The sequence below is a fragment of the Vibrio sp. 1F169 genome, from assembly GCF_041439605.1.
Classification (GTDB): domain Bacteria; phylum Pseudomonadota; class Gammaproteobacteria; order Enterobacterales; family Vibrionaceae; genus Vibrio; species Vibrio tasmaniensis_A.
Map to the genome: position 1 here is coordinate 1 of NZ_JBGOOI010000031.1, position 50,647 is coordinate 50,647.

Here is a 50,647-nt window from a genome sequence, read left to right on the forward strand (position 1 = left end):
TCTGTAGGATCGTTCAACTGATCAGGAAAATGCTTAAATGATCAGTGTTAGCTCATTGAGCGGCATTTTTGTAACGGTAATCTAGTCACTTTATTAAAGACTCTGGTTAGAGTATTTAACTAGGATTTAAGCATTACTTACTTGCGACTTTTAGACCTGCGTTTACATCAACAATGTCTTGTTCGCTTAGCGTGCCAACAGCTTGACGAAGCTGAAGTACACTTAGGATGTAGTTGTAACGAGCATCTGAAAGGTTCTTGTTGGCATCGTATAGACGACGAGTTGAATCTAGTACGTCAACGATAGTACGAGTACCTACATCAAAACCTGCTTCTGTAGCTTCTAGAGCCGACTGAGCAGAAACAACAGACTGTTCGTAAGCGCGTAGCGCACCAATTGAAGCGCTGATGTTGTTGTTGAAGGCACGAACGTCTTTTACAACGCTACGGTAAGTCGCCTCTAGGTCTTCACTTGCTGCAACATAGTTGTATTCAGCCTGTTTAGTCAAAGAAGTTGTGCTACCACCCGTATATAGAGGAACAACTAAGTTTAAACCAACGTTTAGGTTGTCTTGGTCGTAGTCGCTATTCCCTTTAGCTGTAGTCGCTGTATTCGTTTGGCCTGCAAATGCGTAGCTACCGTCCAAGGTTAGGCTAGGAAGGTGACCGGAGCTTGCTAGTGTGATGTTGTCTTTAGCGATGTCTTGGTCAATACGCGATGCCAATAGCTTCAGGTTTTTCTCTTGTGCTTGCTCAACCAGTGCAACAGCAGATTCAGACGATTTGCTTGCTGAGAAGCGGTCTGTATCTAAGATGTTTAGGTTAGAGTGCTCTTGACCTGTGATTTCACGTAGGCCTTCGTAGTTATTAATCAGTGTGTTCTCTGCTAAAACTTCGTCTGCCAATACGCCATCGTACTGAGCTTGCGCATCATGCACATCGGTGATTGCTGAAAGGCCAACTTCAAAGCGCTGCTTAGTTTGTTCCAGTTGACGAGCAACTGCGGCTTTTTCTGCACGAACAAACTCTAGGCTATCTTGAGCACGAAGTACTTCGAAGTATGCGGTCGCAACACGAAGGATCAGATCTTGTTGCTCTGCTGCATAAGCAGAATCAGCTTGGCGAGCTGTTTTCTCTGCAGTATCTAGCGTGATCCAAGAAGAGCGTTTGTACAGCTCTTGTGTGAAGCCAACGCCAACACCCCATTGATTATTGTCAATATTTGACGTACCACTTGAGTCATTGTCGCGTTCACCGCGATTGATATCGTAGTTCGCGTTCAGGTTGATTTGCGGTAGTAAAGAGCTACGGCTTGACGTTACTGCTTCAAAAGCGGCATCGCGCTTCGCTGCTGAACGAAGAAGTTGTGGATCGTTCTGTTTTGCTTGGTCGTAAACCTCAGCTAGCGTATCAGCGAAAGCTGACGAACTCAGGCTGCCAATTGCTGCACTGATAAATAGTGGAAGCAGTTTTTTCATTTTCCTATTCCTGCCTTTAATGGAATTTTCTTTAAAAGAGTTTAACCCAGTTTGGTGGTAATTTACTCGAAACTTTGCACTTTTTTACAGTTAACTGTCCACTTGTGCAATATTTATTTTTTAAAACTTAACTTTAATTATAAGTTTTATACTAAAAGTTGAACCTTATCCTTGGTAGTTAACTCGGACAATGAGTAAACTATAAGATCACTTAGTGAGGTATCAAATGCAACAGTATGACAATCAACGACATGAGTTTACTCCGCAAGATGTGGAAATAGTCTCAAAAGAGACGCTGTTTCGTGGTTTTTTCAAAATGGTTAAGTACACATTTAAACATAGACTGTTTGAGGGCGGCTGGAGCCAACCAATCGAGCGTGAGATGTTTGAGCGTGGACATGCTGCCGCGTTGTTACCTTATGATCCTATACGTGACGAAGTCGTGATCGTCGAACAGATCCGTGTCGGTGCTCTAGAGCATGAGAACCCGTGGCAATACGAAATTGTTGCGGGGATTATTGATACCGATGAATCACCACAAGATGTTGCTCGTCGTGAGGCGATGGAAGAAGCGGGAGTCGAAGTCGGATCTGTATTGCCTATTACTTCGTATTATCCTTCATCCGGCGGTTGCTCAGAAAAGCTCGACGTCTTTGTTGGTTGTGTTGACGCCACGACAGCAAAAGGGGTTCACGGATTGGATTACGAAGGTGAAGATATTCGAGTACAAGTGATGAGTCGCGAAGCCGCTTATCAGTTAGTAAAAGACGGTGTGTTTGAAAATGGCGCCACGATCATTGCGCTGCAGTGGCTACAATTGAACTACCAAGAATTACAGTCAGAGTGGATAGATTAACGTCATGCCAAATATAGCAGTCAAAAAACCGTATCATGTCGATCTGGCTGAATTGATGCGAGTTTACGAGACTAACTATGCCAAACTTAATGCTCTGTTACCGGTTGAGCATGAGGTTGGTGACGTTCGCTGTTACCAAGCCGTTAATATGGTGTATCAATTGACAGTGAATGAGGTCACAAAATACACCACATTAATAGATATATGTCAGAGTGACGCGATGCCAGTGTTTCCTTTGCCAAAAATGTCTGTCAGGCTATATCACGACGCTCGAGTTGCAGAAGTGTGCGCTAGCGGGGATTTTTCGCGAGTCAAAGCAAAATATGACTATCCCAACACAAAACTTCTGCAAAAGGATGAGAAATTTCAATTGAACAAATTTCTTGGGGAATGGTTAACGTTTTGTTTAAAAACAGGTATCAGCCGAACCCCAGTTTCTTTTTAATTGAGCCTATTTAAAAACACTTTTAAAGTCTAAACAGTAACGTATCTGGATTTGTTATTTTGGAATTATCACACACTTCAAAATTTGATGAGAGCAGTATTAAGCTTGTACAGCTAACGGACACGCATTTATTTGCGCCGAGCAATGGCAGCTTATTAAGCATCAACACTCAAGATAGCTTTCGTGCTGTAGTCGATGCCATTGTTAGTCAAGGCTTTGACTATCAAGCGATTTTGGCAACCGGTGATATTTCTCAAGATCACAGTGCTGAGTCGTACCAAAAATTTGAGTCAGGAATTCAACCTTTGGATAAGCCGTGTTACTGGTTACCAGGGAATCATGACTTCAAACCGAATATGGGCAGTGTTTTACCATCACCACAAATACAGTGCGTTGAGCATGTCTTGCTAGGCAATAATTGGCAGATGGTGATGCTGGACTCGCAAGTGGTTGGTGTGCCTCACGGACGTCTCAGTGATCAACAGCTTGATCTACTAGAACAAAAGCTAACCGAATTCCCCGAACGTAATACCTTGGTTCTGCTGCACCATCATCCACTATTGGTTGGCAGTGCATGGCTGGACCAACATAACCTGAAAGATGCTGATCAATTTTGGGAAGTGGTTCAACAGCACACCAATGTGAAAGCGGTACTGTGTGGTCACGTTCATCAAGACATGAATCGAGATCATCATGGTGTACAAGTCATGGCAACACCGTCGACTTGTGTGCAATTCAAACCTAACTCAGATGACTTTGCGGTTGATACTTTGTCGCCTGGTTGGAGAGAGATTGAATTGCATCAAGATGGATCTGTAAGCACGCAAGTTCACCGTTTACCTCATGGACAATTCTTACCTGATTTTGAAGCGGCAGGTTATTGATGTTTGATTCTGAACAGCAAGCCGCTAAGCCGCCACTGCTTCTCTATATTCACGGCTTTAACAGTTCATCACGTTCTCACAAAGCAACGGTGATGGCTGACTATTGCGCGGAGCATCGTCCTGATATCAAGGTGATGACACCTCAACTGCCGAGTTTTCCTCAGCAAGCGGCCATTTATTTGCAGCAACTGGTGGAGCAATATAAAGAGCAATATCAGATAGCGTTGGTAGGTAGCTCGTTGGGTGGCTATCTTTCAACATGGCTGAATAGTCACTATGGCTTTAAAGCTGTGGTTGTGAACCCAGCCGTTAAGCCGTATGAGCTTCTTGCTGACTATTTAGGTGAACAAGTAAATCCATACACAGAAGAGCGATATGTTCTGGAAACAAAACATATCAATGAACTGAAGGCGTTAGAGGTTCCGGCTATCGCTCAGCCGAGTGACTTCTGGTTACTTCAGCAAACGGAAGACGAAGTTCTGGATTACCGACAAGCGGTAGAGAAGTACCAAGGTGCAGTACAGACAGTAGAAGAGGGCGGGGATCATAGCTTTGTTAATTTTGAACGCTACCCCCAACAAATCATCACCTTTCTAAATCTTTAATCTGTTTCAGCAATCAAGTAATTTTCTCTTGTTTGACTGTTATTTCATCTATCAGTGGTGAAATATCATAGTTTGATGCCTTAGTTTTTGAACTAGCTTGACATCATTACTCAGCTTCCAGACTATATTCCCCAATACTTCGCTCGTTCGCTCTACTATGACGGTTCATAGTAATGATTTCGCTTTAGTCAAACTAGAGCCAGCGAACTGACGCAAACTTTTTGAGTAAACTCCGTATTATGACTGAACAATATAATGCAAAAGACCTCGAGGTACTTGAAGGTCTCGACCCCGTGCGACACCGCCCGGGAATGTATACCGAGACAGAAAGACCAAACCACCTTGCCCAAGAAGTCATTGATAACTCGGTTGATGAAGCACTAGCGGGACACGCTAAGAAGATTAAAGTCGTGTTGCATGCTGACCAATCGTTAGAAGTGACGGATGATGGCCGTGGTATGCCGGTTGATATCCACCCTGAAAAAGGCATCTCAGGTGTTGAGCTGATTTTAACTAAGCTCCACTCTGGCGGTAAGTTCTCGAACAATAACTACAAGTTTTCAGGTGGTTTGCACGGGGTAGGTATCTCGGTGGTAAACGCGTTGTCAAAACATGTTGAAGTGACGGTTCGCCGTGACGGTCAGGTACATGAAATTGCCCTTGAAGGTGGTCATGCCGTAACGGATCTTACTGTTACAGGTACTTGTGGTCATCGCAATACCGGTACGACGGTACATTTTTGGCCAGATCCAAAATATTTCGATAGCTCTAAGTTCTCTGTTTTACGTCTTATCAATAACTTGCGCGCTAAAGCTGTACTTTGCCCTGGTTTAGAAATCACCTTTGTCGACAAGGTTGGCGGTGAAGAACATAAATGGTTCTATGAAGATGGTCTAAAAGACTACCTTGCAGAAGGTGTGAAAGGTTACACCTTACTGCCTGAGGAACCTTATGTTGGCGAATTCGTTGCTGAAACAGAAATGGCGAACTGGGCGATTATTTGGCAGCCAGAAGGCGGTGATATGATCACCGAGAGTTACGTGAACTTAGTACCAACTAAGCAAGGTGGTACACACGTAAACGGCCTTCGACAAGGTCTGCTTGATGCAATGCGTGAGTTCTGTGAATTTCGTAACCTTCTACCGCGTGGCGTTAAGTTAACGGGTGACGATATTTTCGATCGTTGTTCGTACGTATTATCGGTGAAGATGCAAGATCCGCAATTTGCTGGTCAAACAAAAGAACGTCTTTCTTCTCGTCAAACCGCAGCGTTTGTGTCTGGGGTGGTAAAAGATGCCTTTAGCTTGTGGTTGAACGAAAAACCACAACTGGCAGAACAGTTAGCTGAAGCTTGTATTGCGAATGCTCACCGTCGCATGCGCGCAAGCAAAAAGGTTGTGCGTAAGAAGATTGCTTCAGGCCCAGCACTGCCGGGTAAGCTAACCGATTGTTCGGTTCAAGATTTAAGTCGTACCGAAATCTTCTTCGTGGAAGGGGACTCGGCGGGTGGTTCTGCTAAACAAGCACGTGATCGTGAGTTCCAAGCGGTTATGCCACTTCGCGGTAAGATCCTAAATACATGGGAAGTGTCAGCGGACCAAGTATTGGCTTCACAAGAAGTACATGATATTTCGGTGGCTCTGGGTATCGACCCGGACAACGATGATTTATCAGGCCTGCGTTACGGTAAGATCTGTATCCTTGCCGATGCGGACTCGGATGGTCTTCATATCGCGACACTGCTATGTGCATTGTTTACCCGCCATTTCCATGCATTGGTTGAAGCGGGTCATATCTATGTGGCAATGCCTCCTCTGTATCGTATCGATTGCGGTAAAGAAGTGTTCTACGCACTCGATGACGCAGAGAAAGATGGTGTGCTTGAGCGACTGTCGCAGAAGAAAGCTAAGATCAACGTGCAACGATTCAAAGGTCTGGGTGAAATGAACCCACTTCAGTTACGTGAAACCACCATGGATCCAAACACTCGTCGTCTTGTTCAATTAACGATTGATGACAACGAAGCGACCAACGAGATGATGGACATGCTGCTTGGTAAAAAACGTGCAGATGATCGCCGTACATGGCTACAGACTAACGGTGATATGGCCGAGGTATAATGGATGTCTAACGAAATTACATATGATGGCGTTGAACAGCTGCCAATGCGCAAGTTCACCGAAGATGCCTACTTAAATTACTCAATGTACGTGATCATGGATCGTGCATTACCGTATATCGGTGATGGCTTGAAGCCAGTGCAGCGTCGTATTATCTACGCGATGTCTGAGCTGGGCTTATCAGCTGCATCGAAATACAAAAAATCAGCACGTACCGTTGGTGACGTATTAGGTAAGTATCACCCACACGGTGACTCTGCTTGTTACGAAGCGATGGTATTGATGGCGCAGCCTTTCTCTTACCGCTACCCATTGGTAGACGGTCAAGGTAACTGGGGTGCTCCGGACGACCCGAAATCGTTCGCTGCAATGCGTTATACCGAAGCGAAATTGTCTAAGTTTGCTGAGGTTCTGCTAGGTGAACTAGGTCAAGGCACCGTTGATTGGCAACCAAACTTTGATGGCACCATGAAAGAGCCTCAAATGTTGCCTGCACGTCTGCCTCACATCTTACTTAACGGTATTACTGGTATCGCGGTAGGTATGGCGACTGACATCCCGCCTCACAATGTCCGTGAAGTGGCGAACGCAGCGATTCACTTGATTGATACGCCGAAAGCTGAACTTCCAGATGTGATGGGTTTCATTCAAGGCCCTGATTACCCGACAGAGGCTGAGATTATTTCGCCGAAGTCGGACATCGAAAAGATCTACCGTACTGGACGTGGCAGCATCAAGATGCGCGCGGTTTGGCACAAGGAAGGCTCTGATATTGTTATCACGGCTTTACCTCATCAAGTGTCAGGTGCGAAGTTACTTGAGCAAATTGCTAACCAGATGCGCGCTAAGAAGCTGCCAATGGTTGACGACTTACGTGATGAATCAGATCACGAGAACCCAACGCGTATTGTTGTCGTTCCTCGCTCAAACCGTATCGACTGTGACCAATTGATGAGCCACCTGTTCGCTTCTACGGATCTAGAGAAAAACTTCCGCGTTAACTTGAACATGATTGGTTTAGACAATCGTCCTCAAGTTAAAGGCCTAGTTCAAATTCTGAAAGAGTGGATTGAGTTCCGTCGTACAACTGTTCGTCGTCGTTTGCAGTACCGTTTAGATAAAGTACTAGCACGTTTGCACATTTTAGAAGGTTTGCTTGCTGCTTATCTTAATATCGATGAAGTGATTGAAATCATTCGTACAGAAGACGAACCATGTCCTGTATTGATGAGCCGTTTCAACATTTCTGAAATTCAAGCTAATGCGATTCTTGATATTAAACTTCGTAACTTAGCTAAGTTAGAAGAGTTTAAAATCCGAGCGGAACAAGAGGAACTTGAAGCTGAACGTGAAAAGCTTGAAAAGCTACTCGGTTCAGAGCGTCGCTTGAATACGTTGATCAAGAAAGAAATCCAAGCAGATGCAGATAAATACGGCGATGATCGTCGTTCACCTCTGATTGAGCGTGCTGAAGCGAAAGCACTAACAGAACGTGACTTAGTACCAAGCGAACCAATCACGGTTGTGTTGTCTGAGAAAGGTTGGATTCGTCATGCTAAAGGGCATGAAGTTGATGCTGAAGGCTTGAACTACAAATCTGGTGATAAGTTCTTAGCGAGTGCTAAGGGTAAGAGTAACCAACAAGCGGTGTTCCTTGGCAGTGATGGCCGAAGCTACTCCCTTGAATCTCATTCATTACCGTCGGCACGTAGCCAAGGTGAGCCAATTACAGGCCGCCTGAACGTCAGCCCTGGTACTTCGATTCGCCAAGTGGTGATGGGAGAGAATGAACAATTATGGTTAGTCGGTTCTGATGCAGGTTATGGCTTTGTTTGTAAGGGTAGCGATCTGCTTTCAAAGAACAAGAGCGGTAAAGCGTTAGTTAACTTGCCACAAGCTTCTGAAGTGATGTTGCCAAGCCCTATTGCAGATCTGGACAGTAACCAGATTCTGGCGATTACTAACCAAGGCCGTATGTTGTTGTTCCCTATTAAAGACCTACCTCAGCTGAGCAAAGGTAAAGGCAACAAGATCATCAACATCCCTTCTGCGAAAGCAAAAGAGCGAGAAGAGTTTGTATCGCATCTGATGGCTATTCCAGAGAATGCAACGCTGACTATTTACGCGGGCAAACGTAAACTTGGCTTGAAACCTGCGGATCTTGAAAACTTCCGTGGTGAGCGTGGTCGTCGTGGTGGTCTGCTCCCAAGAGGTTTGCAGCGTGTGACTCGCATCGATATCGATGAACCTAGTGACGCCTAGTTTTGATTGAGTTTATCATTAGCTTTGATTGATAAAAGAAAACCCAGCTTAAGAGCTGGGTTTTTTGTATCTATACTTTTTGTCTCTGTAATTGGCGGTTTGAGTTACTCGCTATTAGCAATCAAACTAAATAAAGACTATAGGCGCGTGTCTTCGGTAATGGTGACCTTGAGTGTCTTGTTTTCACCTTTGCGCAATACACCAACATCAATGATAGTACCCGGGCGAAGGTCAGTAACAATGTCCATTACGCTCTGTCGTCCGCTAATTTGGGTGTTGTTGATGCTGATAATGATATCTTGTGCTTCAAAGCCGGCATCGGCTGCAGGACCATTCGGGTCAATGCCTAAGACAACAATACCACCGATGTTCTTAGTACCGAGCAAGCGTGATGTCACCGAATTGATGTCTTGTCCGTCGATACCAATATAACCACGAATGACACGACCATCGGCGATGATCTTCTCCATGATTTTATTAGCAAGTGAGTAGGGGATTGCAAATGAGATCCCGTAGGTTTCCATGTCGGTAGCTTGTTGGAAAGAAGCCGTGTTGATACCGACGAGCTCACCTTGTGAGTTAACCAGTGCACCACCTGAGTTACCTTCATTGATTGCAGCATCAGTCTGGATAAAGGCTTGGTGACCATCTGCACTGATCGAAGAACGACCTGTTGCAGAGATAATGCCAAAGGTTGTCGTTTGCCCTAGGTTGTATGGGTTACCGATAGCCAGCACCACGTCGCCGACATTTGCTTTGTAATTCGGGTTCAGTGGAATAACAGGTAAGTTGTCACCGCTGACTCGGAGTATCGCAATATCGGTGCGTTTGTCTGAGCCGACAAGTTGTGCGGCCGCTACTCGTCCGTCTTGAAGTGCCACGACTATTTGGTCAGCTTGAGCAACAACATGGAAGTTGGTAATGATGTAGCCTTTTTCGCTAACAATCACCCCTGAACCTAATCCTTGAGTCAGTAGCTTGTTGCGATCGCTTTCTGCGTATTTACGACTATAAATATTGACCACAGCGGGTGCAGCTCGTCGCACCGCTTGGTTAAATGAGATCTGAAGAGAGCCAATATTATCGACTTGAGGGTTCGTGACGTCTGCAACAATCGCCGGCCTTAAACTCGGGAATGCGAGAAGAATAAGCGCCGCTGAAACGAGTCCAAGGGAAATAGAACGAAATAGAAAGGACAGCATGTTTCCCTCTTCAACAAGTAAGGTATGAAGCATCCGTCAATGGATGACTGACTTGATTATCAGTGAAGCATAGCATTTTGATTGATCTAAAGAAAAGGGAGACGGAGTAAGTTTAAAGCAAACTTACTGAGCCTCCCTGTAATTACGCTGACGTATGGCTATCGAATAACTAGATAGATAGTCCTATCGTCTCGCTGGATATTAAGTGCCAATACGCCAGGTTGTTTTTCAAGAATCTTTCTAAATTCAGCAAGGTTCTTAACTGGTTGGCGGTTTACCCCGATGATGATGTCATCTTTAAGAAGCTGATAAGCTTCTGCTGGCGAACCTTGAGCGACACTTGATACCTTGACGCCTGTCGCTGAATCGCTGTCGGTTGTGTTGGTGAGCTCTGCACCGGCAAGTCCTTCATGGAGCTTTTCAGCTTGTGTCTTACTATTTGTGGATTCACCAAGCGTGACGTCAAAGGTCTTATTCTTACCGTCACGAACCACGCCTAACTCGATCTGTTTACCTGCACCTAAGGTGGCTACTTTGGCTCTTAACTCACTAAAAGTGTCAATACGCTTACCGTTAATGGAGACAATGACATCGCCCGCTTTCAATCCGGCTTTGTCTGCAGCACTGTCGGGTACAATTTGGCTAACAAAAGCACCTTTGCTGGACTCATAACCAAGCGCTTCAGCCAATTCCGAGGTGACCTCTCCACCTTGGACACCAAGCATGCCACGTTTTACTTCACCGAAATCGAGAATCTGTTCAGTCAGGTTTGTCATCATATTGGATGGAATGGCAAAGCCGATACCGACATTGCCTCCGTTAGGTCCTAGGATGGCCGTGTTGATACCAATCAGTTCACCGTTAAGATTCACTAACGCACCTCCAGAGTTACCACTGTTAATCGCGGCATCGGTTTGAATGAAGTTTTCGAAGTTCTCTAGATTGAGACCGCTACGTCCTAACGCTGAAACGATACCGGATGTTACGGTTTGACCAAGCCCAAATGGGTTGCCGATAGCCACACTGAAATCGCCGACTCTCAATTTGTCGGAATCTGCGACTTTTATCTGGGTAAGGTTTTTGGCTGTTTCGAGTTTTAATAGCGCGATATCAGACATTTGGTCGCCGCCGATGAGTTCTGCATCGTACTCTCGACCATCATGCAGTTTTACTTTGATATCGTCGGCACCATTGATGACATGGTAATTGGTGACAATATGGCCTTTCTTGGCATCAATGATGACACCAGAGCCTAGCCCGCGGAATGGACGCTCTCGTGTTTGTTCTGGACCAAAAAAGAATTGAAATTGTTCAGGGATTTGCTGACGTTGTACCTGTTTGCCTTCTACGGCAATACTAACCACAGCGGGGGTTACTTGTTCAAGCATAGGAGCAAGGCTTGGTAATTGTTCATTACCCACACTTAATGGAAGTGCGGCTGTAGCTTGAATGGGGGTGATGATTGAACTTAAGCTTAAAGTCAGTACTGATAAAGCAAGCAAAGGTTTTTTCATCATAAACTCCTCTCTAGTTAAGGTCTTAACCCTCTTATACGTTTAATAAGTATGAGAAGTTTCAAATGACCTGAGTGAAAGTTATGACTCAAAAACCTTTGTAAAGTTCACAGAAGTGTTAAATGTTTACGATGCTTTTGCTGTAACGACATCGGGAGCATCCATGATTTCTTTCTTCTGCTCGGTAAATAAACCCGTTGCGCCATTAGCGTAATCTTTCGGTTGTTCTTCAAGCGTCGACTCTTTGACTGAAGACTTATCTTGTGGCTTATCCGAATGAGCAGCGGCTGTTTTCACAAATGGGTTGTCTTGCTCTGGCAGGTTAGGGAGTAGCTCTGAGCTTGTTTTTTCCATGTGTTGGTAAAGCTTTGTATAGTCCTTACCTAAGGTGTCCAACATTTCTGCTGATTTCGCAAAGTGGTCAGCAAGCTCTTGTCGCTGCTGTTCCAGGGCAAACTTTGCGCTATCTAATTCTTTCTGTACGTTCTTTTGTTTTTTGTATTCAGGTGTCATGAGACGAGAAATAGCGACCCCTAAAATAACTCCGACTAGTAAACCGGCAACGGCATACATCCAAGGCATAACAGCTCCTTATTATTGTTTTTTAACATGTTTGTTACTGCTTAGTTACACGTGATACAGCTCCATGGTACTATGAGAAAGCCGCAGTATAAAGAGAAATGCGTGTGCGCTAGTTAGCAGTTTGATGCTGCATTATTCACCGCATAGCGACATGTCTCATACTGTTTGGGCTCATTTTTATTTGCTGTCTGATATCGCTTTCATTGTGGAAATGTCGTCATGAATCCCATTAAAAAATACGAACAAGATATAAAAGAACATGGATTTCAAAGAGATCCAGCACAAGAGCAAGCCGTTAAGTCTTTAGATGAACTCTTTCATCAATTCCAAGATTACATGAATACGCCTATTCCTCAACTGACTCGATTCCAGAAGTTAATGGGCAAAAAGCCAGAACTACCACAGCCACCAAAAGGCCTCTATTTTTGGGGCGGCGTTGGGCGCGGTAAAACGTATTTAATGGATACGTTCTACGATGCCTTACCGACCACAAAAAAAATGCGCGTTCACTTTCACCGTTTTATGTATCGAGTCCATGATGAGCTAAGGGCGCTAGGTAATGTTAGCGACCCGTTGCCTTTAGTCGCAGATAAGTTGAAAGAAGAAGCGGATATTATCTGTTTTGATGAATTCTTTGTTTCAGACATTACCGATGCCATGATCTTAGGAACTTTGTTCCAAGAGTTATTCGCTCGAAACGTTATCTTGGTTGCGACCTCTAATATTCCACCTGCGGATCTGTATCGCAACGGGTTACAGCGAGCGCGTTTCTTACCCGCTATTAAGCTCATTCAAGACAACTGTCATATTCTTAATGTTGATAGCGGAATTGATTATCGTCTGAGAACCTTAGAGCAGGCTGAGATCTACCATTACCCACTGGATAGCCAAGCGAACATTAACCTCGAAACATATTACGCGCAGCTTGTTGGTGAAGATAAAGAGAAGCTTAAGCAGATAGAGGTTAATCACCGTCAATTAGATGTGGTCGAAGCGAGTGATGGTGTGCTGCATGGTACTTTTGCACAGCTTTGTCAGTCGGCTCGTAGCCAGAACGATTATATTGAGTTGTCTCGGGTATATCACACGGTTCTATTGGCTGATGTGTTGCAAATGGGCGCGACTTCCGATGACGCTGCTAGACGCTTTATTGCGTTAGTTGATGAGTTCTATGAGCGCAATGTGAAACTGATTATTTCAGCGGAAGTGGAACTAGAAAAACTATACACCCATGGTCAACTAGAGTTTGAGTTTAAACGTTGTCAGTCGCGTTTAATTGAAATGCAGAGCCATGAGTATTTGGCAAAAGAACACTTAAGTTAGCTTTGATTATCTCGAATAAGAAAGAGAATTAAAAAAATCGTGATTTTGTTCAAAAAGAGGTGATTTTTTCTTCGCTCTTCTCTATAATCCTGCGACCTACCGTTACTGCGGGCCTCTAGCGATGAGTAAAATCACGTTATGCCAAGAGTTTTCCAACACTCGAAGGGGTGATGAATGGTAACTCTTAGACAGTGGGAATACGCGAGTATTCCTTAAGTGTAAATTTTTTAAATAGGTAATTATTAGCATGAAAACTTTCGTTGCTAAACCAGAAACTGTAAAACGCGACTGGTATGTTGTAGACGCTGAAGGCAAAACTCTTGGCCGTCTAGCAAGTGAAATCGCTTCTCGCCTACGCGGCAAGCACAAAGCAGAATACACTCCTCACGTAGACACTGGTGATTACATCATCGTTGTTAACGCTGAGAAAGTTGCTGTAACTGGTAACAAAGCTAAGGGTAAGGTTTACTACCGTCACTCTGAGTTCCCAGGTGGTCTTAAAACTATCACTTTTGAAAAGCTAATTGCTAAGAAACCAGAAATGGTTCTTGAACTAGCAGTTAAAGGTATGCTTCCACGTGGTCCACTAGGCCGCGCGATGTACCGTAAGCTTAAAGTGTACGCTGGTACTGAGCACAACCATGTTGCTCAACAGCCACAAGTACTAGACATCTAAGGGGATTAAGACAATGGCAGAGAATCAATACTACGGCACTGGTCGTCGCAAAAGCTCAGCAGCTCGTGTTTTCATCAAACCAGGCTCTGGTGAGATCGTAATCAACAAGCGCAGCCTTGATGTTTACTTCGGTCGTCCAACTTCTCGTATGGTTGTTAAACAACCTCTTGAGCTAGTTGAACTAACTGAGAAACTTGACCTTTACATCACTGTTTCTGGTGGTGGTATTTCAGGTCAAGCTGGCGCAATCCGCCACGGTATCACTCGTGCTCTTATGGAATACGATGAAACTCTACGCCCTGCTCTACGTGCAGCTGGCTATGTTACGCGTGACGCTCGTTGCGTTGAACGTAAGAAAGTTGGTCTACGTAAAGCACGTCGTAAACCTCAATTCTCTAAGCGTTAATTTTTCTTTACGAAAAAGTACACGCTCCCAGTTTTTCGACTGGAATTGTGGTTCAAAGCTCGGCTATATGCCGGGCTTTTTGTTTTTATGCCCCCTCTAAACGCTTTCCCTCCCTCGTTTTATTTCCAAATTCTTATATTTTGAAAGCTTTTGTAACCCAATGTGCGCTTTGCCTCATGATTGTTACAAAAAGGTAGCTTTATCTTGTCAAAAAGTAGGGTTTTATTTATCATTTGCCGTCAATAAATAGAACTAAATACATATTTTGTTAGCCATGCTCTTTATTCGGAATTATTTCAATCCATAAGGAGCAAATGGGAGAATGTTTGGATGAGCAACGCGCCTTTAAATAACGGTCGCAGGCGTTTCTTAACCGCAACAACAGCCGTTGTTGGTGGTTTAGGAGCAGCTGCTGTAGCCGTGCCTTTTATTAAATCATGGAACCCGAGTGCCAAGGCGAAAGCTGCAGGCGCACCGGTGGAAGTGGAAGTCAGTAAGTTAGAGCCGGGACAAATGGTTCGTGTCGAGTGGCAAGGTAAGCCTGTATGGGTTGTACGCCGTGCTGAATCGGTGCTAGAGAATCTAAAAGCGATCGGTGGTCAACTTCGTGACCCTCAATCTGAAGCGGAACAACAACCAGAATACGCGCAGAACGAGTTTCGTTCAATTAAGCCGGAATTCTTCGTTGCTGTTGGTTTCTGTACGCACTTAGGTTGTTCTCCAACTTACCTGCCAGATTCTTTTGCAGAACAAGTTCAGGGTGTTAAGTCTGGTTTCTTCTGTCCTTGCCATGGTTCAAAGTTTGATATGGCAGGTCGAGTATTCCAAGGCGTACCAGCTCCATTGAATCTTGTTGTACCAAAGCATATGTATTTGAGTGACACTAAGATCATGATCGGTGTGGACGAGGGAGACGCGTAATGCAAGGATTGCTTGATTGGGTAGAGAAACGTCTACCCGCGATGAATGCTTACAAGAAGCATTTATCTGAATACCCAATGCCTAAGAACTTTAACTTTTGGTACCTTTTTGGTTCTTTAGCAATGTTAGTACTGGTTAACCAAATCCTTACGGGTATTTGGCTGACAATGAACTATGTACCGTCTGGTGAGGGCGCATTTGCTTCTGTTGAATACATCATGCGTGATGTGGAATACGGTTGGCTACTGCGTTACATGCACTCAACAGGTGCATCGGCATTCTTCGTTGTGATCTACCTGCATATGTTCCGTGGTCTAATCTACGGTTCTTACCAAAAGCCTCGTGAGTTACTTTGGATCTTCGGTATGTTGATCTTCTTAGTGCTTATGGCTGAGGCTTTCATGGGCTACCTACTACCATGGGGTCAAATGTCTTACTGGGGTGCTCAGGTAATCATTTCTCTGTTTGGTGCGATCCCTGTTATAGGTGATGACCTAACGCTTTGGATCCGTGGTGACTACATCATCTCTGGTGCAACGCTGAACCGTTTCTTCGCACTGCACGTTATTGCTCTGCCAATTGTACTTCTGCTGCTTATCGTACTTCACGTACTAGCGCTGCACGAAGTGGGTTCGAACAACCCAGACGGTATCGAAACCAAGCTTCCTAAAGGCACAATGGGCGACGACTACAAAACTCAGTTCCCATTCCACAAGGATTACACTAAGAAATACGACATCATTGACTCTATTCCTTTCCACCCATACGGGACGGTAAAAGATATGGTTGGTGTTGCTGGTTTCCTATTCTTGTTCTGTTACGTGCTGTTCTTTAACCCAGAAATGGGGGGGTACTTCCTTGAACCGCCTAACTTTGAAGCTGCAAACCCGCTGAAAACACCTGAGCATATTGCTCCAGTTTGGTACTTCACGCCGTTCTACGCTGTACTTCGTGCTGTTCCAGATAAGCTGTTAGGTGTAGTTGCAATGGGCGCTTCAATTGTTGTGCTATTCCTACTGCCATGGTTCGACCGTTGTAAAGTGCGTTCTTACCGTTACCGTAGCAAATTGCATTTGATTAACATCATCCAATTCACAATAAGCTTTATTGCGCTTGGTGTACTTGGTGCGCTTCCAGCAACGCCTACATACACGCTATTAGCTCAAATCTTTAGCTTAGGTTACTTCATGTTCTTCGTTCTGCTGTGGTTCTACAGTAAAAATGAAGCGACGAAACCATTACCAGAAAGGGTGACATTCAAATGAAAAAGTGGATTGTAATTTTATTTGCTATGTTGCCGTCACTAGCGATGGCAGCGGGTGCAGGCGTACCATTAGACAAAGCAAACAATGATTTAACAGACAAAGCTTCATTACAAAATGGCGCTAAGATGTTCATGAACTACTGTTTCGCTTGTCACTCAACGCAGTACCAACGTTATGAACGTGTTGCGAATGATTTGGAGATTCCTTTAGACCTAATGAAGGAAAACCTGATCTTCGATCCTGAAGTGAAAATTGGTAGCTTGATGGTTAACGCTATGCCTTCTGAGCAAGCTGCTAGTTGGTTTGGTGCTCCACCACCAGATCTAACATTGGTTGCTCGTGTTCGTGGCGCAGATTGGCTATACACGTACCTTCGTACTTTCTATGAAGATCCGTCTCGTCCATTTGGTGTGAACAACCTGGTTTTCCCAAGTGTTGGTATGCCGCATGTTCTTGAAGAGCTACAAGGTATCCCAACGCCAATCTACGATACTCACATGGTCGATGGTGAGGAAGTTAAGGTTGTTGTTGGCACTGAAACGGATGGTTCTGGCGAATTAAGTGCTGGTGAGTATGACGAAGCAGTTCGTGACCTTGTTAACTTTTTGGTTTACTCGGGCGACCCTGTTCAACTTGAGCGTCATGCTATGGGTTGGTGGGTAATGGCCTTCTTAGTAATCTTCACTATCATCGTGATTTTGCTGAAGAAAGAGTATTGGCGTGATGTGCACTAATTGTGCTATAATACCGTGCTAATTCCCAAATTATGTTAATGTTCAATGGAGGCTTTAGGCCTCCATTGTTTTTATTTAAAGTGTACTGGAGGGCTCCATGGCTGTAGCTGCCAATAAACGTTCTGTAATGACTCTTTTCTCAAGTGCTTCTGATATGTATAGCCATCAGGTGCGCATTGTTCTTGCTGAAAAAGGCGTAAGTGTTGAAGTTGAGTTGGTTGATGAAAAAAATCTACCAGCAGAGCTTGTTGAACTGAACCCGTACAAATCAGTACCTACTCTTGTTGATCGTGAGCTTGCTCTATATGACTCTAAGATCATCATGGAATACCTAGATGAGCGTTTCCCTCATCCACCATTGATGCCTGTATACCCGGTTGCTCGTGGTAACAGTCGTCTAATGATGTACCGAATTGAGCGTAACTGGTATTCAGTTGCAGAGAAGATCGTTAAAGGCAACGCTGAAGAATCTGAAGCAGCTCGCGTGAAATTACGCAACGACCTATTAACTCTTGCTCCTATCTTCGCTGAGTATGAATACTTCATGAGCGAAGAGTTTAGCCTAATTGATTGTTACCTAGCTCCGCTACTATGGCGTTTACCTGAGCTTGGTATCGAACTGATTGGTCCTGGTTCTAAAGAACTTAAGATTTACATGAACCGCGTATTCGAACGTGATTCATTCCTAGCTTCTCTAACGGAAGCTGAGCGCGAGATGCGACTCGTTCGCTAAGCGTTTATGGATATTTCAAATATGACTCCACGCCGACCATACATGCTTCGTGCATTTTATGAATGGCTGGTTGATAACGAACTGACTCCACACTTGGTTGTTGAAGCAACATTGCCGGGTGTGAGAGTTCCAGAAGAGTTTGTTCAAGATGGTCAGATCATTCTGAACATCGCGCCTCGTGCGGTTGGACAACTTGAACTGGGTAACGAAGCTGTGACGTTTAGTGCTCGCTTTAGTGGTCGTCCACACTCTGTGATCGTTCCGCTATACGCAGTACAAGCAATTTATGCTCGTGAGAATGGTGCTGGTACCATGTTTGAACCTGAAGAGGCTTACATGGAAGCGTTTGAAGAAGGAATTGAAGAAAGTCCTTTTGAAGAACAAGAAAAAGGCCCATCTTTGAGTGTTGCAACAGCAGACGTAGATGCTGAAGAGTCTGACTCAGAACCTGAGCCATCTCGTCCAGCGAAAGGTCGCCCAAGCCTTCGTGTTATCAAATAGCGTTATTTTTTAAATAACTCCAAATACAAAAAAAGCAGCGATTTATCGCTGCTTTTTCTTTTTGTGCTAACTGACTTTTATTAATCTGATTCATTTCGTTAGGCTTTACCAGCCAACCAACCAGCTAATAAGCAGCTAAGTTAGCTGAGTAAATTCAGAGGGCGTTAGTTTACCGAATTGTCATCTTCACCATATTCAAACGCTCGAATCACCTGCTTCACACCAGAGATATTACGCGCAACTTCTGTCGCGATATCAGCGTGTTCCCGAGAAACTAATCCAAGCAGAAATACTTCTGAATCTTCAGTAATGACTTTGACTTTGATACCGTTAAGCTCAGACTTGGCAAGTAGGGCAGACTTCACTTTAGTGGTAATCCAACTGTCTTTGCTGATAGCACTAACAGACAGTGGCTCTTTCACTCGGATCTGGTTGTGTATACTTTCAACTCCCGTTACTGCTTTAGCTTGGCTTTCAAAAGCACGACGTTCAGCATCTGTCGTTGCTTGCCCCATCAGAACTACTGAACCACGGTAAGAGCTTGCTGTGATACTGACATTGCCGCGAAATGGCGGTTTATTGGTCATAGCTGCAACTTCAAATTCGATATTGTTGTCGCTCCAAATCTCTTTGGTGGTTCGTGTATCTGTGACTAGATTTGCAGTAGTTGCTGCACCAGCAATGAAAAGACCAGCACAACCAGATAACGACAGTGTAAGTAGCGAAACACTAATCAGCTTAAGCAGCTTCATAGAAGTTAATGATTTCATCGTGATGCTCCGTATATCACTCTTCGTGAGCTGGGAAGAGTACTTGATCGATTAGGTCACATAAGCAGTGTAGTGTCACCATGTGTACTTCGTGGATACGTGCTGTACGGTGTGAGGGAATACGAATTTCTACATCGTGCTCACCAAGCAGGCCAGCCATTTCACCACCATCTTTACCAGTAAAGGCGATGATTGTCATATCACGTGTTACCGCAGCTTCCATTGCTTTGATGATATTTTTACTGTTACCACTAGTAGATATAGCCAGTAAAATATCGCCAGTTTGACCAAACGCGCGCACTTGCTTAGAGAAGATCTCTTCGTAGTGGTAGTCGTTTGCCACCGCCGTTAGTGTGGTGTTATCAGCAGTGAGAGCCATTGCTGGAAGGCTAGGACGCTCGGTTTCAAAGCGATTAAGTAGGCAAGAGACAAATTGCTGAGCATTCGATGCCGAACCACCGTTACCACAACAAAGAATCTTGTTTCCGTTAAGCAGGGTTGCAACCATTGCTTGAGCGGCATGCGTGATTGCGTCTGGCAGAGCTTCTGCCGCCGCAATTTGGATTTGAATACTTTCTGTAAAACTTTCTTTGATGCTGTCTAGCATGTTTATCCTTGGGTAATCGCGTTTTGAATCCAGTCGATAGTGTCATTCGGCCCTTCGATGGCAATGATATCAAACCTGTAATCTGTAGAGTGTACCGACAAGCCTTGCTGCATAAGCCAAACATTGGCTGTTTTGAGTAGCTTTTGTGACTTTTTGGCTGTCACCATTTCAGCGGCATGTCCGTAGCGTGTTTGCTTGCGGTATTTTACCTCAGTAAACACAACCGTATTGTTATGGCGCATTATAAGATCAATTTCGCCACACTTTGCTATGAAGTTTTCTTCAATTAACGATAAACCGTGGCGAACTAAATAATTCTTTGCCACGGTCTCGTATTTATCACCCACTTGTTTGTGGGTGATTGTTGGCTTGGATAGGAACTTACGGCTAAAAAGCCCCATGCTCTGCCCAGCTGATTTCACGTTGAACCACACAGTTGTTGTCGATGGTTAATACGCCGGTTTCACCTGTAATGCTGTAATCTTGTACGGCTTTCATCTGTGGTAGTGCATCCATTAGATAGTATGCATCCATTCCTAGAGCTTGTAGACGCTTTTGGCTGTTCGAGTGTGAAGGCCATAGGTCATTAAGCGCTTTGTTAAGCTCGTTTTTGTTCTCGACTAATAGCGGGATATCGCTGTAGAAGACACCCGTTAGGTCTTCATATTGCTTGTCACCGCTGTTGCTGCGTGAGTTTGAAAACAGTGCAGGTTGGCTAGCATCAGGGTTAATTGCAACTTCAATGAAGGGTTTGATGAGTGTTAGCTCTGAGTTCTTAGCGACAATGTAGACAGAATCGATATCACGACGACTGCGTGGCTCTGTTTCTAGGTCTAGGTTAAGTAGCCCATCCATTTGAGCGATACGTTGTTGGCTCTCTTGTAAACCGAAAATCTGATTCACATTACGCTGCAGTTGGCGTTTGTCAGAGAAGAAGCTGATTGCAACGTCGTTGTTGCTGTATTTCTGCCACTCTTCGTTAAATGCTTGCTTAACGCGGTCACCTAAGCGTCCTTTGGGTGCAAGAATAAGTGGGTACTTATAGCCTTGTGCAAAAAGGTGTTTCGCAGCCTGAGCGACTTCTTGTTCTGGCGATAAAGCGAGATAACAAATATTAGTATCTGGTTCTAGCTGAGTTGGAATATTAAGAGCTAATGCTGGAATCGAGTTTTCGTGGTTTTTCTGCGCTTGTTGAAGCTTAGTGATATTGCTCTTAATCAGAGGGCCAACGATGAAATCAACGTTATTCTCTTCCAGTTTCGCTTTAATTTCAGCGGCACTTTGTACGTTGGTATCCATTACGGTCAACGTTGCATCTTCTTCACGCTCTTTGTCATTCATCATCGCAAAGATGAAACCATCACGCACAAGTTGTGCTTGCTTACCGTACTTACCTGTTAGCGGCAGCAGTAGCGCAGTGCTGGTTGGTTTGCTGATTTCTAACGCTAATATGTCGGTGATCGCTTGAGGTGTGTAAGTAGCCGCAGGGTGCTGAGGATTCTCTGCCAACCAATCAGTCAGGGTTTCCTGTAGGTTTGGAAGGTTCGAATTCAGCGTCTTCATGTAGATAGCCAGTTGCAACCAACCTGAAAGCACATCTTCTGTCGGCGATGTTTTCAGTTCTAGAATCTCGTATTGAGAGTAGCTATTCAGGTTCTGCCAAATACGGTCGGCCGTTTGCTGTTGGCTTTCGTCGCTAGCGTCCAGATATTCAGAATAAAGGACTAACTCACGGCTCGCTTCGAAATATTCATTCTGTATTTCGGAAATGTTGGCGCGTAGCTCGTGATAATCTTTCCATTGCTCGTTCGGAAGCTTCCACCAAGGTTGAAAGTTCAGTTGGCTGTACGCTTGCTGTGGTTGCGAGTTATTCACCAGCAGTTGAGCGCGAGCTAGTTGCCATTCTGCTTGTTGAACTTCACTCAGCTCTTGTTTGGCTAAGCGTTTGATCAGCAGAGTCGCTTGATCGGTTTTTCCAGCTTGCACAGAAGCCTTAAGCGCCATGATTAACCAGTCGTTTTGTAGACTTCCTTTGCTACTATCCGCCTGCATCATGTAACTTTCAGTTGATTGCGCTGGATCTAGTGTAATATCAACACGCGTTGGTGCTTGAGGACCTGAAGAACAAGCCGCCAATGTAATTGCTAATGCAATTGGAGTGAGTAAGCGTGGTACACTGAGTCTCTTATGGTTCATCGTTGCCATGAGTTCTTTAAATTCCGTATAAATTTGTATCTATATTAATCGTTGAAGTGATGGTAAACAAATGACAGATAACAAAACCTTGCTCACAGAGAGCCCAACTCTCTATATTGTGCCAACCCCAATCGGAAATTTGGGAGATATCACTCAAAGAGCAATTGAAATTTTATCAAGTGTCGATGTTATTGCAGCCGAAGACACACGCCACACGGGTAAGCTGCTTGCTCACTTCAATATATCAACCAGAACGTTCGCTTTACATGATCATAATGAACAAACTAAAGCACAAGTTCTAGTCGAAAGGTTATTAGAAGGTCAGTCTATCGCATTAGTCTCTGATGCGGGTACTCCTTTAATCAGTGATCCAGGTTACCATCTTGTCTCACAATGTCGTCAAGCGGGTGTGAGAGTTGTGCCACTTCCTGGTGCTTGTGCTGTGATTACCGCACTAAGTGCGTCTGGTTTGCCGTCTGATCGTTTCAGCTTTGAAGGTTTCTTACCGCCAAAGAGCAAAGGTCGTAAAGACAAGTTCTTAGAGATCGCAAAAGCAGAACGCACGTGTATCTTCTACGAATCTCCGCACCGTATTACGGACTCTCTACAAGACATGCTAGAGATCTTAGGCCCTGACCGTGAGGTTGTGTTGGCGCGTGAGCTAACCAAAACCTTCGAAACCATCCAAGGTCTGCCACTTGGTGAACTTATTGAGTGGATTGAAGAAGACGCAAACCGTAAACGCGGTGAGATGGTATTGCTAATTCACGGTCACCGTGAAGAAGCGAGCACAGAGTTGCCAGACGAAGCGACTCGCACGCTGGGTATTCTAACCAAAGAACTGCCACTTAAAAAAGCAGCGGCGATGACGGCAGAAATCTACAATCTGAAAAAGAACGCTTTATACAAATGGGGCTTAGAGCATCTAGACAACTAGATAGCTCTTTATAGACTAGATACCTATTTATAGAGTAGCTAACCTGTATTGAAAAGCTTGTGAGGAGTGATGGTAATACCGTCGCTCCTTTTTTGTGCTTGGATTGTGTGAAATTCGTGCACTTGCTTAATGGTTTGCAGCATATTTGTGATCTCGCTAGACACTGCACACTAATCTCTATACAATCCGCCCTCGGAGTTGAACGGGTAATCGCTGCTTTGCTGATGTCCTTCGGGAGACTGACGTTGAGGTCCTTCGGGAAACTGACGTTGAAGTCCTTCGGGAGACTGGTAGAGGGGAGGAACGTCCGGGCTCCATAGAGCAGGGTGCCAGATAACGTCTGGGGGGCGCGAGCCCACGACAAGTGCAGCAGAGAGAAGACCGCCGATGGCCTCATTTCTTCGGAAGAGGCACAGGTAAGGCTGAAAGGGTGCGGTAAGAGCGCACCGTGCGACTGGCAACAGTTCGTAGCAAGGTAAACTCCACCCGGAGCAAGATCAAATAGGCCCTCGCATTGCGCTGCTCGCGTATGAGGGCGGGTAGATTGCTTGAGCCTGTGAGCGATTGCAGGCCTAGACGAATGGTTACCGCCGCGCAAGCGGAACAGAACCCGGCGTATGTGTCAACTCCACCTATATAAAGAACCCATCATTACTTAACGGTAGTGATGGGTTTTTTGCTTTATATTGACGTTAATTATTTAGATTTCCTTAGAATCCATCATCTTGATATGAGCTTGGGTCAAAAATTCCCAAAGCCTATACACAATATGGTGGAGATACGGCGTGAAATCAGTAAACTAAAACGTTAATAGAACATATTATTGCCGAACTAATGGCTCAATCCATTCACTGAGAAGACTATGACAGAAGCATTCAAACATATTTCAGTATTGCTTAACGAATCTATTGACGGACTTGCGATCAAACCTGACGGTACCTATATCGATGGTACTTTTGGCCGTGGTGGTCACAGCCGTACAATCCTGTCTAAACTGGGCGAGAATGGAAGACTCTTTAGTATCGACCGCGATCCACAAGCGATTGCCGAAGCACAAAAGATTGATGACCCTCGTTTTACGATTATTCACGGCCCGTTCTCAGGTATGGCTGAATATGCAGAGCGTTATGACTTAGTCGGTCAAGTGGATGGCGTATTGCTGGATTTAGGTGTCTCTTCACCACAGCTGGATGATGCTGAACGTGGCTTTAGCTTTATGAAAGATGGCCCGCTTGATATGCGTATGGATCCAACAACCGGCATTCCTGTTTCTCAGTGGTTGGTTGAAGCTGATCTTGATGACATCACATGGGTTATTCGTGAGTTCGGTGAAGACAAACACGCTCGTCGTATCGCGAAAGGCATCATTGCTTATCAAGAGAATGAAGAGAACGAACCGCTAACGCGCACTGGTCAACTGGCTAAGCTTATCTCTGATGTCGCTCCAAAAAGCTTCAAAGAGAAAAAACACCCAGCAACACGTGCTTTCCAAGCATTCCGTATCTACATTAACAGTGAACTAGAAGAGATCGATACCGCACTGAAAGGCGCGGCAAGCATCCTTGCTCCTCAAGGTCGTATCTCTGTTATCAGTTTCCACTCGCTTGAAGACCGTATGGTGAAGCGCTTTATACGTAAAGAGAGCCAAGGACCGCAAGTACCACATGGCCTGCCACTAACTGAAGAGCAGATCAAAGCGCTAGGCAGTGCCGATCTGAAACCAATTGGTAAAGCAATCAAGCCTTCTAAAGATGAAGTGGATGAGAATACTCGTTCGCGTAGTTCAGTACTACGAATCGCAGAAAAGCTATAGTCAATGAAGACCTCCAAACCCAACTTAGCCAAGATAATCTTTTTTGATTTGCTCTCCGTGGGTAAAGTCCCATTGGGGCTTCTTATCTGCATCTTTGCGAGTGCGATGGGGGTCGTTCTTACGACACATGTATCACGTCAGGCGATTACGCAAAAAGACATGGCATTGGTGGAGCGGGAACAACTTGATGATGAGTGGCGAAATTTAATGCTTGAAGAGACGGCGCTAGCAGAACACAGCCGCGTTCAAGCATCGGCAAAAAGAGAGCTAGACATGAAACGTCCAGACTCCGACAAAGAAGTTGTGATCACACTGAAATGACCGGTAAAAAGGAAAAAACACCCGCAAAAACCGTTAATGAATCAACGAAAGAGCGAGTGAAGAGCGAAAAGGATTCGGATCCAATTCTTATTAAATGGCGTTTCAACGTTGTTATTGCTTTCGTGTTTCTAGCCTTTGCTGCACTCGTTGGCCGTGTGGCTTACATCCAAATCATTGAACCCGATAACTTAATTCGTCAGGGCGATCTTCGCTCAGTGCGTGTTAAGGCTATTCCTTCTGCTCGCGGTATTATCTCTGACCGCAATGGCGAGCCGCTTGCTGTGAGTGTTCCCGTTGAAGCTGTATGGGCCGACCCAAAAACGATTTTCGATAAAAATGGTATGGCCCAGATTGATCGTTGGTATGCGTTAGCCGATGTACTTGGCCTACAGCGACAATCGATGATCGATAAGATATCTAGCAACAAATCCCGTCGATTTATTTATCTACAAAGACAAGTTAGCCCTGCGATGGCTAAGTATATCCGTGAACTTAAGCTGGTGGGTGTGGGCCTGAAAGCGGAATCTCGACGTTACTACCCTGCTGGTGAAGTCAGTGCACACCTTATCGGTGTGACCGGAATTGATGGGCACGGCCTGGAAGGGGTTGAACGCAGTTACGATAAATGGCTTACGGGCGAAGCAGGCAAGCGAACGATTCGTAAAGACCGCTACGGACGCGTTGTCGAAAACATTGCGTTAGAAGAACGCGAAGAAGGCAAACCACTAGAACTCACCATCGATCAACGACTGCAGGCGATAGCCTATCGAGCGATTAAGCAAGCGGTGGCCGATCATAAAGCGACCTCAGGCTCTGCAGTATTACTCGATGTGAAAACGGGCGCTGTGTTAGCCATGGTCAATGCACCGTCTTACAACCCGAACAACCGCTCTGATTTACAAAGCTTTAAAATGCGAAACCGCGTGCTGACCGATGCTATGGAGCCTGGCTCAACAGTGAAACCTTTTGTGGTGCTCGCCGCATTAGAAAATGGTACAGCTGATGCGAAATCTATTATTGATACAGGTAATGGCATCATGCAAATTGGAGGTAGCCGAGTACGTGATACCTCTAAAGTGGGCAAGGCTGATTTAGCCTTGATCCTTAAAAAATCAAGTAACATCGGCGTGGCGAAATTAGCGCTTGATATGCCACTTGAAGCGTTACTTGGTATGTACAGTTCGGTTGGTTTAGGCGAAATGTCTGGGCTAAATCTCGTGGGTGAAACGAGTGGTATTTTCCCTAACCGTCGCCGTTGGTCTAAGTTCGAAATCGCGACGCTATCGTTTGGTTATGGCTTATCTGTGACCCCGCTTCAGTTGGCTCATGCTTATGCAACGTTAGCCAACAAAGGCATGTATGAACCGATTCATATCATTAAAAGCAACGACCAAGACTTCTCAAAGCAGATCATCAAACGTGAAAATGCAGAGATGGTATTGCAAATGTTAGAAGGCGTGACTCAAAAGGGCGGAACGGCAACCAGAGCCGCTGTTCCGGGTTATCGAGTTGCGGCAAAAACGGGTACATCTCGGAAAGCCGCTGCGGGTGGCTATAGTGATGAGTATATTGCTATAACGTCGGGTTTTGCTCCAGTCAGCGATCCAAGAGTAGCTCTGGTTGTCGTAGTCAATGAGCCGCAAGGTGACCTTTACTATGGTGGTTCAGTTGCTGCCCCCGTTTTTTCTGAAATCATGAAGGGGGCACTGCAAATACTCAATGTCCCTGCTGATGAAAACAAGTTTCAAGAATAGAGCCAATCAGGATTCAATATGAGTAATAGCCTCACGCTGTCATCTTTACTTTCTCCTTGGGGGGACTTTAGTTCACTTGAGCTAGATGCGATTGCTGTTGAGCAATTGGAGTTGGATAGCCGTACCATCAAGGAAGGCGATATTTTTGTTGCCATTGTTGGACATGCCATTGATGGTCGTCGCTTTATCGACAAAGCCGTCGCTCAAGGTGCGAAAGCTGTCATTGCACAAGCGAGTGATGACAAAACTCATGGCTTGGTTGAGTGGTTAAATGCTGTTCCTGTTGTTTATGTATCTGAGCTAAATTCAATTCTCTCTGAACTGGCTGGCCGAGTTTATTCTTCTCAAGCGACTAAGTTGATTGGTGTTACCGGTACCAATGGCAAAACCACCATCACCCAATTGATTGTTCAGTGGCTTGATTTGGTCGGCCAGCGTTCGGCGGTAATGGGCACCACGGGTAATGGCTTCTTAGATAACCTAAAAACAGCGGCTAATACCACAGGCAGCGCGATTGAAATACAACGCACACTGAGCGAGTTGGCTGAGGAAAGTGCAGTTTATACCGCGATGGAAATCTCTTCTCATGGTTTGGTTCAAGGCCGAGTAAAAGCGTTGGATTTTGAGGTTGGTGTGTTCACTAACTTGAGTCGTGATCACCTTGATTACCACGGCACGATGGAAGAGTACGCATTGGCTAAGAAAAGCCTGTTTACTCAACACAAATGCAAACATGCAGTGATCAATGTGGATGATGAAGTCGGCAAAGCGTGGATGGCAGATTTGTCCAATGCAATAGCTGTTTCATTGCTTCCGTTGTCTGATTACCAACAGTCGGTGTGGGCATCTGATGTCGCCTATGCAGAAACTGGGATTAAGCTCTCTTTCGATGGTAGCTGGGGGCAAGGTGATCTTTCGGTTCCATTGATTGGTCAGTTCAACGCATCAAACGTACTGGTTGCTTTCGCGACTTTGCTTTCATTGGGTATCGACAAGCAAACCTTGGTCGACACCGCGTCTCAGCTTCAACCTGTTATTGGTCGTATGGAACTGTTTCAAGTTCCGAGCAAAGCAAAAGTCGTTGTCGATTACGCGCACACGCCAGATGCTCTAGAAAAAGCATTGGCTGCACTGCGTGTACACTGCTCTGGAAAGCTGTGGGCTATCTTCGGCTGTGGTGGCGATCGCGACACAGGTAAGCGCCCAATGATGGCGGTAACGGCAGAGCAGTTCGCCGACAAAATTATTATTTCAGATGACAACCCTCGCAGCGAAGATCCTGCACTGATTGTTAAAGACATGCTAGCTGGCTTAAGCGAACCAGAATCTGCATTCGTCGAGCACGATCGCTATCAAGCGGTTAAGTTTGCCCTAGAACAGGCCGGCTGTAATGACATTATTCTTTTGGCTGGTAAAGGCCATGAGGATTACCAAGTATTGAAAGACGAAACGATCCATTACTCAGATCGAGAGTCTGCGCTACAACTTTTAGGTATTTCATAATGATTGATGTATCACTCGAGCAGATTTGTTCAGCGGTGAGCGGTCAGCTGATTGAGGCTGGCAAGTCGAGCAATAGTGTTATTAATGCGGTTTCTACTGACACTCGAACCGTTGAAGAGGGTGCACTGTTTGTTGCTCTTGTTGGCGAGCGTTTTGATGCGCATGACTTTTGTCATCAAGCGGTAGAAGCTAATGCGAGCGCGTTGTTAGTCGAACGAAAACTTGACCTAAATATTACTCAGGTGGTTGTTGAAGACACTAAACTTGCTTTAGGTCAGCTAAGTGCTTGGATCCACAAACAGTGTGACGTGCCAACCATGGCGATTACAGGCAGTTGTGGTAAAACGACGGTTAAAGAGATGGTGGCAAGCATTCTGCAGCAACGTGGCAAGGTGTTGTTTACCGCAGGTAACTTCAATAATGATATTGGAGTGCCATTAACCTTGCTGCGCAGTGAAGCAAATGACGACTATGCCGTGATAGAACTGGGCGCGAACCACATTGGTGAAATTGCCTATACCACGCAGCTTGTGAAACCACAGGTGGCGTTAGTTAATAACGTAGCTGCAGCGCACTTAGAAGGCTTTGGGTCTATCAATGGTGTGAAACAAGCGAAAGGTGAAATCTTTCAGGGGCTTGCTGCTGATGATACTGCTATTGTTAATCTAGAGAGCAACGGTGGTGACTTTTGGAATGACGTGCTTGCAGATAAAAGCGTGCTGACATTTTCAGAAAGCGACAGCAAGGCGGATTATTTTGCCAAGAATATTCGCATCAATGAGCAAGGTGAAGCGTGCTTTGATATGCAGACACCTCAAGGGTCCATATTTGTTGAGCTTGGTATCATCGGTCAACATAACGTAGCGAATGCATTAGCAGCTGCAGCGTTGAGTATCCAATTTGGAGCCTCGCTTGATGAGGTGAAAAATGGTTTAGCGAATCTGATCTCTGTCAAAGGGCGAGTTGAGGTTCAACAATTAAGTCAGAATATCAAACTCATAGATGACAGTTACAACGCCAGCGTGCCAGCAATGAAGGCGGCAGCGAAGCTACTCTCGAGCTTCAAAGGTCAACGTTGGTTAATTTTAGGTAATATGGCTGAATTAGGCGATGAAAGCCTTGCACTTCACCGTCAAGTCGGTGAATATGCTGCCCCATTCGCTTTTGAGTATGTACTTACTTACGGTGATGATACCAAGGTGATTAGTGAGGTCTGTAATGGTACCCACTTTACAACGCATCAAGCGATGATCGCGCACATAGAGCAGCACCTAAGCTTGCCAGAAAGCGTGTCACATACCTTATTGGTAAAAGGCGCGAATAGTGCAGGAATGAGTAAAATAGCCGCTGCTTTAAAGGAGAACTTTTCATGATAATTTGGCTTGCAGAGCTACTACAGCCACACTTTTCTTTTTTCCGTTTGTTCGAATACTTATCGTTTCGTGCAATCGCGAGTATTTTGACGGCGTTATGTCTGTCACTGTGGATGGGACCTCGTTTAATTGAGCGTCTGCAAATGCTACAAATTGGCCAAGTTGTTCGTAATGACGGCCCTGAATCTCATTTCAGCAAACGTGGCACGCCAACCATGGGCGGTGTGATGATCCTTGCTGCGATCATTATTACGGTATTGATGTGGGCTGATCTCTCGAATCCTTATGTTTGGGCTGTATTAGTTGTACTTGCTGGTTATGGCGCGGTTGGCTTTGTTGATGACTACCGTAAAGTCGTTCGTAAGAACACCGATGGTTTGATCGCTCGCTGGAAGTACTTCTGGCAATCAGCAATTGCGTTAGTCGTGGCGTTTGCTCTGTATGCTCACGGGCACGATACTGCAGCAACTCAATTGGTTGTTCCTTTCTTTAAAGATGTGATGCCACAACTTGGTTTACTGTATATCGTACTAACTTACTTTGTTATTGTGGGAACCAGTAACGCGGTAAACCTAACAGACGGCCTAGACGGCTTGGCCATTATGCCAACGGTTATGGTTGCGGCTGGTTTTGCTGTAATTGCTTGGGCGACCGGTAACGTTAACTTTGCGTCATACTTACACATTCCATACATCCCATACACCTCCGAGCTGGTTGTGGTATGTACTGCTATCGTAGGTGCTGGACTTGGTTTTCTATGGTTCAATACTTATCCTGCACAAGTATTCATGGGCGATGTTGGCTCACTAGCGCTTGGTGGTGCTCTGGGTGTGATCGCTGTGTTAGTTCGCCAAGAGTTGGTATTGGTTATCATGGGCGGTGTGTTTGTAATGGAGACCTTGTCAGTGATACTGCAAGTTGGCTCTTACAAATTGCGCGGTCAGCGTATTTTCCGCATGGCACCAATTCACCACCATTATGAACTGAAAGGTTGGCCGGAGCCACGTGTCATCGTGCGTTTTTGGATCATCTCAATGGTATTAGTACTGGTTGGCCTAGCGACACTGAAAGTTCGTTAATCTTATGTGAGCCTCTGATTAGAGGCTCTTTAAAACTATTAAGAGCATCTTGTTTAAATGGAACGTTGGCAAAATATTCAAAATGTAGTGGTTGTGGGGCTCGGTATTACCGGGCTCTCTGTCGTTAAACATCTCGTAAAATATCAGCCTCATACTCATGTGAAGGTGATTGATACTCGAGAGCTACCACCAGGAAAGGAATCTTTACCCGAATCGGTAGAACTGCATTCTGGAAGTTGGAATAGCCAATGGTTAGCGGAAGCTGATTTGGTGATTGCTAACCCAGGTATCGCCTTAGCGACGCCTGAAATACAAGATGTTATTCAAGCGGGAACTCCGGTTGTTGGCGATATTGAACTGTTTGGCTGGGCGGTAGACAAACCTGTTGTGGCTATCACGGGTTCCAATGGCAAGAGCACAGTGACCGATCTAACGGGTGTACTTGCAAAGGCTGCTGGTCTTAACGTTGGTGTTGGTGGCAACATCGGTATTCCTGCCTTAGACCTTCTTGAGCTTGATGCTGATTTATATGTCCTTGAGCTTTCAAGCTTTCAGCTAGAGACAACATCCAGTCTAAACCTTGCAGCGGCGGCCTTTTTGAACTTGTCAGAAGATCATATGGATCGCTATCAAGGCATGGCCGATTACCGTGACGCCAAATTAAGAATTTTTAACAACGCTCAGTACGCGATTGTAAACCGCGAAGACAAAGAGACTTATCCTGACCACAGTATGCCATTAGTGACATTCGGACTCGACAACCAAGAGTTTGGTGTGGCGACGATTGATGGTACTGAATGGCTAACGGACAACGGCAAGCCTGTACTTCCTAGCCAAGATTTAACATTGGTTGGACGTCATAATGTGGCGAATGCTTTAGTCTCTTTAGCACTGCTTAAGCAAGTCGGTATCGATTACAGCAAAAGTCTTGAAGCTTTGAAAGCCTACAATGGTTTGACGCATCGTTGCCAAGTAGTGGCTGACAAACGCGAAATTAAATGGGTTAACGACTCGAAAGCGACCAACGTAGCCAGTACATTAGCGGCTCTGTCGGGATTAGAATACCAAGGTACTTTGTATCTCTTAGTCGGAGGTGTGGGCAAAGGTGCTGACTTTAGCGAGCTTAACCCCGTGTTGGCGCAACTAGACCGCGTACAACTGTGTTGCTTCGGTGAAGATGCTGCGCAATTTATGCCATTACATCCATCGGCTAAGACGTTTTATACCATGCGTGACATTATCGAGAGTATCTCTGCACAATTGGTGTCGGGTGACATGGTGATGTTGTCTCCTGCATGTGCAAGCTTCGATCAATTTAATAACTTCATGGCGAGAGGTGATGCGTTCACTGAACTTGCTCATGAGTATGCCTAACGTGTTGAAGGACTAACATTCAGTGCAAAGAGTGAAAGAGATTAATCAATCTATTTGGCAATGGCTTAACCGTGCCACACCAGAGGCGCTCTACGATCGTCAGTTGGTATGGATTGCTCTTGGACTGATGCTGACGGGCTTGGTAATGGTAACGTCGGCTTCGTTCCCAATCAGTGCTCGTTTAACCGATCAGCCGTTTCACTTCATGTTCCGCCACGCCATTTTCCTGGTGTTAGCGTTAGGTGTATCCAGCGTAATATTACAAATCCCGATGAAACGCTGGTTTCAATACAGTATGTACCTATTGGGCTTATCCTTCTTTTTGCTAGTGGTGGTGTTAGCCGTCGGTAAGTCGGTTAACGGTGCCTCACGTTGGATTCCTCTCGGGCTGTTTAACTTACAACCTGCTGAAGTCGCTAAGTTATCTCTGTTTATCTTTATGGCGGGCTATTTGGTACGTAAACAGGATGAAGTGAGAAAAACCTTCTTCGGTGGTTTTGGTAAACCGATCATGGTGTTCGGTGCCTTTGCGGTGTTGCTACTTGGCCAGCCCGATTTGGGTACCGTTGTCGTAATGTTGGTTACCTTGTTTGGCATGTTGTTTATCGCAGGTGCTAAGCTGTCACAATTTATAGCCTTAATGGTGGCAGGTATTGCTGCCGTTGTGGGATTGATTGTTATTGAGCCTTATCGTGTTCGACGTGTTACGTCATTCTGGGAACCTTGGAGTGACCCGTTTGGTAGTGGTTATCAGCTAACTCAATCATTGATGGCGTTCGGTCGTGGTGATTGGATGGGGCAAGGGCTTGGTAATTCAATTCAAAAACTCGAGTACCTACCTGAAGCACACACCGATTTTGTTTTTGCTGTACTGGCTGAAGAGTTGGGTTTTGTTGGCGTAACCTTAGTGTTGATGCTGATCTTTAGTTTGGTTTTTAAAGCTATTTTTATTGGCAAAAAAGCTTTCGAAAACGACCAAGTGTTCAGCGGTTATCTGGCGTTTGGCATTGGTATTTGGTTTGCTTTTCAGACGCTTGTTAATGTCGGTGCCGCTTCAGGTATTGTTCCGACCAAGGGGTTAACCTTACCGCTGATCAGTTACGGTGGCTCAAGCCTTATCGTGATGTCAGTAGCGGTTTCTATGCTGCTGCGTATCGATCATGAATGCCGAGTGCAACAAAAAGAACAAGCCGACAATCAAAACGAATTAGTAGAATAAGAATCTAACGTTATGAAACAAAACAAAAAACTTTTAGTGATGGCTGGTGGTACTGGCGGTCACGTTTTCCCTGGGTTAGCGGTGGCGAAAAAGCTTCAGCAACAAGGTTGGGAAATTCGCTGGTTAGGAACTGCGGACCGAATGGAAGCGGATCTGGTGCCAAAGCATGGTATTGAGATCGACTTCATTAAGGTGAAAGGCCTGCGTGGTCAAGGCGTTAGTAAATTAATTAAAGCGCCGTTCCAGATTATTAATGCCATACTTCAAGCCAGACGACATATTAAAGCATGGCAACCTGATGTGGTGCTTGGCATGGGGGGGTACGTCAGTGGCCCGGGTGGTATCTCGGCTTGGTTATCTGGCATTCCAGTGGTTCTACATGAACAAAATGCAGTGGCAGGTTTAACCAACCAATGGCTGTCTAAGATTGCTAAAAAGGTTTTCCAAGCTTTTCCTGGTGCGTTTCCTACCGCAGAAGTGGTGGGTAACCCGGTACGCGAAGATGTTGTTGCCTTAGCTGACCCCGAGCAACGCATGGCTGAGCGTGATGGTGACATCCGCATCTTGGTTATGGGCGGTAGCCAGGGCGCAAAAATCCTGAACGATACCTTGCCAGTAACGATGGCGCAGCTTGGTGAAGGCTTCACTGTGGTGCATCAAGCGGGTAAGAACAATCAACAGCAAGTTATTGAACAATACAAATCACATTCTGTAGATAATGTTCAAGTGACTGAATTTATTGATGATGTGGCGCAAGCTTATGAGTGGGCAGATCTATTAGTGTGTCGCTCTGGTGCATTAACCGTATCTGAAGTGTCTGCTGCTGGTGTCGGTTCTATTTTCGTTCCGTTTATGCACAAAGACAGACAACAAGCGTTGAATGCCGATCATTTAGTCGAATGTGGCGCAGCGTTAATGATTGAACAGCCTCAACTGACGGCTGATAAGCTCGCGAACACTATCGCGCAGCTTGATAGAAATGAATTAAAAATGATGGCAACAAAAGCTCGTCAAGCCGCCAAGCTTGATGCTGATGTGACTGTCGCTGAAGCGATTAAAGCTTTAGCAAAATAATGAGATTGAATTGATGACGATTGAACATACCCAAGACTTAGCGCAAATCCGTGCAATGGTGCCAGAGATGCGCCGTGTTAAATCTATCCACTTCATTGGTATTGGTGGTGCCGGAATGAGCGGGATTGCTGAAGTCTTGCTTAATGAAGGCTACCAGATCACAGGTTCTGATATTGCTCAAAACCCAGTGACAGAACGCTTAGTTAGCAAGGGGGCTACTGTTTACGTTGGTCACCAAGCGAGTAACGTTGCCGACGCAAGTGTGGTGGTGGTTTCAACCGCTATCAACGAAGAAAACCCAGAAATTATTGCAGCTCGTGAAGCGCGCACACCGATCGTTCGTCGTGCAGAAATGCTGGCTGAGCTAATGCGTTTTCGTCACGGTATTGCTGTGGCAGGTACGCACGGTAAAACAACCACGACTGCGCTAGTGACACAGATTTACTCGGAAGCAGGCCTAGATCCAACTTTCGTAAACGGTGGTTTGGTTAAAAGTGCAGGTACTAACGCACGTTTAGGTTCGAGCCGTATTCTTATCGCTGAAGCAGATGAAAGTGATGCGTCATTCTTACATCTGCAACCAATGGTTAGTATCGTCACTAACATTGAAGCGGATCATATGGACACTTACGGCGGCGATTTTGAAACGCTGAAGCAGACGTTTATTGATTTCTTACACAACCTACCATTCTACGGTCAGGCTGTGATGTGTGTTGATGATCCTGTAGTGCGTGAGCTTATTCCTCAGGTTAGCCGCCAAGTGATTACTTACGGTTTCTCAGAAGATGCGGATATTCGTATTGAGAACTACGTGCAAGAAGGCCAGCAAGGCAAGTTCACGGTGGTACGTGAAGGTAAAGCTAACCTTGATATCACGTTAAACATTCCGGGTCGTCACAATGCATTGAATGCCTCAGCAGCGATTGCTGTTGCAACAGAAGATGACATTAGCGATGAAGCGATTCTAAAAGCGATGGCGGGAACCGAAGGTACGGGTCGTCGTTTTGATCATCTAGGTGAGTACGAAACAGGTAAAGGCGTTGCAATGCTGGTCGATGATTACGGTCATCACCCAACCGAAGTGGACGTAACCATTCAAGCAGCACGAAGTGGTTGGACTGATAAGCGTCTTGTTATGATCTTCCAACCGCACCGTTACAGCCGTACTCGTGATCTATATGATGATTTTGCGAATGTTCTTGAGCAAGTTGATGTACTTATTCTATTAGATGTTTATTCTGCAGGTGAGAAACCAATTGCAGGGGCTGATGGGCGTTCATTAAGTCGAACTATTCGCGGGCGTGGTAAGATAGATCCAATCTTTGTTGCCGATATCAACGCACTGCCATCGGCTTTAGCCAACGTAATTCAAGGCGGTGACCTTGTTTTAACGCAGGGTGCAGGCGATGTTGGTCGAGTAGCGAAGCAGTTGGAATCGTTACAGTTAGACATTAATAAAATGCAGAACGCGTAACAGAATACTGTCTACAGACTGTGGTCAATCGCTCACTTCTTGCGATTGACCTAAAATTGACCAAAAATCTTATTATCAACGTTTGATAGTTTAATTTTGCTCAGTATAATTCATAGGTTAAAGTAAGTGCTTTTACCTCTATTACGAAGATAGGGAATAGAATTGCGAACCAACGACAGGGAATGCGGGCTTTGGTAGAAAGTACTTTTAGCGAAAACCGCCACCTATTCAGTTTACCGTCGCTCAAGAAACACGCCTTAGGCGGGTCTTTTTTTGTCATGGTATTGCTATTCATTGGATTTCTTTTCTATACCACACTGACTTGGATGTGGGACGATCAGCGATTGCCTCTCTCTAAAATAGTACTGCAAGGCGACTTAACTTATGTAACCGCTGGTGATGTTCAACATGCCTTTAGCGAGCTAGAGCATATTGGAACATTCATGTCTCAAGATATTGGCGTGTTGCAATACAGTTTAGAAGCGTTGCCTTGGGTTTCTGTTGTCTCGATTCGTAAGCAGTGGCCAGACACAATAAAAGTATTTTTGACTGAGTATCATGCAGCAGCTATCTGGAATGGCAATATGCTGTTGAATGAAGATGGTCAGGTGTTTAATGGTGATATTGGCCTTTTGAAGGGTGATAGAGTTAAACTTTACGGTCCAGATGGCACTAGCCAACAAGTGATTGAAAAGTGGCGACAGATAACGCCTTTAATTAACAGCCTAGGGTTAACCGTTACCTCGCTCGTTCTCAATGAGCGTCGCGCCTGGCAAATCATTCTAGACAACGGTATTCGTTTAGAATTAGGTAAAGATTTTTTAGATGAGCGTGTTGAGCGCTTTATTTCGCTTTACAACGAATTAGGTAGTAAGGCGAATCAAGTGAGCTACATCGACCTCAGGTACGATACGGGAGCCGCTGTAGGCTGGTTTCCAGAGCAAGAGTTAGAAGAGAGTACAGATGACTAAGACCGCAGATGACAACATAATCGTTGGTCTTGATATAGGCACTGCGACCATATCAGCTCTAGTTGGTGAAATATTGCCTGATGGTCAAATCAATATCATTGGTTCTGGGCAAAGCCCATCCAGAGGTATGGATAAAGGTGGTGTAAACGACCTAGAGTCGGTAGTTAAGTCGGTTCAGCGAGCTATTGATCAAGCAGAGTTGATGGCGGAATGCCAAATCAGCAATGTATTTATCTCGCTATCGGGTAAACATATCGCAAGCCGAATTGAAAAAGGCATGGGCACTATCTCTGATGAAGAAGTGTCTCAAGACGATATGGATCGAGCGATCCATACCGCGAAATCAATTAAAATAGGTGATGAGCAGAGAATTCTGCACGTGATCCCACAAGAATTTACCATTGATTATCAAGAAGGGATTAAGAACCCACTTGGTTTATCTGGTGTTCGAATGGAAGTCAGTGTTCACCTAATTTCTTGCCATAGCGACATGGCGAGAAACATTATTAAAGCTGTTGAACGATGTGGTCTCACTGTAGAACAAATCGTGTTTTCAGGACTTGCCTCAAGTAATGCGGTAATTACTGACGACGAGAGAGAGCTTGGAGTCTGTGTTGTTGATATTGGTGCTGGTACGATGGATATTTCCATTTGGACTGGCGGCGCACTGCGACACACAGAAGTCTTTTCCTACGCAGGAAATGCAGTAACCAGTGATATTGCCTTCGCTTTTGGCACGCCAGTGAGCGATGCTGAAGAGATAAAAGTAAACCATGGTTGCGCTCTGAGTGAACTCGTAAGCAAGGATGATTCTGTTAACGTCCCTAGTGTAGGTGGCCGTCCATCGAGAAGTTTGCAAAGACAAACTTTGTCGGAAGTGATTGAACCACGTTACACTGAACTTATGGGGCTCGTTAACCAAACTATTGATACGGTTCAATTACAGCTACGAGATGAAGGTATTAAACACCACCTTGCAGCTGGCGTCGTTCTCACTGGTGGAGCGGCACAAATTGACGGATTGGTAGAGTGTGCGGAACGTGTTTTCCGCAATCAAGTTCGAGTTGGTAAGCCGTTAGAAGTTAGTGGTTTAACCGACTATGTTAAAGAGCCGTATCATTCTACGGCGGTTGGTTTACTTCATTACGCAAGAGATTGTCAGATCAGCGATGAAGGTGATTACAGCGAACCTAAGCGTTCAGCACCTTCTATGTCTGGTTTATTTGGTAAATTGCGAAATTGGATACAAAAAGAGTTTTAACCTGAGTTGCAGGAAAAAACGGAGATAACACATGTTTGAACCGATGATGGAAATGTCTGACGATGCAGTAATTAAAGTCGTTGGAGTTGGTGGTGGTGGCGGTAACGCTGTTGAGCACATGGTGCGTGAATCAATCGAAGGTGTAGAATTCATCAGTGTTAACACTGATGCACAAGCACTTCGTAAAACAAGCGTTAGCAGCGTGATCCAAATTGGTGGTGATATCACTAAAGGTTTGGGCGCTGGTGCAAACCCACAAGTAGGCCGTGATGCAGCTCTCGAAGATCGAGAAAGAATTAAAGAAGTTCTAACTGGCGCCGATATGGTATTTATCGCAGCTGGTATGGGCGGTGGTACGGGTACAGGTGCTGCTCCAGTTATTGCTGAAGTTGCGAAAGAGCTGGGTGTGCTAACGGTTGCTGTTGTAACTAAGCCATTTAGCTTCGAAGGCAAAAAACGTTTAGCGTTTGCTGAGCAAGGTATCGAAGAGCTTTCTAAGCATGTGGATTCTTTAATTACGATTCCAAATGAAAAGCTACTTAAGGTACTTGGCCGCGGCGTTACTCTGCTAGAAGCTTTCGCAAGTGCAAATGATGTACTTAAAAATGCTGTACAAGGTATCGCTGAGCTAATTACTCGCCCAGGTATGATTAACGTCGATTTCGCGGATGTTCGCACCGTAATGTCAGAGATGGGTCATGCAATGATGGGTAGCGGTATCGCAAAAGGCGAAGACCGTGCTGAAGAAGCTGCTGAAACGGCAATTTCTAGCCCACTACTAGAAGACATCGACCTAGCTGGTGCTCGTGGCGTTCTTGTGAACATCACAGCTGGCCTAGATATGCGCTTAGATGAATTCGAAACAGTAGGTAATACAGTTAAGGCATTCGCATCTGATAACGCAACAGTTGTGATTGGTACTTCTCTAGACCCTGATATGACGGATGAAATCCGTGTAACTGTTGTAGCAACAGGTATCGGCACAGAGAAAAAACCAGACATTACACTAGTTGCTGGTGGTAAAGCTAAGGTTGCACCAACTCCTCAACCACAGGTCGCGGCTCAAACTGCACCAAAAGTGGAAGATAAAGTGGCACAACCATTGCAAGAAAAAACTGAGGTAAAACCTCAAGTTAAGCCGCAGCCAACAACGTCACCTGTTTCTTCAGGTACAGGCGCTAGCCAAAGTGCAGCACCTAAAGCTGAGAAAGAGAGTGGATACTTAGATATTCCGGCATTCTTACGACGTCAGGCTGATTAACAAATACCCAAAGTTTGACTATCGTCGAATTAATGGTAAAATTCGCGGTCGGTAAATACTGACCGTGATTTGTAGCACTGATAACGAGGCAAGCAGATGATCAGACAACGTACTCTGAAAGAAATTGTGAAAACAACTGGTGTGGGTCTCCACTCTGGTCGTAAAGTCACACTTACTCTTCGCCCGGCAGCTGCAAATACAGGTATTGTTTATCGTCGTACAGATGTAAATCCACCTGTAGATTTCCCAGCTGATCCAGCGTCAGTTCGTGACACTATGTTATGTACTGCTCTTGTTAATGACGAAGGCGTACGTATCTCTACAGTGGAACACCTTAACGCAGCTCTAGCGGGCATGGGCATTGACAACATTATTGTTGAAGTCGATGCACCAGAGATCCCAATTATGGATGGTAGCGCAAGCCCATTCGTATACTTGCTACAACAAGCGGGTGTAGAAACACTGAATGCAGCGAAACGTTTTATTCGAATCAAAAAGCCAATCCGTTTTGAAGATGGCGATAAGTGGGCAGAGTTTGTGCCATTTAACGGCTTCCGTATGGACTTCGAAATCGAATTCAACCATCCAGCAATTGAATCTGATGAACAGCACCTGTTGTTTGATTTTTCTTCACAAGGCTTTGTGAAAGAAATTTCTCGTGCTCGTACCTTCGGCTTCATGCGTGATATTGAATACCTACAATCACAAAACTTGTGTTTGGGTGGTAGCTTTGATTGCGCAATCGTACTAGACGAATACCGAATTCTTAATGAAGAAGGTCTACGTTTCGAAAACGAGTTCGTAACGCATAAAGTGCTAGATGCGATTGGTGACCTTTACATGTGTGGACACGCTATTATTGGTGAATTCCGTGCATACAAATCAGGTCACGGCCTAAATAATCAACTACTACGCGCAGTACTTGCTGATGCAGAAGCTTGGGAATGGGCAACATTCGAAGAAGAGGTTGGCTCTCCTGTTGCGTTTGCTGAACCAGGAATGGTTCTAGCGTAATTGTTGTTTACGACAATATAAGATTTTGAAAACCAGGTCATTGACCTGGTTTTTTTGTATCTATTTTCCAGATACAGTGTCGTCAGTATTTAAAAGTTGCCTAGTATTTGGCTACAGTCTGGCTAATCCATCAACAATTAGAAAGAAAAGTACCAAGCACATCAAACAAATGGGGTTATAAATGGTCGTTGGTGTGAAAATTACTTACACTAGAGGGCATTAATTTTAACTGAAGCCTTGAAAACTCTACTCTCAAGTACAATATCAAAGATACTAGATTTATCTCAGTATCCTTGGTTAGTAACTAAAGACTAGTTTATAGCTAGTAGAGACTGACGGCATTTAAAATAGATCGCGGACGATCTGAGAACGAAGAGATTCCAAGCACATGATTACTAAGCTGCTGACAAAGGTAATTGGCAGTCGCAATGACAGAACACTGCGCCGCCTTAGAAAAATTGTAAAAGAAATTAATAACTTCGAACCAACGTTTGAAGCTCTTTCAGACGATGAACTAAAAGCAAAAACGGTTGAGTTTCGTGAGCGCTTAGATAAAGGTGAATCGTTAGATCAACTTCTACCTGAAGCATTCGCTACGGTACGTGAAGCGTCGAAGCGTGTTTACGGCATGCGTCATTTTGACGTGCAAATGATTGGTGGCATGGTTCTAAATGCTGGCCAAATTGCAGAGATGCGTACTGGTGAAGGTAAGACACTTACCGCAACCCTACCAGCTTATCTAAACGCGCTACCAAGCAAAGGTGTTCACGTAATAACGGTGAACGATTACCTAGCGAAGCGTGATGCGGAAACAAACCGCCCATTATTTGAATTCCTTGGCATGACTGTTGGCGTGAATGTGGCAAACATGGCTCCGCCAGAGAAAAAAGAAGCGTACCAAGCTGACATCCTATACGGAACAAACAACGAGTTTGGTTTTGATTACCTTCGTGACAACATGGCTTTCCGTGCTGAAGACCGAGTTCAACGTGAGCGCTTCTTTGCTGTAGTCGATGAGGTTGACTCAATCTTAATTGATGAAGCTCGTACTCCGTTAATTATCTCTGGCCCCGCTGAAGATAGTTCTGACCTTTATACGCGCATTAACACTCTAATTCCTTCTCTAGAGCGTCAAGATAAAGAAGATTCAGAAGAGTACCGTGGTGAAGGTCACTACACCATGGACGAAAAATCAAAACAGGTTCACCTGACTGAAAACGGTCAAGAGTTTGTAGAAGAACTAATGGTCAAAAACGGCTTGATGGAAGAGGGTGACACACTTTACTCTCCAACCAATATCAGCCTATTGCACCATGTGAATGCTGCGCTTCGTGCACACGTATTGTTTGAGAAAAACGTCGACTACATCGTTACTGAAGAAGGCGAAGTGGTTATCGTTGATGAACATACTGGTCGTACTATGCCAGGTCGTCGTTGGTCTGAAGGTTTACACCAAGCTGTTGAAGCTAAAGAAGGTGTGAAGATTCAAAATGAAAACCAAACATTAGCATCGATCACATTCCAGAATTTCTTCCGTCTGTATGAAAAACTGTCAGGTATGACAGGTACTGCTGATACAGAAGCGTTCGAATTCCAGTCTATCTACGGCCTAGAAACGGTGGTTATCCCAACCAACAAGCCTATGGTTCGTAACGATATGCCAGATGTGGTTTATCGTACTGAAGAAGACAAGTTCAATGCGATCATTGAAGACATCAAAGACCGTGTAGCGGCTGGTCAGCCATCACTGGTTGGTACAGTTTCTATCGAGAAATCTGAACTGCTGTCTAACGCATTGAAAAAATCAAAAATTAAGCACAACGTTCTAAATGCTAAGTTTCATGAAATGGAAGCTGAGATCGTTGCACAAGCTGGTATGCCTGGTGCGGTAACTATCGCAACTAACATGGCCGGTCGTGGTACCGATATCGTGCTAGGTGGTAGCTGGCAGGCACAACTTGAGAAGATAGAGAACCCAACCAAAGAGCAGATCGAGAAGATCAAAGCTGATTGGAGAATCATTCACGATAAAGTACTTGAGTCAGGTGGTCTGCACATCATTGGTACTGAGCGTCATGAATCTCGCCGTATCGATAACCAGCTACGTGGTCGTTCTGGTCGTCAAGGTGATGCGGGTTCTTCTCGTTTCTACCTATCAATGGAAGATTCTCTACTACGTATATTTACGTCTGATCGTATGGCTGGTCTTATCCAAAGTGGTATGGACGAAGGCGAAGCGATTGAATCTAAGATGCTGTCTCGCTCAATTGAAAAAGCACAACGTAAAGTGGAAGGTCGTAACTTCGACATCCGTAAGCAGCTTCTTGAGTACGATGATGTAGCCAATGACCAACGTAAGGTTGTTTATGAGCTACGTGATGAACTGATGAGTTCAGATGACATCAGTGAAATGATCGAACACAACCGTGAAGATGTACTGGCGTCAGTTATTGATGAATACATCGCTCCTCAGTCTCTTGAAGATATGTGGGATATTGCGGGTCTGCAAGATCGTCTGAAGAATGACTTCGATCTAGACTTTGACATTCAAGGTTGGTTAGACGAAGACGACAAGCTTTATGAAGAAGCATTGCGTGAGCGCATTCTTGGTATGGCGGTTGATTCTTACAAACAGAAAGAAGAAGTGGTTGGTGCTCAAGTACTGCGTAACTTCGAGAAGTCTGTGATGCTACAAACGCTAGACGGCCTTTGGAAAGAGCACTTGGCTGCGATGGATCACCTTCGTCAAGGTATCCACTTACGTGGTTATGCTCAGAAGAACCCGAAACAAGAGTATAAGCGCGAGTCGTTTGAACTGTTTGAAGGCCTACTAGATGTACTGAAAACAGACGTTGTGACCATCCTTTCTAAAGTTCGTGTTCAGCAACAAGAAGAAGTTGAAAAGATGGAAGCTCAACGTCAAGCTCAAGCTGAACAAGCGGCGCGTCGTGCACAAGCACAACATGCAACGGCTGAAAACCAGCTAGCTGACGATGAAGCGGATGCGGCATCTCCACAAACGGTAGTACGCGATGAGCGTAAAGTGGGTCGTAACGAACCATGTCCATGTGGAAGTGGTAAGAAGTACAAACAGTGTCACGGTAAAATAGACTAAGTTTGGTGAACCTTCGCTGTAACGGATAATTGCAGTGTCGGAGGTACTCACTTACTAACGTAAGCTCCGTGCCTCCTCCTTGCACTTACCACGTCACAGCTTAGCTTCACACAAACTTATTGATAAAAAGAGTCGCTTAGGCGGCTCTTTTTGTATGTGAAAATAATAAGGTTTCGATAGCGTCATCCTCGAGAGTGAGGGACGAGCGAATCGGGGATCTTTCGAACTAACAAAAGAGCAGATTCCCTATCTAATTCGTTCCTCATTGTAGGGAATGACGCTAGGGACATAGAAGGAACACCATCATATGAAAAGAATCCACATTGTAGCGGGCATCATCTTCAATCAAGATAAGTCACAGGTATTTATCACTAAGCGCCCAGACGATAAACACAAAGGCGGTTTTTGGGAATTTCCAGGTGGCAAGGTTGAAGCGGGCGAAACCATCGAACAAGCAATGACTCGTGAGCTTGATGAAGAGATTGGTATTAAGGTGACAGAACAGACTTTGTTTGAACACCTTGAGTTTGACTATACGGATAAGTCACTTAAGTTTGATTTCATCCTTGTGACCGAATTCGAGCAACAGCCTTATGGTAAAGAAGGTCAACAAGGTGAATGGGTCGATCTTGAATCATTGAGTCAATACGCCTTCCCCGAAGCAAACGTGCCAATTTTAGAGCGAGTAATAAAAGAGTTTTCGTAATTGCTAGCCTGAGTTTGAGATTGTTGTTAGTTTAAAGAGATTAATCGATTGAACGTTGCTGCAAGAGATAAGTGGCAACGGTAACCAAAACAATGGAGATATTCGCAGTGGTAAGAATTGCAATTGCAGGAGCAGCTGGCCGTATGGGTCGTAACTTGGTGAAAGCCGCTCACCATAATTCAGAAGCAAGCGTTGGTGCTGGTTCAGAACGTCCAGAATCATCTTTGGTCGGTGTTGACGTCGGCGAGTTATGCGGTGAAGGTCGTTTTGATGTGGCTCTAGTTGATGACCTTTCGAAAGCGATTGAACAGTTTGACGTGATCGTCGACTTTACCGCACCTGTAAGCACATTAGCGAATATTGAACTTTGTAAACGTCACGGTAAAAAACTGATCATCGGCACTACGGGTTTCTCTGAAGAAGAAAAGCAGGTTATCGATGCGGCTTCAAAAGAGATGGCTATCGTAATGGCACCGAACTATAGCGTTGGTGTGAACTTGGTTTTTAAGCTGTTAGAGAAGGCTGCTAAAGTGATGGGCGATTACTGTGATGTTGAAATCGTAGAGGCTCATCACCGTCATAAAGTCGATGCACCGTCAGGTACTGCGATTGGTATGGGCGAAGCGATCGCTGGTGCGATGGGCAATGAGCTAAACGATGTCGCTGTATGGTCACGCGAAGGCATTACGGGCGAGCGTACCAAAGATGAGATTGGTTTTGCGACAATCCGTGCCGGTGACATCATTGGCGAGCATACCGCAATGTTTGCTGATATTGGTGAGCGCGTTGAAATTACCCATAAAGCAACGGATAGAATGACCTTTGCTAATGGTGCGATAAAGGCAGCTGTTTGGCTAAATGATAAGCCAGCAGGCTTTTATACCATGACAGACGTCCTTGGTTTAAACGATCTATAAATAGATATTTATGCGCTGGCAATTGCCGGCGCTTTCTTTATTTGGTGGCTTTTCCTTAATAATCTCTCTTCTACAATCTTCCTTCTACTTTCTTCTTATCGCCATTTTCCCTCTATTTTTATGCTATTTATGCAGGCCTTAGTGTGTTTTTTGTTTTAGATCTTTAAATTATTATGTTTTCTCTTGGTATTTATCGATTGCGTTTTGTCGCTGATATTTTTGGCACTCTATGGTTAGCTAAAATGACGGGTGAAAATTGGAAAATCGTAATATTCCTATTAATTGAGTATGAAAGTTGAACTTTTGAAGCTTTGGCAAAGGAAATTGAATTAGTTCTTACAAATGTTTAATTTCTTTTGCGTTAAATGTTGACACGTATCACGCAGATCACTAAAATACCGCCAATTTGTCTAATTTCCATAAACACGCAGTTTTTGGTGTTGCAGGAAGGTAGATTTGCAAATTAAATCAATTTTAATGCATTTTTATTTCTGGAGGTTGTCTTGAAGAAGTCAGCACTACTCGTCCTAGAAGATGGGACAGTATTTCACGGTGAAGCCATTGGCGCTGTAGGTTCTGCAGTTGGTGAAGTCGTTTTTAATACCTCGATGACGGGGTACCAAGAAATCCTCACTGATCCTTCCTATTCTCAACAAATCGTTACCCTTACTTACCCTCACATTGGCAATACCGGAACCAATTCCGAAGACGAAGAATCTTCTTCAATCCACGCTCAAGGCCTTGTGATTCGCGATCTCCCTCTAATCGCTTCTAACTTCCGTAATGAACAATCCCTTTCTGATTACCTTAAGTCGCAAAACGTTGTTGGTATCGCTGATATCGATACTCGTAAGCTGACGCGTATTCTTCGTGAAAAAGGCGCACAGAACGGTTGTATCGTAGCTGGCTCTTCAGTAAACGATGGAAATTTAGACGAAGCTTTGGCTCTAGCTAAAGCAAAAGAATTCCCTGGCCTGAAAGGTATGGACCTTGCGAAAGAAGTTACAACAAAAGAAGCGTATCAATGGAAACAAGGTTCGTGGACGCTTACGGGTGGACTTCCTGAAGCGAAAGCAGACTCTGAATTGCCATACCACGTTGTTGCTTATGACTTCGGTGCAAAACGAAACATCTTACGAATGCTTGTTGACCGCGGCTGCCGCCTAACGGTTGTTCCTGCTGAAACTTCTGCTGAAGAAGTACTTGCTCTGAACCCAGACGGTGTTTTCCTTTCAAATGGCCCTGGTGACCCAGAACCATGTACTTACGCAATTGAAGCAACAAAAGTGTTCCTAGAAAAAGGTTTACCAATCTTTGGTATCTGTCTAGGTCACCAGATTCTTGCTCTTGCGTCAGGCGCTAAGACAGTGAAAATGAAGTTTGGTCACCACGGTGCAAACCACCCGGTTAAAGATTTAGATCGTGATGTTGTGATGATTACTTCACAAAACCACGGCTTTGCTGCTGACGAAGATACGCTTCCAGAGACATTACGAGCGACTCATAAGTCTCTATTTGATGGTTCTCTACAAGGTATCCACCGTACAGACAAACCAGCATTTAGCTTCCAAGGTCACCCAGAAGCAAGTCCAGGTCCAGAAGATGCGGCGCCGCTATTCGACCACTTCATTGAATTAATTAAACAGCACACAGCGTAATCCGGAGTAGTAGATAATGCCAAAACGTACTGACATTAAAAGTGTTCTAATTCTAGGTGCTGGTCCGATTGTTATCGGTCAAGCATGTGAGTTTGATTACTCTGGTGCTCAAGCTTGTAAAGCACTTCGCGAAGAAGGTTACCGAGTTATTCTTGTAAACTCGAACCCAGCGACAATCATGACTGACCCAGACATGGCTGATGCGACTTACATCGAACCTATCCAATGGGAAGTGGTTCGTAACATCATCGCTAAAGAGAAGCCTGATGCAGTTCTACCGACAATGGGCGGCCAAACTGCACTTAACTGTGCGTTAGATTTAGAAAAATACGGCGTACTTGAAGAGTTCGGCGTAGAGATGATTGGCGCAACTGCTGACGCTATCGATAAAGCTGAAGACCGCTCTCGTTTTGATAAAGCAATGAAAGCTATTGGTCTTGAGTGTCCAACGGCTGATACAGCGAAAACGATGGAAGAAGCTTACAAAGTTCAAGAAATGGTTGGTTTCCCTTGTATCATTCGTCCATCGTTTACGATGGGTGGTACAGGCGGTGGTATCGCTTATAACAAAGAAGAATTTGAAGAAATTTGTCGTCGTGGTTTGGACTTGTCTCCAACCAACGAACTTCTAATCGATGAGTCACTTATCGGTTGGAAAGAGTACGAGATGGAAGTGGTTCGCGACAAGAACGACAACTGCATCATCGTATGTGCGATTGAAAACTTTGACCCAATGGGTATTCACACGGGTGACTCGATCACCGTGGCTCCTGCTCAAACGCTAACAGACAAAGAATACCAACTAATGCGTAACGCTTCTCTAGCGGTACTGCGTGAGATTGGTGTTGAAACGGGTGGCTCAAACGTACAGTTTGGTATTAACCCGAAAGATGGCCGTATGGTTATCATCGAGATGAACCCACGTGTATCTCGTTCTTCTGCACTTGCTTCTAAAGCAACAGGTTTCCCAATCGCTAAGATTGCAGCGAAACTGGCTGTTGGCTTTACGCTAGACGAGCTAATGAATGACATCACTGGTGGCGCAACACCAGCATCATTCGAACCAACAATCGATTACGTAGTAACTAAGATTCCTCGTTTTAACTTCGAGAAGTTTGCAGGTGCTAACGACCGTCTAACGACTCAAATGAAGTCGGTTGGTGAAGTTATGGCTATCGGTCGTAACCAACAAGAATCTCTACAGAAAGCACTTCGCGGTCTAGAAGTTGGCGCAACTGGTTTTGACGAAATGGTCGACCTAGATGTACCTGACGCTCTAACGACGATTCGCCATGAGCTTAAAGAAGCTGGTTCTGACCGTATTTGGTACATCGCAGATGCTTTCCGTGCTGGTATGTCAGTTGATGGTGTATTCAACCTAACGCAAATTGACCGTTGGTTCCTAGTTCAAATCGAAGACATCGTAAAACTAGAGCAAGAACTTAAAGCGAAAGGTTTTGCTGGTCTGAATAAAGACGAGCTAATGAAGCTTAAGCGTAAAGGTTTTGCTGATGCTCGCCTGTCTAAGATTCTAGGTGTGGCTGAAAGTGAAATTCGTCGTCTACGTGACCAATACGATATTCACCCAGTCTACAAGCGCGTAGATACGTGTGCGGCTGAGTTCTCTTCTGATACGGCTTACATGTACTCATCTTACGATGACGAATGTGAATCGAACCCAACAGACAAAGAGAAAATCATGATCTTAGGCGGCGGTCCAAACCGTATCGGCCAAGGTATTGAATTCGATTACTGTTGTGTACATGCATCTCTAGCACTACGTGAAGATGGCTACGAAACAATCATGGTTAACTGTAACCCTGAGACAGTTTCGACAGACTATGATACGTCTGACCGTCTGTACTTTGAACCAGTAACTCTGGAAGACGTACTAGCAATCGTTCGTGTTGAGAAGCCAAAAGGCGTTATCGTTCAGTACGGTGGTCAAACACCACTGAAACTGGCTCGTGAGCTTGAAGCTGCTGGCGTACCAATCATTGGTACTAGCCCAGACGCAATCGACCGTGCAGAAGACCGTGAGCGTTTCCAAGTTGCTGTTGACCGTCTTGGTCTTCTACAACCAGAAAACGCGACAGTAACAACAATGGAGCAAGCGGTAGAGAAATCTCGTGAAATCGGCTTCCCACTGGTTGTACGTCCTTCTTACGTACTTGGTGGTCGAGCGATGGAAATCGTATACGACGAGCAAGACTTACGCCGCTACTTCAACGAAGCAGTTAGCGTTTCAAACGAATCTCCAGTACTACTTGATAGCTTCCTAGACGATGCTGTTGAAGTGGACGTTGATGCGATTTGTGACGGTGAGCGCGTTGTTATTGCGGGTATCATGGAGCATATCGAGCAAGCGGGTGTTCACTCAGGTGACTCTGCATGTTCTCTTCCGGCTTACACGTTAAGCCAAGAAATCCAAGACGTAATGCGTGAGCAAGTTGAAAAGCTAGCGTTCGAGTTGGGTGTTCGTGGTCTAATGAATACGCAGTTTGCTGTTAAGAACAACCAAGTGTACCTAATCGAGGTTAACCCTCGTGCAGCACGTACAGTGCCGTTCGTATCGAAAGCAACAGGCGCAGCAGTCGCTAAGATTGCAGCTCGTGTGATGGCAGGTCAATCGTTAGAGTCTCAAGGCTTTACGAAAGAAATCATCCCACCATACTACTCAGTGAAAGAAGTTGTTCTTCCGTTCAACAAATTCCCTGGTGTTGACCCACTATTAGGCCCAGAAATGCGCTCTACTGGTGAAGTTATGGGTGTTGGTGCAACGTTTGCTGAAGCATACTCTAAAGCTGAATTGGGTTGTGGTCACATCTACCCTGAAGGCGGTCGTGCATTGCTTTCTGTTCGCGAAGGCGACAAAGAGCGTGTTGTTGACCTAGCATCTAAGCTATCTAAGCTTGGTTACCAGCTAGACGCAACTCACGGTACAGCTGTTATCCTTGGCGAAGCGGGTATCAACCCACGTCTAGTAAACAAGGTACACGAAGGTCGTCCTCACATTCTTGACCGTATCAAGAACAACGAGTATACGTACATCGTGAACACTGCAGCTGGCCGTCAAGCGATTGAAGATTCTAAAGTTCTTCGTCGTGGCGCACTGGCTGAGAAAGTGAACTACACGACTACGCTAAACGCTGCATTCGCGACTTGTATGGCGCACACTGCAGACGCGAAAACGTCAGTAATTTCAGTTCAAGAGCTACACGCACAAGTTAAAGCTTTTCAAGCTTAATTGACTCACGTGTTTCGCTGTTAAGCGGATATAAATGCTCAAAGCCCACTCTTCGGAGTTAATGCCGATCGTTTAAGAAGACTTGAACGATCTTGCAGTTAGCAGATAATCCCCATCAACAACGTTGATGGGGATTTTTTTATGCTTGAACAAGAATTAGCAATGGCACATGAGACCATTGAAGATGCCGACAATTATGAATCTGTTGTCGACGCCATTCAGATTGAGTGGATAGAACAAGCTCTTCTTGAAACCAATAAAGCGAGCATAAGACGACGTCGGCTTCCCGCTCAGCAAGCTGTCTGGTTAGTTATTTGGATGGGGCTGCAACGCAACATGTCTATCAAAGAGGTGTGCAGTTCATTAGACATTGCACTTCAGCCTAAACCTGAAGATAGCTGGTCTCGTGTTGCACCCAGTGTCCTAACTGATTCACGCCGACGTCTAGATGAGAGTCCGTTAGCGGCTCTGTTTCACACAACGGTAAAGGCTTGGAA

43 protein-coding genes and 1 other RNA gene are annotated in these 50,647 nt (G+C 45.0%); 36 read left to right on the forward strand and 8 right to left on the reverse strand.

Translation table 11 applies throughout. The annotated features are described in order from the left end of the window. Positions 1–133: 133 nt before the first annotated feature. Positions 134–1,477, reverse strand: coding sequence for an outer membrane channel protein TolC (gene tolC / locus ACED53_RS13195; protein ID WP_017101357.1), 1,344 nt, complete (start codon positions 1,475–1,477; stop codon positions 134–136). 226 nt (positions 1,478–1,703) lie between these two features. Here tolC and nudF point away from each other — a divergent pair, with 226 nt between their 5' ends. From nudF to parC, 6 genes are all read left to right on the forward strand, one after another. Next, positions 1,704–2,333, forward strand: coding sequence for an ADP-ribose diphosphatase (nudF, locus tag ACED53_RS13200; protein WP_012603196.1), 630 nt, complete (start codon positions 1,704–1,706; stop codon positions 2,331–2,333). 4 nt (positions 2,334–2,337) lie between these two features. Then, complete coding sequence (locus tag ACED53_RS13205; RefSeq protein ID WP_009848962.1) at positions 2,338–2,778, forward strand: DUF1249 family protein; 441 nt, start codon at positions 2,338–2,340, stop codon at positions 2,776–2,778. A 59-nt stretch (positions 2,779–2,837) separates the two neighbouring features. After that, positions 2,838–3,662, forward strand: coding sequence for a 3',5'-cyclic-AMP phosphodiesterase (gene cpdA, locus ACED53_RS13210; RefSeq protein ID WP_017101356.1), 825 nt, complete (start codon positions 2,838–2,840; stop codon positions 3,660–3,662). Next, entirely contained in the window at positions 3,662–4,267 is a 606-nt protein-coding gene (gene yqiA, locus ACED53_RS13215) for an esterase YqiA (protein ID WP_017101355.1), read from the forward strand. The genes cpdA and yqiA overlap by 1 nt, the downstream gene beginning before the upstream one ends. A gap of 239 nt (positions 4,268–4,506) precedes the next feature. Next, the gene (gene parE, locus ACED53_RS13220) at positions 4,507–6,387 is read left to right on the forward strand and encodes a DNA topoisomerase IV subunit B (RefSeq protein WP_017101354.1); all 1,881 of its coding nucleotides are present in this window, start codon (positions 4,507–4,509) and stop codon (positions 6,385–6,387) included. A gap of 3 nt (positions 6,388–6,390) precedes the next feature. After that, positions 6,391–8,649 (forward strand): DNA topoisomerase IV subunit A, encoded by a 2,259-nt coding sequence (gene parC / locus ACED53_RS13225; RefSeq protein ID WP_012603199.1) that lies wholly within the window; start codon positions 6,391–6,393, stop codon positions 8,647–8,649. A gap of 137 nt (positions 8,650–8,786) precedes the next feature. Here the strand turns inward: parC and degS are convergent, their stop codons facing one another. The 3 genes from degS to zapG form a co-directional block, all read right to left on the reverse strand. Continuing rightward, complete coding sequence (gene degS, locus ACED53_RS13230) at positions 8,787–9,851, reverse strand: outer membrane-stress sensor serine endopeptidase DegS (protein ID WP_029225535.1); 1,065 nt, start codon at positions 9,849–9,851, stop codon at positions 8,787–8,789. A gap of 158 nt (positions 9,852–10,009) precedes the next feature. Next, entirely contained in the window at positions 10,010–11,365 is a 1,356-nt protein-coding gene (locus ACED53_RS13235; protein WP_029225534.1) for a DegQ family serine endoprotease, read from the reverse strand. A 126-nt stretch (positions 11,366–11,491) separates the two neighbouring features. Next, a complete protein-coding gene (gene zapG / locus ACED53_RS13240) occupies positions 11,492–11,947 on the reverse strand; it encodes a Z-ring associated protein ZapG (protein ID WP_009848969.1) in 456 nt (151 codons plus the stop codon). 219 nt (positions 11,948–12,166) lie between these two features. Here zapG and zapE point away from each other — a divergent pair, with 219 nt between their 5' ends. The 8 genes from zapE (at position 12,167) to sspB (ending at position 18,506) form a co-directional block, all read left to right on the forward strand. Continuing rightward, positions 12,167–13,270, forward strand: a complete 1,104-nt coding sequence (zapE, locus tag ACED53_RS13245) for a cell division protein ZapE (RefSeq protein ID WP_017101352.1) — start codon at positions 12,167–12,169, stop codon at positions 13,268–13,270. Positions 13,271–13,517: 247 nt separating this feature from the next. Further along, positions 13,518–13,946, forward strand: coding sequence for a 50S ribosomal protein L13 (rplM, locus tag ACED53_RS13250; RefSeq protein WP_010434689.1), 429 nt, complete (start codon positions 13,518–13,520; stop codon positions 13,944–13,946). A 13-nt stretch (positions 13,947–13,959) separates the two neighbouring features. Further along, positions 13,960–14,352 (forward strand): 30S ribosomal protein S9, encoded by a 393-nt coding sequence (gene rpsI, locus ACED53_RS13255; RefSeq protein WP_004740758.1) that lies wholly within the window; start codon positions 13,960–13,962, stop codon positions 14,350–14,352. A 330-nt stretch (positions 14,353–14,682) separates the two neighbouring features. Further along, positions 14,683–15,273: a ubiquinol-cytochrome c reductase iron-sulfur subunit gene (gene petA, locus ACED53_RS13260; RefSeq protein ID WP_010434692.1), complete on the forward strand. Its 591-nt coding sequence runs from the start codon at positions 14,683–14,685 to the stop codon at positions 15,271–15,273. Beyond that, positions 15,273–16,538, forward strand: coding sequence for a cytochrome bc complex cytochrome b subunit (locus ACED53_RS13265; protein WP_009848941.1), 1,266 nt, complete (start codon positions 15,273–15,275; stop codon positions 16,536–16,538). The genes petA and ACED53_RS13265 overlap by 1 nt, the downstream gene beginning before the upstream one ends. After that, the gene (locus tag ACED53_RS13270) at positions 16,535–17,272 is read left to right on the forward strand and encodes a cytochrome c1 (protein WP_009848942.1); all 738 of its coding nucleotides are present in this window, start codon (positions 16,535–16,537) and stop codon (positions 17,270–17,272) included. Before ACED53_RS13265 ends, ACED53_RS13270 begins: the two co-directional genes overlap by 4 nt. A 97-nt stretch (positions 17,273–17,369) precedes the next feature. Beyond that, positions 17,370–18,005: a stringent starvation protein SspA gene (sspA, locus tag ACED53_RS13275; protein WP_009848943.1), complete on the forward strand. Its 636-nt coding sequence runs from the start codon at positions 17,370–17,372 to the stop codon at positions 18,003–18,005. Between the two features lie 6 nt (positions 18,006–18,011). Beyond that, positions 18,012–18,506, forward strand: a complete 495-nt coding sequence (sspB, locus tag ACED53_RS13280) for a ClpXP protease specificity-enhancing factor (protein WP_017101351.1) — start codon at positions 18,012–18,014, stop codon at positions 18,504–18,506. A gap of 164 nt (positions 18,507–18,670) precedes the next feature. Here sspB and ACED53_RS13285 read toward each other — a convergent pair whose 3' ends face one another. The 4 genes from ACED53_RS13285 to ACED53_RS13300 are packed head-to-tail and all read right to left on the reverse strand — an operon-like array spanning position 18,671 to position 22,088. After that, positions 18,671–19,276: a BON domain-containing protein gene (locus ACED53_RS13285; RefSeq protein WP_017098300.1), complete on the reverse strand. Its 606-nt coding sequence runs from the start codon at positions 19,274–19,276 to the stop codon at positions 18,671–18,673. Between the two features lie 16 nt (positions 19,277–19,292). Beyond that, a complete protein-coding gene (locus ACED53_RS13290; RefSeq protein WP_004729817.1) occupies positions 19,293–19,883 on the reverse strand; it encodes a phosphoheptose isomerase in 591 nt (196 codons plus the stop codon). A gap of 2 nt (positions 19,884–19,885) precedes the next feature. Further along, positions 19,886–20,284, reverse strand: a complete 399-nt coding sequence (locus ACED53_RS13295; RefSeq protein WP_009848946.1) for a YraN family protein — start codon at positions 20,282–20,284, stop codon at positions 19,886–19,888. Next, on the reverse strand, positions 20,271–22,088 hold the full coding sequence (locus tag ACED53_RS13300; protein WP_017098302.1) for a penicillin-binding protein activator: 1,818 nt from the start codon (positions 22,086–22,088) through the stop codon (positions 20,271–20,273). Before ACED53_RS13300 ends, ACED53_RS13295 begins: the two co-directional genes overlap by 14 nt. 61 nt (positions 22,089–22,149) lie before the next feature. Here ACED53_RS13300 and rsmI point away from each other — a divergent pair, with 61 nt between their 5' ends. The 22 genes from rsmI to ACED53_RS13410 all read left to right on the forward strand — a co-directional run. Continuing rightward, positions 22,150–23,016, forward strand: a complete 867-nt coding sequence (gene rsmI / locus ACED53_RS13305) for a 16S rRNA (cytidine(1402)-2'-O)-methyltransferase (RefSeq protein WP_009848948.1) — start codon at positions 22,150–22,152, stop codon at positions 23,014–23,016. A 194-nt stretch (positions 23,017–23,210) separates the two neighbouring features. Further along, positions 23,211–23,650: RNase P RNA component class A (gene rnpB / locus ACED53_RS13310), an RNA gene on the forward strand. Positions 23,651–23,878: 228 nt separating this feature from the next. Further along, positions 23,879–24,829, forward strand: coding sequence for a 16S rRNA (cytosine(1402)-N(4))-methyltransferase RsmH (gene rsmH / locus ACED53_RS13315; protein ID WP_009848949.1), 951 nt, complete (start codon positions 23,879–23,881; stop codon positions 24,827–24,829). A gap of 3 nt (positions 24,830–24,832) precedes the next feature. Next, positions 24,833–25,150, forward strand: coding sequence for a cell division protein FtsL (gene ftsL / locus ACED53_RS13320; RefSeq protein ID WP_017098303.1), 318 nt, complete (start codon positions 24,833–24,835; stop codon positions 25,148–25,150). Next, complete coding sequence (locus tag ACED53_RS13325) at positions 25,147–26,904, forward strand: penicillin-binding transpeptidase domain-containing protein (RefSeq protein WP_009848951.1); 1,758 nt, start codon at positions 25,147–25,149, stop codon at positions 26,902–26,904. The genes ftsL and ACED53_RS13325 overlap by 4 nt, the downstream gene beginning before the upstream one ends. Before the next feature lie 18 nt (positions 26,905–26,922). Next, the gene (gene murE, locus ACED53_RS13330; protein ID WP_017101349.1) at positions 26,923–28,407 is read left to right on the forward strand and encodes a UDP-N-acetylmuramoyl-L-alanyl-D-glutamate--2,6-diaminopimelate ligase; all 1,485 of its coding nucleotides are present in this window, start codon (positions 26,923–26,925) and stop codon (positions 28,405–28,407) included. Further along, the gene (gene murF / locus ACED53_RS13335; protein ID WP_017101348.1) at positions 28,407–29,780 is read left to right on the forward strand and encodes a UDP-N-acetylmuramoyl-tripeptide--D-alanyl-D-alanine ligase; all 1,374 of its coding nucleotides are present in this window, start codon (positions 28,407–28,409) and stop codon (positions 29,778–29,780) included. Before murE ends, murF begins: the two co-directional genes overlap by 1 nt. Continuing rightward, positions 29,777–30,859, forward strand: coding sequence for a phospho-N-acetylmuramoyl-pentapeptide-transferase (gene mraY / locus ACED53_RS13340; protein ID WP_009848954.1), 1,083 nt, complete (start codon positions 29,777–29,779; stop codon positions 30,857–30,859). The genes murF and mraY overlap by 4 nt, the downstream gene beginning before the upstream one ends. A 57-nt stretch (positions 30,860–30,916) precedes the next feature. After that, positions 30,917–32,233 carry a UDP-N-acetylmuramoyl-L-alanine--D-glutamate ligase gene (gene murD / locus ACED53_RS13345; protein ID WP_017101347.1) on the forward strand — a complete coding sequence of 439 codons (1,317 nt, stop codon included), beginning with the start codon at positions 30,917–30,919 and terminating at the stop codon, positions 32,231–32,233. A 22-nt stretch (positions 32,234–32,255) separates the two neighbouring features. Beyond that, positions 32,256–33,452, forward strand: a complete 1,197-nt coding sequence (gene ftsW, locus ACED53_RS13350) for a cell division protein FtsW (RefSeq protein WP_009848956.1) — start codon at positions 32,256–32,258, stop codon at positions 33,450–33,452. 12 nt (positions 33,453–33,464) lie between these two features. After that, the gene (murG, locus tag ACED53_RS13355) at positions 33,465–34,526 is read left to right on the forward strand and encodes an undecaprenyldiphospho-muramoylpentapeptide beta-N-acetylglucosaminyltransferase (RefSeq protein WP_017101346.1); all 1,062 of its coding nucleotides are present in this window, start codon (positions 33,465–33,467) and stop codon (positions 34,524–34,526) included. A 13-nt stretch (positions 34,527–34,539) separates the two neighbouring features. Then, on the forward strand, positions 34,540–36,000 hold the full coding sequence (gene murC, locus ACED53_RS13360; protein ID WP_012603213.1) for a UDP-N-acetylmuramate--L-alanine ligase: 1,461 nt from the start codon (positions 34,540–34,542) through the stop codon (positions 35,998–36,000). A 191-nt stretch (positions 36,001–36,191) separates the two neighbouring features. Beyond that, on the forward strand, positions 36,192–36,971 hold the full coding sequence (locus tag ACED53_RS13365; protein ID WP_029225533.1) for a cell division protein FtsQ/DivIB: 780 nt from the start codon (positions 36,192–36,194) through the stop codon (positions 36,969–36,971). Beyond that, the gene (gene ftsA, locus ACED53_RS13370; RefSeq protein ID WP_004729844.1) at positions 36,964–38,232 is read left to right on the forward strand and encodes a cell division protein FtsA; all 1,269 of its coding nucleotides are present in this window, start codon (positions 36,964–36,966) and stop codon (positions 38,230–38,232) included. The genes ACED53_RS13365 and ftsA overlap by 8 nt, the downstream gene beginning before the upstream one ends. Positions 38,233–38,263: 31 nt before the next feature. Then, on the forward strand, positions 38,264–39,493 hold the full coding sequence (gene ftsZ / locus ACED53_RS13375; RefSeq protein ID WP_012603216.1) for a cell division protein FtsZ: 1,230 nt from the start codon (positions 38,264–38,266) through the stop codon (positions 39,491–39,493). Positions 39,494–39,589: 96 nt separating this feature from the next. After that, positions 39,590–40,507: a UDP-3-O-acyl-N-acetylglucosamine deacetylase gene (lpxC, locus tag ACED53_RS13380; protein ID WP_009848388.1), complete on the forward strand. Its 918-nt coding sequence runs from the start codon at positions 39,590–39,592 to the stop codon at positions 40,505–40,507. 388 nt (positions 40,508–40,895) lie between these two features. Next, entirely contained in the window at positions 40,896–43,622 is a 2,727-nt protein-coding gene (secA, locus tag ACED53_RS13385; RefSeq protein WP_009848389.1) for a preprotein translocase subunit SecA, read from the forward strand. Between the two features lie 307 nt (positions 43,623–43,929). Beyond that, positions 43,930–44,328, forward strand: coding sequence for an 8-oxo-dGTP diphosphatase MutT (gene mutT / locus ACED53_RS13390; RefSeq protein WP_009848390.1), 399 nt, complete (start codon positions 43,930–43,932; stop codon positions 44,326–44,328). Between the two features lie 92 nt (positions 44,329–44,420). Next, positions 44,421–45,245, forward strand: a complete 825-nt coding sequence (gene dapB, locus ACED53_RS13395) for a 4-hydroxy-tetrahydrodipicolinate reductase (protein WP_020477212.1) — start codon at positions 44,421–44,423, stop codon at positions 45,243–45,245. 503 nt (positions 45,246–45,748) lie between these two features. Then, positions 45,749–46,903 (forward strand): glutamine-hydrolyzing carbamoyl-phosphate synthase small subunit, encoded by a 1,155-nt coding sequence (gene carA / locus ACED53_RS13400; RefSeq protein ID WP_017101343.1) that lies wholly within the window; start codon positions 45,749–45,751, stop codon positions 46,901–46,903. Positions 46,904–46,919: 16 nt separating this feature from the next. Beyond that, a complete protein-coding gene (carB, locus tag ACED53_RS13405) occupies positions 46,920–50,150 on the forward strand; it encodes a carbamoyl-phosphate synthase large subunit (protein WP_017101342.1) in 3,231 nt (1,076 codons plus the stop codon). Between the two features lie 141 nt (positions 50,151–50,291). Continuing rightward, positions 50,292–50,647: transposase domain-containing protein (locus ACED53_RS13410; RefSeq protein WP_371715265.1), on the forward strand; the 356-nt coding region annotated here is incomplete at its 3' end.

Coding starts and splice junctions, on each gene's coding strand:
- lpxC (WP_009848388.1), top strand. CDS start 39,590: ATGATCAGACAACGTACTCTGAAAGAAATTGTGAAAACAACTGGTGTG.
- degS (WP_029225535.1), bottom strand. CDS start 9,851: ATGCTGTCCTTTCTATTTCGTTCTATTTCCCTTGGACTCGTTTCAGCG.
- rsmH (WP_009848949.1), top strand. CDS start 23,879: ATGACAGAAGCATTCAAACATATTTCAGTATTGCTTAACGAATCTATT.
- ACED53_RS13265 (WP_009848941.1), top strand. CDS start 15,273: ATGCAAGGATTGCTTGATTGGGTAGAGAAACGTCTACCCGCGATGAAT.
- parE (WP_017101354.1), top strand. CDS start 4,507: ATGACTGAACAATATAATGCAAAAGACCTCGAGGTACTTGAAGGTCTC.
- ACED53_RS13290 (WP_004729817.1), bottom strand. CDS start 19,883: ATGCTAGACAGCATCAAAGAAAGTTTTACAGAAAGTATTCAAATCCAA.
- ACED53_RS13295 (WP_009848946.1), bottom strand. CDS start 20,284: ATGGGGCTTTTTAGCCGTAAGTTCCTATCCAAGCCAACAATCACCCAC.
- nudF (WP_012603196.1), top strand. CDS start 1,704: ATGCAACAGTATGACAATCAACGACATGAGTTTACTCCGCAAGATGTG.
- rplM (WP_010434689.1), top strand. CDS start 13,518: ATGAAAACTTTCGTTGCTAAACCAGAAACTGTAAAACGCGACTGGTAT.
- sspA (WP_009848943.1), top strand. CDS start 17,370: ATGGCTGTAGCTGCCAATAAACGTTCTGTAATGACTCTTTTCTCAAGT.
- petA (WP_010434692.1), top strand. CDS start 14,683: ATGAGCAACGCGCCTTTAAATAACGGTCGCAGGCGTTTCTTAACCGCA.
- murC (WP_012603213.1), top strand. CDS start 34,540: ATGACGATTGAACATACCCAAGACTTAGCGCAAATCCGTGCAATGGTG.
- murD (WP_017101347.1), top strand. CDS start 30,917: ATGGAACGTTGGCAAAATATTCAAAATGTAGTGGTTGTGGGGCTCGGT.
- parC (WP_012603199.1), top strand. CDS start 6,391: ATGTCTAACGAAATTACATATGATGGCGTTGAACAGCTGCCAATGCGC.
- murF (WP_017101348.1), top strand. CDS start 28,407: ATGATTGATGTATCACTCGAGCAGATTTGTTCAGCGGTGAGCGGTCAG.
- ACED53_RS13205 (WP_009848962.1), top strand. CDS start 2,338: ATGCCAAATATAGCAGTCAAAAAACCGTATCATGTCGATCTGGCTGAA.
- ftsL (WP_017098303.1), top strand. CDS start 24,833: ATGAAGACCTCCAAACCCAACTTAGCCAAGATAATCTTTTTTGATTTG.
- zapG (WP_009848969.1), bottom strand. CDS start 11,947: ATGCCTTGGATGTATGCCGTTGCCGGTTTACTAGTCGGAGTTATTTTA.
- mraY (WP_009848954.1), top strand. CDS start 29,777: ATGATAATTTGGCTTGCAGAGCTACTACAGCCACACTTTTCTTTTTTC.
- rsmI (WP_009848948.1), top strand. CDS start 22,150: ATGACAGATAACAAAACCTTGCTCACAGAGAGCCCAACTCTCTATATT.
- secA (WP_009848389.1), top strand. CDS start 40,896: ATGATTACTAAGCTGCTGACAAAGGTAATTGGCAGTCGCAATGACAGA.
- ACED53_RS13270 (WP_009848942.1), top strand. CDS start 16,535: ATGAAAAAGTGGATTGTAATTTTATTTGCTATGTTGCCGTCACTAGCG.
- dapB (WP_020477212.1), top strand. CDS start 44,421: ATGGAGATATTCGCAGTGGTAAGAATTGCAATTGCAGGAGCAGCTGGC.
- rpsI (WP_004740758.1), top strand. CDS start 13,960: ATGGCAGAGAATCAATACTACGGCACTGGTCGTCGCAAAAGCTCAGCA.
- mutT (WP_009848390.1), top strand. CDS start 43,930: ATGAAAAGAATCCACATTGTAGCGGGCATCATCTTCAATCAAGATAAG.
- yqiA (WP_017101355.1), top strand. CDS start 3,662: ATGTTTGATTCTGAACAGCAAGCCGCTAAGCCGCCACTGCTTCTCTAT.
- ftsZ (WP_012603216.1), top strand. CDS start 38,264: ATGTTTGAACCGATGATGGAAATGTCTGACGATGCAGTAATTAAAGTC.
- tolC (WP_017101357.1), bottom strand. CDS start 1,477: ATGAAAAAACTGCTTCCACTATTTATCAGTGCAGCAATTGGCAGCCTG.
- ftsA (WP_004729844.1), top strand. CDS start 36,964: ATGACTAAGACCGCAGATGACAACATAATCGTTGGTCTTGATATAGGC.
- murE (WP_017101349.1), top strand. CDS start 26,923: ATGAGTAATAGCCTCACGCTGTCATCTTTACTTTCTCCTTGGGGGGAC.
- zapE (WP_017101352.1), top strand. CDS start 12,167: ATGAATCCCATTAAAAAATACGAACAAGATATAAAAGAACATGGATTT.
- sspB (WP_017101351.1), top strand. CDS start 18,012: ATGGATATTTCAAATATGACTCCACGCCGACCATACATGCTTCGTGCA.
- ACED53_RS13325 (WP_009848951.1), top strand. CDS start 25,147: ATGACCGGTAAAAAGGAAAAAACACCCGCAAAAACCGTTAATGAATCA.
- ACED53_RS13285 (WP_017098300.1), bottom strand. CDS start 19,276: ATGAAATCATTAACTTCTATGAAGCTGCTTAAGCTGATTAGTGTTTCG.
- ACED53_RS13300 (WP_017098302.1), bottom strand. CDS start 22,088: ATGGCAACGATGAACCATAAGAGACTCAGTGTACCACGCTTACTCACT.
- carB (WP_017101342.1), top strand. CDS start 46,920: ATGCCAAAACGTACTGACATTAAAAGTGTTCTAATTCTAGGTGCTGGT.
- murG (WP_017101346.1), top strand. CDS start 33,465: ATGAAACAAAACAAAAAACTTTTAGTGATGGCTGGTGGTACTGGCGGT.
- ACED53_RS13235 (WP_029225534.1), bottom strand. CDS start 11,365: ATGAAAAAACCTTTGCTTGCTTTATCAGTACTGACTTTAAGCTTAAGT.